The sequence below is a fragment of the Azospirillum sp. B21 genome (assembly GCF_008364825.1).
In the GTDB taxonomy this organism is placed as follows: Bacteria; Pseudomonadota; Alphaproteobacteria; order Azospirillales; family Azospirillaceae; genus Azospirillum.
This window is the reverse complement of sequence record NZ_VTTO01000030.1, coordinates 1-43,368: the sequence shown is the minus strand read 5'-3', so window position 1 is coordinate 43,368 and position 43,368 is coordinate 1. Positions and strand designations below refer to the sequence as shown.

60 protein-coding genes are annotated in these 43,368 nt (G+C 66.7%); 42 read left to right on the top strand and 18 right to left on the bottom strand.

All coding sequences use genetic code 11. The features are described from left to right. Positions 1-48 precede the first annotated feature (48 nt). The 9 genes from FZ983_RS34435 to FZ983_RS34430 all read left to right on the top strand — a co-directional run bounded on the left by FZ983_RS34435 (position 49) and on the right by FZ983_RS34430 (position 10,944). Positions 49-4,038: a hypothetical protein gene (locus FZ983_RS34435; protein ID WP_211103027.1), complete on the top strand. Its 3,990-nt coding sequence runs from the start codon at positions 49-51 to the stop codon at positions 4,036-4,038. A gap of 3 nt (positions 4,039-4,041) precedes the next feature. Continuing rightward, on the top strand, positions 4,042-5,589 hold the full coding sequence (locus FZ983_RS32370; protein WP_149228893.1) for a hypothetical protein: 1,548 nt from the start codon (positions 4,042-4,044) through the stop codon (positions 5,587-5,589). A gap of 1 nt (position 5,590) precedes the next feature. Then, on the top strand, positions 5,591-6,433 hold the full coding sequence (locus FZ983_RS32365; RefSeq protein ID WP_149228892.1) for a hypothetical protein: 843 nt from the start codon (positions 5,591-5,593) through the stop codon (positions 6,431-6,433). Next, positions 6,433-7,872: a LamG-like jellyroll fold domain-containing protein gene (locus FZ983_RS32360; RefSeq protein ID WP_149228891.1), complete on the top strand. Its 1,440-nt coding sequence runs from the start codon at positions 6,433-6,435 to the stop codon at positions 7,870-7,872. The genes FZ983_RS32365 and FZ983_RS32360 overlap by 1 nt, the downstream gene beginning before the upstream one ends. Before the next feature lie 8 nt (positions 7,873-7,880). Beyond that, a complete protein-coding gene (locus tag FZ983_RS32355) occupies positions 7,881-8,216 on the top strand; it encodes a hypothetical protein (RefSeq protein WP_149228890.1) in 336 nt (111 codons plus the stop codon). Beyond that, positions 8,213-9,346: an SPRY domain-containing protein gene (locus FZ983_RS32350; protein WP_149228889.1), complete on the top strand. Its 1,134-nt coding sequence runs from the start codon at positions 8,213-8,215 to the stop codon at positions 9,344-9,346. Before FZ983_RS32355 ends, FZ983_RS32350 begins: the two co-directional genes overlap by 4 nt. An 11-nt stretch (positions 9,347-9,357) precedes the next feature. Further along, positions 9,358-9,873, top strand: coding sequence for a hypothetical protein (locus tag FZ983_RS32345; protein WP_149228888.1), 516 nt, complete (start codon positions 9,358-9,360; stop codon positions 9,871-9,873). Between the two features lie 77 nt (positions 9,874-9,950). Then, complete coding sequence (locus FZ983_RS32340) at positions 9,951-10,508, top strand: glycosyl hydrolase 108 family protein (protein WP_188092602.1); 558 nt, start codon at positions 9,951-9,953, stop codon at positions 10,506-10,508. Between the two features lie 274 nt (positions 10,509-10,782). Beyond that, positions 10,783-10,944, top strand: a complete 162-nt coding sequence (locus tag FZ983_RS34430) for a hypothetical protein (protein WP_188092601.1) — start codon at positions 10,783-10,785, stop codon at positions 10,942-10,944. A 720-nt stretch (positions 10,945-11,664) separates the two neighbouring features. Here FZ983_RS34430 and FZ983_RS32335 read toward each other — a convergent pair. The 15 genes from FZ983_RS32335 to FZ983_RS32265 all read right to left on the bottom strand — a co-directional run bounded on the left by FZ983_RS32335 (position 11,665) and on the right by FZ983_RS32265 (position 20,524). Beyond that, the gene (locus tag FZ983_RS32335; RefSeq protein ID WP_149228886.1) at positions 11,665-12,756 is read right to left on the bottom strand and encodes a tyrosine-type recombinase/integrase; all 1,092 of its coding nucleotides are present in this window, start codon (positions 12,754-12,756) and stop codon (positions 11,665-11,667) included. Beyond that, positions 12,740-12,988, bottom strand: coding sequence for an excisionase (locus FZ983_RS32330; protein WP_149228885.1), 249 nt, complete (start codon positions 12,986-12,988; stop codon positions 12,740-12,742). Before FZ983_RS32330 ends, FZ983_RS32335 begins: the two co-directional genes overlap by 17 nt. 179 nt (positions 12,989-13,167) lie before the next feature. Beyond that, complete coding sequence (locus FZ983_RS32325; RefSeq protein WP_149228884.1) at positions 13,168-13,515, bottom strand: hypothetical protein; 348 nt, start codon at positions 13,513-13,515, stop codon at positions 13,168-13,170. Further along, the gene (locus FZ983_RS32320) at positions 13,505-13,855 is read right to left on the bottom strand and encodes a hypothetical protein (RefSeq protein ID WP_149228883.1); all 351 of its coding nucleotides are present in this window, start codon (positions 13,853-13,855) and stop codon (positions 13,505-13,507) included. Before FZ983_RS32320 ends, FZ983_RS32325 begins: the two co-directional genes overlap by 11 nt. Further along, the gene (locus FZ983_RS32315) at positions 13,845-14,813 is read right to left on the bottom strand and encodes a hypothetical protein (RefSeq protein WP_149228882.1); all 969 of its coding nucleotides are present in this window, start codon (positions 14,811-14,813) and stop codon (positions 13,845-13,847) included. Before FZ983_RS32315 ends, FZ983_RS32320 begins: the two co-directional genes overlap by 11 nt. Before the next feature lie 194 nt (positions 14,814-15,007). Next, positions 15,008-15,880 carry a hypothetical protein gene (locus FZ983_RS32310; RefSeq protein ID WP_149228881.1) on the bottom strand — a complete coding sequence of 291 codons (873 nt, stop codon included), beginning with the start codon at positions 15,878-15,880 and terminating at the stop codon, positions 15,008-15,010. Positions 15,881-15,892: 12 nt separating this feature from the next. Beyond that, positions 15,893-16,204 (bottom strand): hypothetical protein, encoded by a 312-nt coding sequence (locus FZ983_RS32305; RefSeq protein WP_149228880.1) that lies wholly within the window; start codon positions 16,202-16,204, stop codon positions 15,893-15,895. 65 nt (positions 16,205-16,269) lie between these two features. Further along, a complete protein-coding gene (locus FZ983_RS32300; protein WP_149228879.1) occupies positions 16,270-16,458 on the bottom strand; it encodes a hypothetical protein in 189 nt (62 codons plus the stop codon). Then, on the bottom strand, positions 16,455-17,063 hold the full coding sequence (locus FZ983_RS32295) for a hypothetical protein (protein WP_149228878.1): 609 nt from the start codon (positions 17,061-17,063) through the stop codon (positions 16,455-16,457). Before FZ983_RS32295 ends, FZ983_RS32300 begins: the two co-directional genes overlap by 4 nt. Then, on the bottom strand, positions 17,060-17,749 hold the full coding sequence (locus FZ983_RS32290) for a lambda exonuclease family protein (RefSeq protein WP_149228877.1): 690 nt from the start codon (positions 17,747-17,749) through the stop codon (positions 17,060-17,062). Before FZ983_RS32290 ends, FZ983_RS32295 begins: the two co-directional genes overlap by 4 nt. A 10-nt stretch (positions 17,750-17,759) precedes the next feature. Continuing rightward, positions 17,760-18,989, bottom strand: a complete 1,230-nt coding sequence (locus FZ983_RS32285; protein ID WP_149228876.1) for a hypothetical protein — start codon at positions 18,987-18,989, stop codon at positions 17,760-17,762. A gap of 37 nt (positions 18,990-19,026) precedes the next feature. After that, a complete protein-coding gene (locus tag FZ983_RS32280; RefSeq protein ID WP_149228875.1) occupies positions 19,027-19,410 on the bottom strand; it encodes a hypothetical protein in 384 nt (127 codons plus the stop codon). A 93-nt stretch (positions 19,411-19,503) separates the two neighbouring features. Then, entirely contained in the window at positions 19,504-19,713 is a 210-nt protein-coding gene (locus FZ983_RS32275; RefSeq protein WP_149228874.1) for a hypothetical protein, read from the bottom strand. A gap of 3 nt (positions 19,714-19,716) precedes the next feature. Beyond that, the gene (locus tag FZ983_RS32270) at positions 19,717-20,031 is read right to left on the bottom strand and encodes a hypothetical protein (RefSeq protein ID WP_149228873.1); all 315 of its coding nucleotides are present in this window, start codon (positions 20,029-20,031) and stop codon (positions 19,717-19,719) included. Between the two features lie 133 nt (positions 20,032-20,164). Next, the gene (locus FZ983_RS32265; protein ID WP_149228872.1) at positions 20,165-20,524 is read right to left on the bottom strand and encodes a hypothetical protein; all 360 of its coding nucleotides are present in this window, start codon (positions 20,522-20,524) and stop codon (positions 20,165-20,167) included. A gap of 317 nt (positions 20,525-20,841) precedes the next feature. Between FZ983_RS32265 and FZ983_RS32260 the strand changes: the two genes are divergently transcribed. The 3 genes from FZ983_RS32260 to rhuM all read left to right on the top strand — a co-directional run bounded on the left by FZ983_RS32260 (position 20,842) and on the right by rhuM (position 22,883). Further along, entirely contained in the window at positions 20,842-21,453 is a 612-nt protein-coding gene (locus FZ983_RS32260) for a hypothetical protein (protein ID WP_149228871.1), read from the top strand. Next, positions 21,450-21,671 carry a hypothetical protein gene (locus FZ983_RS32255; RefSeq protein ID WP_149228870.1) on the top strand — a complete coding sequence of 74 codons (222 nt, stop codon included), beginning with the start codon at positions 21,450-21,452 and terminating at the stop codon, positions 21,669-21,671. Before FZ983_RS32260 ends, FZ983_RS32255 begins: the two co-directional genes overlap by 4 nt. Positions 21,672-21,905: 234 nt before the next feature. Continuing rightward, positions 21,906-22,883 carry a RhuM family protein gene (gene rhuM, locus FZ983_RS32250; protein ID WP_188092600.1) on the top strand — a complete coding sequence of 326 codons (978 nt, stop codon included), beginning with the start codon at positions 21,906-21,908 and terminating at the stop codon, positions 22,881-22,883. Positions 22,884-23,532: 649 nt separating this feature from the next. Here the strand turns inward: rhuM and FZ983_RS32245 are convergent. Then, complete coding sequence (locus tag FZ983_RS32245) at positions 23,533-23,883, bottom strand: helix-turn-helix transcriptional regulator (protein ID WP_188092599.1); 351 nt, start codon at positions 23,881-23,883, stop codon at positions 23,533-23,535. 36 nt (positions 23,884-23,919) lie between these two features. Here FZ983_RS32245 and FZ983_RS32240 point away from each other — a divergent pair, with 36 nt between their 5' ends. Both FZ983_RS32240 and FZ983_RS32235 read left to right on the top strand, forming a co-directional pair. Then, positions 23,920-24,252, top strand: a complete 333-nt coding sequence (locus FZ983_RS32240) for a helix-turn-helix domain-containing protein (protein ID WP_149228867.1) — start codon at positions 23,920-23,922, stop codon at positions 24,250-24,252. Then, a complete protein-coding gene (locus FZ983_RS32235; protein WP_149228866.1) occupies positions 24,249-24,488 on the top strand; it encodes a hypothetical protein in 240 nt (79 codons plus the stop codon). The genes FZ983_RS32240 and FZ983_RS32235 overlap by 4 nt, the downstream gene beginning before the upstream one ends. Positions 24,489-24,641: 153 nt before the next feature. On the opposite strand, the gene FZ983_RS32230 is transcribed toward FZ983_RS32235, so the two are convergent. Next, entirely contained in the window at positions 24,642-24,827 is a 186-nt protein-coding gene (locus FZ983_RS32230; protein WP_149228865.1) for a hypothetical protein, read from the bottom strand. A gap of 141 nt (positions 24,828-24,968) precedes the next feature. Here FZ983_RS32230 and FZ983_RS32225 point away from each other — a divergent pair, with 141 nt between their 5' ends. From FZ983_RS32225 to FZ983_RS32185, 9 genes are all read left to right on the top strand, one after another. Then, positions 24,969-25,340, top strand: a complete 372-nt coding sequence (locus FZ983_RS32225; RefSeq protein WP_149228864.1) for a helix-turn-helix domain-containing protein — start codon at positions 24,969-24,971, stop codon at positions 25,338-25,340. Next, positions 25,340-25,615 carry a hypothetical protein gene (locus tag FZ983_RS32220; protein ID WP_149228863.1) on the top strand — a complete coding sequence of 92 codons (276 nt, stop codon included), beginning with the start codon at positions 25,340-25,342 and terminating at the stop codon, positions 25,613-25,615. Before FZ983_RS32225 ends, FZ983_RS32220 begins: the two co-directional genes overlap by 1 nt. After that, complete coding sequence (locus FZ983_RS32215; RefSeq protein ID WP_149228862.1) at positions 25,612-25,836, top strand: helix-turn-helix transcriptional regulator; 225 nt, start codon at positions 25,612-25,614, stop codon at positions 25,834-25,836. Before FZ983_RS32220 ends, FZ983_RS32215 begins: the two co-directional genes overlap by 4 nt. After that, positions 25,833-26,195, top strand: a complete 363-nt coding sequence (locus tag FZ983_RS32210; RefSeq protein WP_149228861.1) for a hypothetical protein — start codon at positions 25,833-25,835, stop codon at positions 26,193-26,195. Before FZ983_RS32215 ends, FZ983_RS32210 begins: the two co-directional genes overlap by 4 nt. After that, positions 26,192-26,431, top strand: coding sequence for a hypothetical protein (locus FZ983_RS32205; protein WP_149228860.1), 240 nt, complete (start codon positions 26,192-26,194; stop codon positions 26,429-26,431). The genes FZ983_RS32210 and FZ983_RS32205 overlap by 4 nt, the downstream gene beginning before the upstream one ends. A 5-nt stretch (positions 26,432-26,436) precedes the next feature. Continuing rightward, positions 26,437-26,625: a hypothetical protein gene (locus FZ983_RS32200; RefSeq protein WP_149228859.1), complete on the top strand. Its 189-nt coding sequence runs from the start codon at positions 26,437-26,439 to the stop codon at positions 26,623-26,625. Beyond that, a complete protein-coding gene (locus FZ983_RS32195; RefSeq protein ID WP_149228858.1) occupies positions 26,622-26,870 on the top strand; it encodes a hypothetical protein in 249 nt (82 codons plus the stop codon). Before FZ983_RS32200 ends, FZ983_RS32195 begins: the two co-directional genes overlap by 4 nt. Next, positions 26,867-28,294, top strand: coding sequence for a DnaB-like helicase C-terminal domain-containing protein (locus FZ983_RS32190; RefSeq protein ID WP_149228857.1), 1,428 nt, complete (start codon positions 26,867-26,869; stop codon positions 28,292-28,294). Before FZ983_RS32195 ends, FZ983_RS32190 begins: the two co-directional genes overlap by 4 nt. 63 nt (positions 28,295-28,357) lie before the next feature. Further along, complete coding sequence (locus FZ983_RS32185; protein ID WP_149228856.1) at positions 28,358-29,362, top strand: hypothetical protein; 1,005 nt, start codon at positions 28,358-28,360, stop codon at positions 29,360-29,362. A 5-nt stretch (positions 29,363-29,367) separates the two neighbouring features. Here the strand turns inward: FZ983_RS32185 and FZ983_RS34425 are convergent, their stop codons facing one another. Further along, on the bottom strand, positions 29,368-29,535 hold the full coding sequence (locus tag FZ983_RS34425; protein ID WP_188092598.1) for a hypothetical protein: 168 nt from the start codon (positions 29,533-29,535) through the stop codon (positions 29,368-29,370). Positions 29,536-29,691: 156 nt separating this feature from the next. Between FZ983_RS34425 and FZ983_RS32180 the strand changes: the two genes are divergently transcribed. The 19 genes from FZ983_RS32180 to FZ983_RS32090 all read left to right on the top strand — a co-directional run. Then, on the top strand, positions 29,692-30,516 hold the full coding sequence (locus tag FZ983_RS32180) for a recombinase family protein (RefSeq protein ID WP_149228855.1): 825 nt from the start codon (positions 29,692-29,694) through the stop codon (positions 30,514-30,516). Continuing rightward, positions 30,513-30,701: a hypothetical protein gene (locus tag FZ983_RS32175; RefSeq protein ID WP_149228854.1), complete on the top strand. Its 189-nt coding sequence runs from the start codon at positions 30,513-30,515 to the stop codon at positions 30,699-30,701. The genes FZ983_RS32180 and FZ983_RS32175 overlap by 4 nt, the downstream gene beginning before the upstream one ends. Then, positions 30,698-31,402, top strand: coding sequence for a hypothetical protein (locus FZ983_RS32170; RefSeq protein ID WP_149228853.1), 705 nt, complete (start codon positions 30,698-30,700; stop codon positions 31,400-31,402). Before FZ983_RS32175 ends, FZ983_RS32170 begins: the two co-directional genes overlap by 4 nt. A 166-nt stretch (positions 31,403-31,568) precedes the next feature. After that, the gene (locus FZ983_RS32165) at positions 31,569-31,892 is read left to right on the top strand and encodes a hypothetical protein (RefSeq protein WP_149228852.1); all 324 of its coding nucleotides are present in this window, start codon (positions 31,569-31,571) and stop codon (positions 31,890-31,892) included. A gap of 92 nt (positions 31,893-31,984) precedes the next feature. Beyond that, the gene (locus FZ983_RS32160) at positions 31,985-32,179 is read left to right on the top strand and encodes a hypothetical protein (protein ID WP_149228851.1); all 195 of its coding nucleotides are present in this window, start codon (positions 31,985-31,987) and stop codon (positions 32,177-32,179) included. 3 nt (positions 32,180-32,182) lie between these two features. Then, positions 32,183-32,830, top strand: a complete 648-nt coding sequence (locus FZ983_RS32155; RefSeq protein ID WP_149228850.1) for a DUF6441 family protein — start codon at positions 32,183-32,185, stop codon at positions 32,828-32,830. A 266-nt stretch (positions 32,831-33,096) separates the two neighbouring features. Further along, the gene (locus FZ983_RS32150; protein WP_149228849.1) at positions 33,097-33,594 is read left to right on the top strand and encodes a hypothetical protein; all 498 of its coding nucleotides are present in this window, start codon (positions 33,097-33,099) and stop codon (positions 33,592-33,594) included. Next, complete coding sequence (locus FZ983_RS32145) at positions 33,581-35,530, top strand: terminase gpA endonuclease subunit (RefSeq protein WP_149228848.1); 1,950 nt, start codon at positions 33,581-33,583, stop codon at positions 35,528-35,530. Before FZ983_RS32150 ends, FZ983_RS32145 begins: the two co-directional genes overlap by 14 nt. A gap of 3 nt (positions 35,531-35,533) precedes the next feature. Further along, the gene (locus tag FZ983_RS32140; RefSeq protein ID WP_149228847.1) at positions 35,534-35,749 is read left to right on the top strand and encodes a hypothetical protein; all 216 of its coding nucleotides are present in this window, start codon (positions 35,534-35,536) and stop codon (positions 35,747-35,749) included. A 4-nt stretch (positions 35,750-35,753) separates the two neighbouring features. Next, positions 35,754-37,232: a phage portal protein gene (locus tag FZ983_RS32135; protein ID WP_149228845.1), complete on the top strand. Its 1,479-nt coding sequence runs from the start codon at positions 35,754-35,756 to the stop codon at positions 37,230-37,232. Further along, positions 37,225-39,129 (top strand): prohead protease/major capsid protein fusion protein, encoded by a 1,905-nt coding sequence (locus FZ983_RS32130; protein WP_149228843.1) that lies wholly within the window; start codon positions 37,225-37,227, stop codon positions 39,127-39,129. Before FZ983_RS32135 ends, FZ983_RS32130 begins: the two co-directional genes overlap by 8 nt. 69 nt (positions 39,130-39,198) lie before the next feature. Beyond that, positions 39,199-39,528: a capsid cement protein gene (locus FZ983_RS32125; protein ID WP_149228841.1), complete on the top strand. Its 330-nt coding sequence runs from the start codon at positions 39,199-39,201 to the stop codon at positions 39,526-39,528. A 2-nt stretch (positions 39,529-39,530) separates the two neighbouring features. After that, positions 39,531-39,839, top strand: coding sequence for a hypothetical protein (locus FZ983_RS32120; RefSeq protein ID WP_149228839.1), 309 nt, complete (start codon positions 39,531-39,533; stop codon positions 39,837-39,839). Then, complete coding sequence (locus FZ983_RS32115) at positions 39,839-40,312, top strand: hypothetical protein (RefSeq protein WP_149228836.1); 474 nt, start codon at positions 39,839-39,841, stop codon at positions 40,310-40,312. Before FZ983_RS32120 ends, FZ983_RS32115 begins: the two co-directional genes overlap by 1 nt. A 25-nt stretch (positions 40,313-40,337) precedes the next feature. Further along, positions 40,338-40,532: a hypothetical protein gene (locus tag FZ983_RS32110; RefSeq protein ID WP_149228834.1), complete on the top strand. Its 195-nt coding sequence runs from the start codon at positions 40,338-40,340 to the stop codon at positions 40,530-40,532. 12 nt (positions 40,533-40,544) lie between these two features. Next, the gene (locus FZ983_RS32105; protein WP_149228832.1) at positions 40,545-41,699 is read left to right on the top strand and encodes a hypothetical protein; all 1,155 of its coding nucleotides are present in this window, start codon (positions 40,545-40,547) and stop codon (positions 41,697-41,699) included. Between the two features lie 128 nt (positions 41,700-41,827). Then, positions 41,828-42,601: a hypothetical protein gene (locus tag FZ983_RS32100; RefSeq protein ID WP_149228830.1), complete on the top strand. Its 774-nt coding sequence runs from the start codon at positions 41,828-41,830 to the stop codon at positions 42,599-42,601. Between the two features lie 17 nt (positions 42,602-42,618). After that, entirely contained in the window at positions 42,619-42,804 is a 186-nt protein-coding gene (locus FZ983_RS32095; RefSeq protein ID WP_149228828.1) for a hypothetical protein, read from the top strand. 4 nt (positions 42,805-42,808) lie between these two features. Further along, positions 42,809-43,368 (top strand): hypothetical protein (locus tag FZ983_RS32090; RefSeq protein ID WP_149228826.1); only part of this gene is annotated, 560 nt, incomplete at its 3' end.

Genomic DNA, 43,368 nt, shown 5'->3' with positions numbered 1-43,368 from the left:
GGCGTCGTTCAGCAAGCAGGCTGGCAGGTCAGCGACTTCGCCAATCAGATGGCGAACGGCGGCAATGTCGCCACCGCGGCCGGCATGCAGCTCGGTCAGCTGCTGGGCTCGCTCGGCCCGCTCGGCGCTGCGCTGGGTGCGGTGGTGAATGTCGGCGGCGTGATGATTGGCGCTCTGCAGAAGGCGGGCGGCACGGCGGTTGATACCACCACCTCTTTCAACGACTACGCGAAGGCCTTGGAGTTCGCGAAGAAGGCGTCGGAGGGGCTGCGTGATGCCTCCAATGGCGCACGCGCCGCCCTCGAGGCAGAAAGCCGCTCGGCGGTGGACGCGGCGCAGAAGCGTCTATCAGTCGCTGAGGCGGAACTGAAGTCGATCGAGGCCGGGCTGCTCAGCACGTCGGATGCGGCGGCAGCAAGCGGCGCCGCCATGGTCTACCTGTTCAAGGCGGACAAGGTGAAGGAGTTGCGCCAGGAGATTGAAGTCCTGCGCGGAACCTTGGGTCAGTACAACGACGGCGCGCGGGAGACGCGGGTACGGACGGAGCAGGGCAACAGCAAGCTCCGCGACGCGCGGAACGCCATCGAGGAATACCGCGAAGGGCTGCGGGAGCAGATCACTGAGCTTGGCGTCGAGGTGTCGACGTTCGACAAGTCGAGCGCGGCCAAGCTGCGCGCCAAGCTGGAGATGGAGGCCTTGTCCAAGGCGCATGCCGCGGGGCGGACGCAGATCGATGCGGGCACGCAGTCGCTGATCAATCAGGCGGTCGCTCGGCAGGAGCAGATCGACCAGCTGGAGGACCAGAAGAAGGCGCAGGAGGAGGCGACCAGAGCGGCCGAGCAGGATGCCGCGGAGGCCGAACGCCGCGCCGAGCAGCGCCAGAAGACCATCGATCAGGCCGACAAGTATGTTGACCGGCTGAAGGGTGAGGCTGCGGCGCTTTCGCAGTCGGAGCGGGAACGCTTCGTATCCAACAAGGCGTTGGAGTTCGAGCTTCAGTACCGCGGCAAGTTGTCGGGCGCCGAAATGGACGCCTACCTGTCGAAAGTCAAGCAGGAAGCCGGCGCCCTTTACGACAGCACCGAGGCTCGCAAGGCCAAGGCCAAGGCTGACGAGGAAGCGGTCCGAGAACTGGAGAAATACCAGCAGGACGTTGCCCGCGTCGCCACCGACATCGGCAAGGACATCTCTGAGAACCTGTGGGACCAGATCACTGGCGAGGCCAAGGCCGGAGACGCTCTGGACTTCTTCAAGAACTGGGCGAAGCGCCTGGCCGTGGAGATGCTGAACCAGAACATCGTCCTGCCGATCACCATGCAGCTGGTCGGCTCCATGCCCTCGCTGTTCGGCATCCAGTCTCCGGGCGGCTCTGCGGCCAACCAGAACGGCGGCGGCATGGGCAACATGCTGTCGCTCGGGTCGAAGTTTATGCCGTCGTCGTGGACCAGCGGCATAACCGGGGCAATCGATAGCTTTGGCTATTCGGCACTGGGCATCGGCGCCCCGGCGACGATGCTTGCCGGGCAGACGGTTCTTACGCCTTCAGCGAGCGTCCTGGCCTCGCAGACGGCCATGCTTCAGGCGGCAAACCCTGGTTTGGCCGTTACGGCAGCGCCAACGGTTACGGCTGGATCGTCGGGAGGCGCGGCTGGCGGCGTTGCCGCTGGAACTGGTCTGTCCGCATACCTCGGGGCCGCTGGCATCGGCTTCGGCGTCGGGTCCATGCTGCCTTCGCTTCTGAACGTCCAGAACAAGGGCATGGGCGCTTTGGTCGGTGCCGGTGGCGGTGCGGCGGCTGGTGCTTTGGCGGGGACGTTCCTCTTCCCCGGCGTCGGGACGGTGCTCGGCGCGATTATCGGCGGTGCCGGCGGTGGGTTGGGCGGCCTGATCGGCACACAGAAGCCGTCCGTTGGAAAGACGGCGTCGGCGGACGTCACCATCAACAGCGGCGGCCGGTCGGCCACCTACGGCAACATCCTGACGGACAACGAAGGAGACGCGGAAGCCGGGCGGGCGCTCGGGCAGTACATCTCGTCCATCTTCACTACGGCGGCGGCCGGAGGCGGCACTCTGGCAAAGAACTTCGGGTTCGGACAGACTGCCAAGGACGGCTATTACATCGCCGGTTCTGTCGATTACAAGAAGTTCGGCGACGACTTCGCGGGCATGGTCCGGTACGCGCTACTGGACCAGGGCGGCCTTGTCGGTGGCGGGACGAACACCCTTGCGGCGCTTCGGAACTCGACCAACAAGGACGCGGAGGAGTTCGGGAAGGACGTGGCGTTGGGCGCCTCAATCGACGCCGGCAACACGGCGTTGCGGGAGTTCGACAAGTCTCTGAACGGCGTCACGAAGTCGGCCAAGGAGACGACGGCCGAAAGCCTTGCGCCCATGTTCGAAGAACTGGAGCGGGCCAAAAAGCTCGGGATCGACAAGGCCTATGTCCAACTGGCCTCCGATCAACTCGTGTCCTACCTCGACACGCTGCGCAACCCGGTCGCCTACACGGAGGTGGAGACCGCGGTTGCCAGCATGAAGGGCCAGTTCCAGGCGATGCGGGAGGCGGCCGAACGGCTCAATCCGGCCATCGTGGCGACGGTAAACGCCATCGAGAAGGAGACGACGGCTCGCATGGCGGCGGACCTCCGCGGATCGCTTGACCAGCAAATCCGGGAGACCGGGGGGCGTGGCTACATCAACACGATCCAGGGCTTCATCAAGACGCTGGACGGCAACGCCCGCTCGCTTCTGGCGGTAGGCGAGCCGGTCAACCGGGCTCAGGACTTGTTCAACGTCAGCCTGACGGAGCTTCTCCGCACGCTGCGTGACGATCAGCTTTCGGACGTGGTCGCCACGTTCGGCGGCGACATCGGCAACCTCGCCAAGCAGATGCAAAGCGGGGTGCAGTTCGAAACGCAGTTCGCGAAAATCCGACAGGATAACGTCAGCGCCGAAATTGACCTTCTCAAGGAGCAGATCGCCACAGCAAAGGAAGCGCAGTCTCAGTGGTCGAAGACGGCGCAATCCATCTCGGCATACAGGGCATCTCTGCTAACCAGCGACATGTCCCCGCTGTCGCCGGAACAGAAACTTGACGCGGCCTTCCAGGCCTACAGCAAGGCCATAACGGCAGCGCAGGAAGGCGACATCGACGCCGCGGGGAAGGTCAACGACCTTGCCAAGACCTATCTGGATCAGGCCAAGGCCTACTACGCCAGCAGTGAAGGCTACGCTGAGATATTCCAGGGCGTCCAAGACAGCCTTGGCGATGTCGAAACGGTCGCCTCCATCCAGGCGAAGGAGGCAACGAAGTCTCTGGCGACGCTGAACAAGCAGCTCAGCGTGCAAGAGGACATGTTGAAGGCGTTGCAAGTCGTCCCCAGCGACATTGCTGCGATCCTGAAGGGCATCAACAGCGGCAACTCGTCCGAAATCCTGAAGTGGTCCACCACGCAGGACGGCGGGACGCAGGCGCAGGTTAAGCGGGCTGTCCTTGAGTCCTACACGAACGCTCAGATTGAGGCAGCGTTCGGCGGGTTCAGCGACATCCAGGCGGCGCGGGCGAACGATCCGTCGTTCAACTTGGCCGCTTGGTTCAAGGCCTACGGCATCGGCGAGGTGCTGGCCGGGACGCGCTCCATTCCGGGCTTCGCCACCGGAACCGACAGCGCCCCTCCGGGCATGGCCTGGGTGGGCGAGCAGGGCAGGGAGCTTGTCCAGATGGCGGGCGGCGAGCGGGTCTACCCGCACTCCGTCAGCATGGACATCGCCCGGTCCTGGGGCGCGGCGAACGACCGGTGGGGCGGCAACGTCGTGCCGTTCCGGGGGCAGTCTGGCGGCTCCGGCGGTGTGACGGTGGACTTCAGGGGCATGGAGCGCCGCCTGGACGATGCCGTCGACCTGCTCAAGGCGCTCGTCTACGAAAACAGCGAACTGAAGACCGTGAACAAGAAGCAAGCGGCCGAACTGTCCAAGCTCCGGACAGAGGCGGCAGACCGAGACGCGCGCCCGCGCCGAACCGGCACCTACGGACAATAAGCCATGGTCACGACCCTCAGCGTCTCCCAGGACCTGCAGTACCTGGTGGAGTTGTTCCCGCGCGACAGCATGGGGGCGCTCCACCCCCTCTACCTCTCCACCCGCGACATCGCCCTGGCCGCCAACGACCCGACTGCCCCCAACCGGGAATATGACGGCCGGGTTCAGGTCGCTCTGGTGGTGAAGCGGGAGATGTTCGCCGACGGCCGGATCGGGGGGAAGTCCCTGCCGGCCTACGGCAACGGCATCGAAATCGCCGTGGACAGCGACTGGAAGGCGGCGAACTACCCGCTGTGGAAGGCGTGGGGGTGGGACGGGGCGCAAGCCCGTGTCCTGCAAGGCCCCCGCGGCTCCACCTCTTATGCCGCCTACAGCGTCCTGTGGGACGGGCAATGCACCGGGGAGAACTCCTTTGGGCTGGGCTCGGTTCAGGTCCCGCTGTCCGACCTGCAAACGCAGATCGACAAGGACATCGAGAGCACGACCTACGACGGCTCCGGCGGCTTCAACGGCGGGACGGACCTCAAGGGCAAGGTGAAGCCCACCGTCCTGGGGCAGGTTCTGCGCGCCGCCCCGGTGCCGGTCGACACGGCGAACCTCTGGTACGACCTGTCGCCGCTCACCGGCCTGCACTCCGTCCAGGCGGTCTACGATGGTGGCGTGCCGCTGACGGCCTCCGCCAGCAACCCGCCGCCGGCCGGCAACTACTATGCCGACCTCGCCAACGGTCGGCTCCGATTGGGCTCCACCCCAGCCCGGCAGATCACGGTGGATTGTCGGGGCGCCTTCGGCTCCAACGCCACCACAGCGGCGGACATCTGCAAGGCGCTGCTGACCGGCCGGCTGGGCTTTGCCTCCGGCCAGATCGACGATACGTCCTTCGCGGCCCTGAATACCAAGAACAGCGCCACGGTGGGCTATTACGCCGCTGAGCGGGCAACCGGCACGGAGGTGCTGGATGCGCTGATCGGCAGCGTGGGCGGCTTCTACACCGGCTCCAACGGCAAGGTGGTGGTGGGCCGGCTGGAGGCGCCGACGGCAACATCATCCTCGGACAGCGCGCTCGCCCTCTACCTGGAGGACGCCGACTTGGAGAAGGGGGCGCTGACGGTCAATCCGGAGGCGATCCCGCCCTATCGGCTGATCGTCAAGGCCGCCCGATCCTGGGTCGGGGCGCTGCAGGAAAGCGACCTTGCCGGCGCGGCCACAGCGGCAATGCGGGCCTTCTTCGCTGAGGAATACCGGTCAACCACCCCGGTCGACGTTGCGGCAGTTCAGACGCTCCACCCCCTCAGTAAGCCGCTGGAGGTGGAAACCTGCCTGCTGACCGTCGCCGACGCGCAGACGGAGGCAGCCCGCCTCTCCGGCCTCTACAGCACCCGGCGGGAGGTTCTGACGCTCCGGATCGAGACGCAGCCCTTCAGCATCGAGCTTGGGGGTCAGGTGTGGATTTCGTCCGCGCTGCACGTCATCGACCAAGCCTACCGCGTCATCGGCATCGAAGAGAACACGCGCGACAGCGGTCGCGTGACCCTGACCCTATGGGGGTGACATGGCAGTCAACAACGCGATCATCCTCTACTGGAACAAGGCCGATACGGCGACGGTGACGGCATCGTCGGAGGCACTGCCGGCGAACCGGGTGCAGGACCCGCGGCCGGGCCGGGTCTGGCGGGCGACCGGCTACACGTCGGAGAGCCTGACCTTCGACCATGGCTCATCGGTCGACATGACCCACGGAGCGGTGGTGGCTCACAACCTCAGCGCCGTGGGTACGATCCGGTGCGAGGTGGCCGATGTGGCTGACTTCTCGACCAAGCTCTACGACCAGACCATCGAGGCATGGCCGCCGGTCTCCGGTTTCGGATCCGATAGGTTCGGAGTGTCGCTCGGCGGCTATCCAACCCTGTCCAGCTTCGCCGATTACCGGCCCTTCAACATGTTCGACTTCGGCGGGACGCTGGCCGCCCGGTATGTCCGCTACACCTTCACATCGTCGGCCGCCTCCGGCAACATCCAGGTCGGCCGCATCTTCACCGGGATCGGCTACCAGCCCGAGGTGAACTTCAGCTACGGCTGGTCGAGCGAGTGGGCCGACCCGTCGGAACTGGTGGAGACGGAAGCCTCGTTCTTCGTCATCCGGCGCCAGAAGTACCGGGTGCTGCGGCTGTCTCTGGAGAATGTGCCGCAGACCGAGGCCCTGTCCGCTCTGGACGACCTGAAGCGCATCGTCGGCAAGAGCCGCGACGTGCTGGTCGTCCTGTTCCCCGGCGCAGACCTGCCGACGCAGTACCGGACCAGCATCTACGGCATCCCCATCGAGAATGGGCCAGTCTCAAACCCCTATTTCCAACGCTTCGCGACCTCGGTCGCGGTGAGGGAGCTTGTTGCCTGATGAGCACGACCGATCTTCTCAACGCGCTGCTGGCGCGCAAGGGGCAGGACTACTTCAGCGAGTTCTCCGCCTTCATGCAGTCGCTCATCAGCGACAACACCAGCGGCGTCGCGCAGGCTCTTGCCTACGCTCAGCAGTCGCAGGGGTATTCGTCCGCCGCCGCTGCATCGGCAGCGTCTGCCGCCGGCATCGTCCAGGTCAAGCAGCCCAACGAAATCGCCGGCATCGACCCTTGCCTAGACTTCGTGTTCAGCGGTCCGAACGCCGTCCCTTCGGGCGTCATCACCGGCTCAAGCGGCAAGTGGGTGACGGGTCCGTCCGGCCTGCTGACCTTCGTGCCAGCCGGTACAGCGCCAATCGACTTCGACCCGGTCACCGGGTCGGCGCGCGGTTTGCTGGTGGAGGAAAGCCGGACGAACCTGCTGACCTACTCGCAGTCGCTGAGCAATGCTGTGTGGTCAAAGACGGGCGCCACCGCATCCGACAACGTGGCGGCTGGGCCAAGCGGCACCACGACCGCAGGCAAGCTTTCCGAAGACGCCAGCACGGGCGCACACAGCGCCTACGAGGCGGTTTCCGGGTTGGCTGACAACGCCACTCTATGCTCGTATTTCATTCTAAAAGCGGCAGAGGTGACTAGGGTCATTGTCTCGCTGATGGATAAAGGCGCGAACACCAAAGGCATGCTGTTCGACCTGTCAGCGGGCGCGGTATCGTCTTGCAACGCCAACGGGATTACTGATGCATCGGCTTGCGGCATCATCAAGCTTGGCAACGGCTTCTATCTTTGCTGGGTAGCAAATAGCGTCGGTACAGGGGCGTTTACGCCGCGCTGTTGGCTGCATCTGGTGTCTGGCTCTTCGGTCAGCTACGCCGGCACGGCGGGGCGGGGCGTCTATGTCTGGCATGGTCAGTTTGAGGCGGGCTCGTTCCCAACTTCGCCCATCCCCACCACCTCCTCCCCCTTCACCCGCGCCGCAGACGTCAACACCCTACTGCTGTCCTCTGTGCCGGGGTGGAACCCCAATGAGGGGACGATCTGTGTGGAGGCGATGGCCCTGGCTGCCGTGCCTGACACCATGATTGTAGGCTTTGACGGCGGGTCGTTCGGTAATTCGATGTACATCATGAACAGCGGAACTGCGCAGATTTCTGCCAATGTAAATGTCGGCGGGGCTTCGCAGGCCAGTCTTGCTGCGAATGTCACGCAAACAACAATGAACAAAATGGCGTTTTCGTGGAAGACAAACGACTTTGGCTTCTCTGTAAACGGCGGGGCAGCTGCTACGGATACCGGCGGGTCTATCCCTTCAATCACGTCTCTTCACATCGGCAAAGCGCCATGGGGTTCATTCAACTACCTCAACGGAACCATCCGCCGCATCACGCTTTTCCCGCGGCGCCTGTCCAACTCCACCCTGCAACTGCTTACCGCGTGAGGTTGACCATGCCTGTCCTGAGACTGCGCGCGGATGACGAGGCCGCGCTGATTGAAGCCCTGCCGATGCTGCGGGGCGCCGACGAGGCCGGCGCTCCGTGCTGGCTGACCGCCGGCCCGGTGTGCGACCTGGACCCTATCGGCCCGCTCGCTCTGACGGCCCCTGTGACCGATCCCGAGACGGGGGAGGTGACGGAGCCAGCAGTCGTGGACGAGCGGTGGCACGCCAATCTGCGCGGCCCGCGCATCGGCGCCGATCCTGTCGAATGGGAGGCCATCGTCGCCGCTGCTGAGCCCTACACGCTTTCCGAAGTGAACAACCCGCGCCGGAGGTTCATGCTGTGACCTATCCAATCGCAAGCCCCATGCGCGCTGGGCTTATGTCGCCGGCACATGCGCAGTTCGTCGAAGCTGGATCGCTGTTCTGCGGAACGGCCAGCGGCACGGCCAATGCGCTCACAGTCTCGACCGGGAAGAGCCTCACCGGACTCATGGTCAACCAGATCGTCGGGCTGAAGACGGGAGCGTCGGCGAACAGCGGCGCCGCGACGATGAACGTTGACGGCCTCGGGGCCAAGGCGATCCAGAAGAACGGATCAGCGCTGTCGGCGGGCGATCTGCCGGCCAGCACGAATGTGTGGGCGCAATACGACGGCACCGCCTTCCAGCTTCTCGGCGGCGCTGGTGGCGGCGTCAGTTTCCAGACGCTGACGAAGACCGGGGCATACACCGTCACTGCCGCTGACGCTGGCAAGTTGATCGACTGCAACGGCACATTCACGATCACCTTTCCAACTGCATCGACGGTTAGCAGCGGCTTCACCGTTGTTGTCCACAATTCCGGCTCTGGGACTGTGTCTGTGTCAGCCGATGGGGTGACGCCGCAGCTAACGCCTGGAACGTGGGCTTTTTTGATTGGCGACGGGACGACATACCGTGCTCTCGCGTCCGATGCGAGGAGCAAAGCGACGTTGAGCCCTACCGACAAGTCGGGCGGAACTCTCTCAAACGCAAACCTTACACTGCAAGGCGGGCAGGCAAGGGCTACTAGTCAGATTTTTGGCAAAAGATATTGGGAAGTATACATCAATGCCATATCCGGGGCATGTCAGCTTGGCGTATCAAATATGTCGCATGCAATTTCGACAACGCCAGGAACCGACACAAGTTCTTGGGCTTTTACTGAGGGAGGCAGCAAATATTATAGCGGCGCACCAACTTCGCTGGGCTCTGCCCAAAGCGCAGGGCAAGTTCTTATGTTTGCAGTTGATGTGAGTGCTGGTGCGATCTGGTTTGGAGCGAACGGCACTTGGTATGGCTCAGGAAATCCCGCGAGCGGAGCAAACCCCGCGTTTACCGGGCTATCAGGGTCACTATATCCGACACTTGCACCAGCAAACGCGACGTACACTGCGCGCTTTAGCTATGACCAGTGGTCGTACTCCGCGCCGACTGGCTTTGGTCAGATCACTTAAGGAGGTGCTCAATGATCATCGAAACGATCCCGGCTTTTGACGGCCGGACGCACCGCAAGGCCGCCACCTACACCGACACGGAGGAAGACGGCCACACCCTGCGGACCTGGGATGTGGAGCCGATCCCCCCGGAAGAAATCGCCGCCGCTCTGCTCGCCGCCCAGAACGCTGCGATCTCAGCCAACAACCAGGCCGCCGGGCGGGCGCGCGAAGCCTACCTGACCGCTGTGCCGGGTCAGGCCACTACCTACGCCGCCAAGCAGGCGGAGATGCAGCGGTGGGTCGCCGCCGGACGGCCGGATGACGCTGACGCAACGCCCTACCCGTGGGCCGGTGACCGGGCCGATCTGCGCGCCGTCTCCGTCGCTGATGTGCTGGCGGAGTGGGAGGCTGTCACCTTCGCCTGGGAGACCGTCGGCCGGCAGATCGAGCGCGAGCGCGAGCGCGTCAATGAGGCTATCAGCGCGGCCGGCTCCCTGGACGCGATCCAGGCAGCGCGGGACAGCGCGGTCTACCCGTCGCCCTGATCCCGCGACAACACTCCAGCCCCGACCGACCCGGCCGCCTCGCGCGGCCTTTTTTATGCCCGGAGATCTGAACCATGGTGACGCTCACGACTGATGCCATCATTGACACCATCCTCCGCCGGGAGGGCTGGCCTCGCTACACCGACCGGCCGTCCGACCGCGGCGGCCCGACGAAGGGCGGCATCACCCTGGCGACGCTGACGAGCTGGAGGAAGCGCCCGGTCACGGCGGCAGATGTCGCCGCCCTGGACGAAGCGGAGGTACGGGCGATCTACCGCGCCCGTTACATCGAGGAGCCGGGTTTCGCCGACATCGCCGACGACGCGCTCCGTGCCCTGGTGATCGACAGCGGCGTGAACCATGGCCCGGCCCGCGCCGGCACGTGGCTGCAGGAGGCGGTCAACGATCTGGCTGGCCGACCGCTCCTGAGGGTGGACGGCGCCGTCGGGCCCAAGACGCTAGCCGCCGTCAACAGCGGCGACGCTGCCGGGCTGTGGCGCTCGGTCTTCGCTCAGCGGATGCGGTTCTACGGGCAGATCATCACCGGGGATGCCCGGAAGCGGGGCCGGGTCGAGGACGACGCGCTGAACGCCGCCGGGTGGCTCAACCGGTTGGCCGAGTTCATGGACGCCTGACCGCGACAAAGTGATCGTGCACCGCCGGTTGCGCTGACCCCCGATTTGCATGCTTGCTGAACTCGGAGGAAATCAGTCAACGGCCCAGCATTTCCAAGGGCTGAGGGTACGATCCGGCCCGTAGAGGAACTCAGCATCAGAGGTTGCAGGAAGGGAGGGGACAATCTGTCACCCCCCTTAGCCATCGCAACAGTCCACACGCCGCCGAGCCCAAGGTATGTGCATGACGCACATACCTTCCGGCGGCCTCATGCCCGAAGGAGGGGCAAAGCACATGGACCTGAACGACGTTCTCAAGGGCGGCCAGTTGGCCGGCAAGCGCAAGCTGGTGATGACCTTGGTCGCCGCGGTCGCCATCGCGGGGGCTTACCTCGTGGGGGATGCGTCGCTGATCGACGCGCTCCAGCAGATGGTGCCGGTGCTGCTGGGGATGTGACCTGCGTTGGGCTCGTCACAACGCAGATGGCGGGCCGAGCGTCAGAACGCCGCTTGGTCCGCCGACTTCTCCCCCCGCATGCCGCCCCACCAACGCTGACCATTGGCCCGGTGCCGGCCGCAGTACCAGCGGACCCCCACTTCGGATCCCGGCGGCCCGAAGCCGAAGAATGCATTCCTGCCGCCGCAGACGGGGCAGATGCGGTCCGAGAGGTTCGGCCCAGGCGCATTGTTGTGGTCAGCCATTACCGTCCAAGCCTTGCATCAATTCCGACGGCCACGTTCTTAGACCCGCACGAGGCGCAGCGCCACGGCAGATCGCGGGGATGCCGGCCATACCCAAAGCGCATCAGCAGCCGCGCCGGGTCAAGCTCCACCTGATGCCCGCAGGATCGGCACCTCACCGCTACGGTGTCGCCGTGGCGGTTCCAGTCGCCGAGACATCGGAATTCCTTCGTGCTCACGCTCGCTCTCCGCTCATGCCGTCAGCCAGAATACCATCCGATATTTGCTCGCAAGTGTCTGATATGCATAGGCGCGGGAGCGCGTGTTTTCGCGTCCGCGGCCATAAGGGCATGCCTGTAACGCTTTGAAATTGCTTGGTTCCCGCAGCGCGCGGCAACTACAGAAGCCGTATATGGCGCTGGAAAATGGCATTGAAATATAAGGGAAATTCGCCTCGATCCAGAAAATTCCCGAAATTCTTCCGACAGCGCGTTCCCTATCCGGCCTTCACCTCGACCCACTCCGTTCCCCGGCTGTCGCGGTATGTCGCCGTCATTTCTGGCGATTTGTGTCCGAGAAGGGCCTGCGCATCCGCGCCCTGCTCGGCGTACAGCCGGGCGGCCAGCGAGCGCAGTTCATGGAAGGTCGGCGGGGTCTTGCCCCTCTCCCATGTGATGCCGGATTGCTCGCGCGCGTCAGCGAAGGCGTTGGTGATTGCGTTCAGCGGCACCTTTGCCCCGGCGCGCCCGGACCCCCATGTCGTGGCGTGGTGGATGAAATGGCGGCTGAGCACATTGTCCTGACACCGGGCGATGACTTCGCCGACCGTCCAGCCGACCGCTTCCAGCCGCAGTGCGAGCGGGATGCAGACCTTGGCTTTCGTCTTCCCCTGTTCAACCCACAGCTTTCCGTCGCGCACGTCCTTTGGCCCCATCCTGCCGATGTCCTCGCGCCGTTGCCCGGTCACCAACGCCAATTCCATCGCCCGCGCCACCCATGCCGGGTGATGCGCTAGGGCGGCGGCGTGGATTTTGCGGAAGTCTTCAAGCGTCAGGCGGGCGCGCTTCACCTCGACCGTTGGCGTGCGGGTCGGTGCGACCGGGTTGCTCAGCACCCACCCCTTTGCCTGCGCGGCCTTGAACACGTCCAGCAAAAACGAGCGCATCGCCGCAGCCATGCGCTTTTTGCCCCGCGCGTCCCACTGGTCGATGAACTCCGCCACGTCACGGGTGGTGATGGCGTCTATGCGATGATCCGCCCAGCGAGCACGGACGGTACTCAGGCGCGAGCGGAACACCTTCATGCTGTTGGCGGCCAAGCCGCGAGCTTCGAGCACCTTCAGGTAATTGTCGCACCACGCGCCCATGCTGTTGTCTTTGCCGGTGATCAGCCGGTCAACCAGCGAGCGCTTGCCGCGTGTGCCCTCCACCTCGTGGTTGGCCTCAATCGCTTGGCTGATGGCCGCGCGCCGGTCGCGGCCTAGCCCGTACTCCTTGCTGTCCCGCGGGTCGCGCCATGCGAAGTAGCCGGCGCGCTCGTAGAGGTTCGGCGGGAGCCCCTTGGTCTTCGTGCTACGCCGTCTTCCCACGGATCCTCTCCACCAACGGGCCGCTCGGCGCCCTCTTCTTCGGGGTGACGATAGGCTTATTCGGGTCGATGTGACGAGCGGTCGGGATCACAAAGTACGTGCGCCCATGCTTCTCCGGCAGCGGATAGATGCGGGCCTGTCGCGCCCATCTGCGCAGTGTGTCGAGGTTGGGCCGGTGCTTCCCATAGACCGCCTCCGCCCACTCTTCCAGGGTCAGCAGCTTATCACCCATTCGCCTTCTCCCCCTCCTGCGCGGCCGGCATGGCTCTGTCAGCGCTCCACCAGCCTCTGCAGAACAACCGTTCAGACCATGATGACTGAGGCCCTGCAGGCCCTGGCGATGGCTCCCCGTTTCGCCGCGCTTCTTCCCCTGCCTCGAATGGCGTCAGGTCGTGGCGCTGCCATATGGTGTCAGTCTGCATTGCTGGCCTCCCTGATGGCGATGAGAAGGGCAAGGGCGGGGGTGGGGCCGGAGAGCCAGTCCAGCGCGCGGCAGTACGCCTCCCAATGCGTCGCGCCGTCAGCGTGGGTGAACGGGCCGTTGACGCCCCATGCCATCCCCTCCGGCACCAGCGCGGCGACGACGCCAAGCAGGACGGCGCGGGGCAGGCGGCCTGCGCGGACGGCCACGATGATGTCGATCAGCGGCATGGCCCGCGCGGCGTCATCGACCCGCTGGCACACAAAATCGCGCACCGCGTCGCACTCCTCCTCCACCGTCACGGCAGAGCGGGCGCGCTCCAACAGGTTAGGCGGCATTGCGGCGCTTCTCCATGGCTTTCCGGTATCGATCGTGATAGGCGGCGTCTGTCTCGGCGCGGGCTTCATCGGTTGGCAGGCCGCAGAGCCGCAAGTCACGGCGGAACCGGCGGCGCTGCTCATTCGTCAAGCGGGCGGGGATTGGGTATGCCGCGGGAGCGCCGGTCCAAGTGATTTCGCCGGTGATGAGCTTCCGGTAATACTCAACGCCCTTCGGCGCGGCGGCCTTGTCGAAGCAAGCATTGTGGGCAAAGTTTCCGGGACCATTGCACTGCATGGCGTGACCTCGAATTACCTTGCCGCAGAAGGTGCATGTCGGTTTGGTCAGGTCAGCGCTCATCGGTCGCCTCCTTCGCCGACAGGGCGGCGCTGCTCGGCTCCTCGCGGCCAGAGAACTCCATGCGGGCCAGCACTGACCAATTCCAGCAGTCTCGCAGAACCAGAGCGACGGCCACGAGCCGGTCTTTGTGCCATAGCTCGACCGTGCCGCCGTCGCCCTTCAACCGGTCCGTTTTGATTGTCGTGTGCGGCGCTTTCAGGCCGTCACGGCGGACGATGTCCTCAATCCACGACCAAGCGACCCTGCCGGCCTCAATCTCGTCCATGTAGCGAGGCGCCTCCCGCATCCTGTCCCGCTCTGCCGTCACAGCGGCAAGCGCGGCCTTGCACTCCGCGTACTCCCTGACTACTGACCCGTAGGAGCCATGGTCAGCGCCGGCCAGCATCGTCGCCACGACAGCCACGGCCTTGGCGGCGTCTGTCTGGCCGGTAAGCGCGATCAGGTCGGCAAGCGCGGCCTCTGCGGTGGTGGCGCGGGTCTCGGCCTCCTTGCGCGCGGCCCACACCTTCAACAACGCGCCGCCGGCCGCGAGAGAGCGCTCCAGTTCGTCGAGCATGTCGCGGTAAAGCGACGCTGACGACTCCTCGAAGACCGCCTTCTCGCGCGCCTTGACCATCTCCGGCCGCAATTCGGTGGCGTCCATCAGGATGACTTCGCGGCGCGTATCATTGCCCAGCGGTCCAGGCTTATAGCCGAGCGCTTGGAGGACGGCATCACGGTCAGCCTCTGCCATCGTCAGCCGCTCGACCTCCGCCCGCTGGGCCTCGATCTGCCGTTCCTGCTCCACCAGCTTGGCGTCTACTCGGTCGGTGTGGAGCTTTTGAGCACGGAGGACGTGGGCGGAGTCGCGCATCAGGGCGCCCGTGCCGTGTCCAAGGATTTCAGCGCCGTGATCCAGCTTGGCCGCCAGTTCTTCCGGCGTCGCGGTGGTGGTCGCGGTGGTGGTCGGGGCGGTCATCGGGCGGGCTCCTTGGGATGGAAGCGGGCGGGGAAGGTGCGACCGCAGACGCCGATGTCGCATCCGTCCTGATCGCTCACCGTCCGCTTATCGAGATTTGCGGGAAGCCAGCTTGGAAGCGTGACCGAGCAACGACCCACCCCCTCACTCTCCGGCGTGTACCATTTGCAGTATGCGCATTGCCTCTCAGCCATTTACTTGCCCTCCCCGGCGGAGCGGATGGCGGCGCCGCGCGTGATCTCGACCGGCTTCCACTCGCCATTCTCGGGCAGATTGGCGTTCTCCCATCCGTAATCGGTCGCCCGCTGCCACCGCCCCTTGATGCCGCGTCGGAGCTGCGGCGATCCCGGCCGATATGCCCGCCAGCGGTACGTGCAGGTTGACCGAACGTCAATCATGCCGTTCTGCGGGGCCTCGCTAATCGGCTTCCAATCGCCCTCCACCTCCGGAGCGGAAGCGCGGGCGGCGTATTCACCGGCGAAGTTGTGGGCGTGGGCGATGCCTTCCGCTTCGGTTTCGATGCATCCGCCCGTGATGACCTTCGCGCGGCCCGGCGCGGTCAACTCAATCAGCATCCATTTGTCAGGGGCGTTGCGGTACGGCGTCGCCACCAGTACCAGACCCGGCGGGAGGTCGCTCACCCCGCGCTCTTCGGCGTCGGGCTGCGCGCTCCGCAGCGGCACCGGCACGCCAAGCCCGGCCTGCGCCGTGAAGTCGGCGAGCACCTCGTACCCGGCGGTCATCGTCGGCGCTTCGTGCATTTCCTTCAGCAGGTCCATCAGCGCCTTGGACAGGTCGCGCTCGTCCTTCAGGGCGTCTGGCTGCGCGGCGGACGGGGAGGCGGGGGCGGCGCGACGGTTCCAGGCGGCGGCGGCTTCCTCCTGCGTCTTGAAGCCGACAACGCCGTGGTTTTTCACGCCGCACGCCGGGCAGTTGACGTAATGGAAAGTGTCTTGCGTCCATTCTTGCTCACGGACGGTGCAGGGGTCGTAGGTGACGCGGCCGAAGCTGGTCGGCGTGTCGCACATGGGGCAGGGCAGTAAGGCGGTCGTGGTGTCGGCGGTCATGGCGGGGTCCTCTCAGGCGGGGGTGGCGGAGTTCTGGGCGCGACGACCAGCGGCGGCGGTCAGCAGGATCGTCCAGGGGTTCGCATCGCCCTGGTACGGGCAGTTGATCCCACTGGCTTTGGTGATGCCGTGGTGCAGCGGCTCCTCATAGCTGACGTGGATCGCGCGACCACAGCAGCGGCAGCGCATCAGGTCGCCATCCTGCTCGTAGACGTGAGAGAGGGCGCAGAGGGCGTCATTCCACTTGCCTTCGGCCAGCAGATCGGCGGCAAGGGTCTTTCGTTTGGGGGCGGCCTTTTCGAGGGCGCGGGAAGCGGACTTCATGGTGTTCTCCTGCGCTATTCGCGCGCGTCTGTGGTGGAGGGGCTGGCGCGCCCCTCTGGTGTCGTTCAGGCGCCCAACCCAGCCCGGTGCGCGTCGTCTTCCATCCGCGCGAGCGCCGCTTCCAGGGCCGGCACGCGCTCGTCGGGCGTGTCGTCGGAAGCGCCGGCGGGCGCCTCCAGGGTCAGGTGATCGAACCGGTGCTGTGCGGCGTGGCGGCGGGCAGCGCGGATCAGGCGGGAGGTCGGCCGGCTCATGGCACGTCGCCTGGGAAGCCGTCGTCCTCGTCTGCCGGCATGTCCGCCATGGCGGCGCGGCGCTTGCGGTCCTCGTGGTCGGGAAGCAGGGCGCGCTTCTGGTCCTTCGACAGGCGCCCCCAGAACGCGGCGTAGGCATCGGTGCCGCGCTCGACGGCTTCTTCCGCCTCGGCGGCAATGGCGTCCAGATCGAAGCCCGGCCCGGCGTCGGACGCCTCCAGCGGCTGAACGACGAACGGCTTCCGGGTGGCGCGCGTGGCGGTCAGCACCAGCTTCTTCGGCCCGTCGATGTGGCTCATGTGCGAGATACGGATCCCGCCGACCTGCACGCCGCCGAACGCCACGCTCTCGTCCCGGTAGAGCGTCATCGCCCGGCCAGCGTAGGCGGCTCCATCCGCCCCCCACAGGCTGACCAGCACGCGCCGCATGGACTTGCACGGCTTGTAGGGCTTGCCGTCGTCGCCTTCGAAGTTGATGGCGATTGGCTGGTCCGCGGCGGCCAGAAGGGACACCCGCGTCACCCGGATCGTGCGCGCTCCGCCGATCAGGTCGTCCGCGTTCATCTGGTCCGACTTGGGCGCAATCGTCTTACGGATGTCGATCATATGCGGATCTCCATCTCAACCCGCCGCTCGGTCATCGGCATGCGGGCGGCGGCGTGGCGGTACTGCTCCAGCGCGGCCGAAAGCCGCTTCTCGAACGCCGATGCGGCCTCGATGATGGCGGTCTGGATTTCGGGATCGGGATAGGCGCGGACGACGAACATCGGCATCCCGCCGCAGTAGCTGATGAAGTCCAGCCACTTCCGCTCCGCCACCATCAATCCCGTCTGGACCTGGATCAGGTAATCAGCCGGGATGGCGCCGTTCACGATGGTCTCAGCCTGGAACTTCTGCCGGCGGCTCTTGACCTCGATAAGCCCGTCGTCCCCGACCAGGCCGTCCGGCGAATAGCCGATCGTGAAGCCCCACCGGTCGTTCGTGATGAAGCCCACCTCCTCCACCGGCGCGAACTTCTCGGCGTAGAGGGCGCGGGCGGCGATCTCGTCGTCCCATCCGCGGATCATGTCGTCGCCGATGTAATGCGGCTCGACGTGCTTGGTCGCGCGCTGGGCGAGCAGCTCGTACAGGTGGGCGCGCTCCTTCTCGTTGCTGGCGATCTTGAGCGTCGGGGTGATGATCAGCTTCATCTCACTGGCGGTCAGCAGGCCGCAGCGCGCGGCCAGCCACTCGTCCGTGCCCTGGACCAGATCGGCATGGTGGATGATGTGGGTCCGGTTGATCGCGTTCATCGTCGGATCCTCAGTAGGAGATGCGGACGTTCGGCACGTTGCCCTTGGCGATGGCTTCCACCGCGGTCCGGGCGGCGCCTTCCGACAGGCCGGCAGCAACGAAGGCGTCCAGGGCGGCGCGGTTGATGCTGGCGCGGTGCGCCTTGTCCGCCTCACGCTGGCGGGCAGCCTCTTCCGCGGCGCGGCTGGCCTGCTCGATACGCTCACGCTCCAGGCGGGCGGCTTCCTCAGCCTGACGTTGGGCGCGTTCGTCGGCGGCCTTGCGCTCCTTCTCCGCCCGGCGCGCGGCTTCGATGCGGTCGCGCTCCGCCTTCTCCTCCGCCTCTTTGGCGCGCCGCTCGGCCGCCTGCCGGTCACGTTCCGCCTGAGCGGCACGCTCCTCAGCCTCGGCCCGCTCCCGCTCAACCCGCTGGCGCTCGCGCTCGGCGGCCTCGGCCTTCTCGCGGGCTTCCCGCTCGATCCGCTCGCGTTCGGCAGCAGCGCGGCGTTCGGCTTCCTCGGCTTCCCGGCGGGCCTTCTCCTCCGCCGCGATCCGGGCTTCCTCGGCAGCGCGGGCGGCGGCTTCCTGCTTCTCGCGCTCGATCCGCTCGGCTTCTTCGCGGGCGGCGCGCTCGGCCGCTTCCTTGCGCAGGCGCTCCAGTTCGGCGCGCTCGGCGTCACGCTTCCGGCTCTCCTCCAGTATCGCCTCCAGCTTGGCGACCGCCCCGGCCTTGGCGTCTTCGGCGCGCTTCGTGAACTCCCGGAACCCGCTGGTGTCGGCGGCCTGCGCCTCCTCCAGCCGGGCAGCGATGGCGTCGGTATCCGGCGGCACGCCGAACATGCTCAGGGCGATTAGGGCGGCAATCCCATCCTCATGCGCCTTGATCCGCGCCGCTTCCGCTGCCTCGAAATCGTCCAGCGGCTTGCGCACCTCGTCCTTCAGCGCGTCCAGCCGGTCGCGCGCCTTTTTCCGATCCGCATTGACCGCATTGATGAAGGCGCGGGTCTCTTCGGTGAGCTTTGCGCCCATGTCGTCCAGGGCAGTCTTGGAGCGGGCGACCTTGTAGGCCAGCGACGCGACTTCCTTGCGGCCCTTCGGCGTGCTGATGTCGAGATCCTTGGCGGAGGCGCGAACTTCGGCCTCCAGCCTCTCCAAGATCGTGTCGACGCCGCCGGGGGCGAAGACCTGGGTGGGGACGAGGGCCGCCATGTCCAGGGTGGCAACGGCGGTGGACGGCTGTTCGATGGTGTCGGTGGTCATGATGGTTTCTTGTCCTTGGGGGTGTGGGGGAAGCGGCTCACTCCGCCGCGATGCCAAATCCATGTCCGCCGGACCGCGCCCATTCGCGCCGATCCTCGGCCGCCATCTCGGCGCGCATCTCCGCCGCATGCTCGCGGTCGGCCCGCTCCTCCTCGATGCCGATGCGCTGCAGCTGCGCCTCCAGCCGGTCGGTCAGCAGGACGTTCGGGAAGCTGATCCAGCCGTCACCGGACGGTCCGCCGATCTCGATCTGGACCATGTAGACCTCGAAGCTCTCGGGCTCGTCGGGCTCGATCTGCACGCCACCCTCACGGCGACCGCGGCATGGCCCGTGGTAGATGCCGCTGAACCGGACGGCGAAGTCCTCGCCGCCGTCTTCCCCGCCGAAGCTGAGGGGTAGGGATGTGGAGATCCATTTCATGTCAGGCTCCCAAGGCGAGAAGGAACAGGCCGCCGCCAACGATCAGGCCGAGCCCGAACAGGGCGGAGTGGGCGAGGTCGCTCAGCAGGCGCTTCATGCCGGAACCACGCGGCTGAGGTCGCAGCGCTCACGGACGCCCATGAGCCAGACGCCGGGGCGGTCGCCGGTCAGCGACGCCTTGCTGGCGGTGCGGGTGGTGATGCGGCGGCCGAGGAAGGTCCGGACGGTGACGGGGGTCCCGGGCGGGGTGTCGGCGTTGAAGGCCTCGACGGCGCGCTCCAGGTGGGTGCGGGAGTGGCGCATCGGTCAGCCCTCCGCCTTGGCGATGGCGGACATGATGCGGCTGGTCGCCGTGCCTTCCATCGTGAAGCCGGCGGCGCGCAGAAGGCGGACGGCATCATGCAGCGCCCCCAGCAGGTCCGGCGCGGCGGCGATCAGGCGGGCGTTTGCCTCCGCCGGGAAGGTGCCCTGCCAGTGCGGCGCCTTCTCGATCACCTTGGCAATCGGCGCGTCACCGGCGGTCTTGTCGGCTTCGTCCTGCGGGCGGCGACCGATGCAAAGGCCGCCCCAACCGCGCATGTTGACGACGTGCCAGGGGCCGGGGGTGTGTTGCGTGCTCATGTCTGTCTCCAGGGGAGTTGCGCGCTGTCCGCAGCCCTCCGTTCGGTCATCAGCATTTCTGCATCTCCATTCAGCTTGCCTCAGCCGCCACGCAGCGGCTCAGGAAAGCGCCCGGCAGTGCCGGGCGGCGGGGTTAGGCGGCTTCGGCGGAGCGGATGTATTCGGCGTGGGCCGCTTCAACTCGCTCAGCGACTTCGTGCAGGCCTTCCTGGCGCAGCGCCCAAGGGCTGATGTGGCTCCAGGGGTCGGAGCGGAGCTTCTCGATCTGATGGGCGCGTTCGGTCAGCTTGCCGGCCTCCGCGCGCATCTCGTTGACCTGACGCTGCGTTACCACTGCATCCCATGGCGGGTTTGGCTTCTGCTTGCCGGCCTTGGTGAAAAGCTGGCCGCTGACCGTGCGCCAGAGCTCCAGGGCGCCCGCTTCGATCCGCCCGGCCTTGGCCCGCAGTTCCGCGGGATCGCCGACGTGGTTGAGAAAGTCTTCGCGCTTCACGGCGTCCCTCTCCAGAAAACCCGCCGGACCCATTCGCAGGCCCGGCGGCAGTGGTGCCAGCCGCGGGGAATGGCTGGGCGGCTGGTGAGGGGAATGTTATGCGCATATGCATCATGCTCGCAAGCACAAAATGCATGTGCGCATCAAAAATGTTCGCCTTTATGCGTGGATCGCACTCAAGCCCCTGCCATAATGCGGTTGCGCGAAATGGGTATGGCTCGCGCTTCGATTGGGGGGAGCGAATGCGAAGGGCTGTTATGTGCGGTGCGTTAGCTGCGGCGGTTCTGGTCGCCGGCTGCACATCGGTATCAGTGCCAATGCCGCAGGCGAAAAAGGGATCGACCGCGGTGATCGGGCAGCGAGCGACCGCAGGCGTCGGCGATCCGATCCTCGCCGAGTTCGATTATTTCTACCGGGCAGGAGTCGTTCCGGATGGCTCGGTGGAGGCGCGATCCGCCGAGTGGACGATGCGCATTCCGGCAGGGACGCCGCTGATGGAGATCTCGCTGCGCGACCAGAAATGGTTCTGCACGACGTACTTCGCGGCCTACAATCTCATGGGAGTTCCTGGGGCCAACGCCTGTCTTCGTGACTCGAAGGGCGACGGGCGCTTCGATCAAGTCGACCACACCGGCATAAGCTGGGGCGTCGCGCAAACCCAGCCCGTCGCGTATCGCGCGACCGAGATCGCGCAGCCGGGCGGGTTCAAGGTTGAACTCCTGTACGAAGGCATCTCAGGGAACGTCGTCAACATCACCTACCGCGAATTCGCGGAGAACATGATCCGCCCAGCCTTTCAGCAGGATCTGAAATACACACTCGCCAAGGCCGACGAAGAGATCTCCTTCCGAGGCGCCCGGCTGGTCATCCACGCCGCCACGAACAGCAAGATCGACTACACGGTCCTGTCGGGGATGCGCCGGCAATGACCGACAACCTCCCCGCCCGCGTCGCCGCCCTGGAGCTGCTGGTCGAGCAGCTGATCCTGGAGCGCGTCCAGATGACCGACAGCCCAGCGGATGCGCTGCGCCAGGCCATGGGCGGAATGGTGGAGATCATCGACCAGCGGCCGGATGTGCCGGCGGAAGCGGTGGGCGCGATAGCCGACATCCTGGCGCGGGTGATGAACAGGTTGGGGGAGGGGTGAGGGCGTCAACGCGGCGCATGGCGACCGGCGGCGGTTGACCGACTAACCCCTTTGCGCGAAAATCCAGCATTCGACACAAACGCGAAGAGCCGGGGCGGCGATCCCGGCTCTTCTGGTGGATGGGTCGAAAGCGGGGCCGCCTCGATGCCAACCATGTCAAGGCCGAGACTGCAACAGTCTCCCGGCAGGCGTCAAGACGGTTCCGCGCTCGCGAAACGAGTCCCAGGAGCAGCCATGTCGGACCAGTATGATTTTCACGCCCAGCTTGTCGTTGTCGACTTCCACGACCAGAAGGTTCCTATCGTCCATCACGAAGGCCGGCCGTATGTCCCGTTGAAGCCGATTTGCGATAATCTCGGGATCGACTGGAGTTCTCAGCACAAGAGGGTTAAGCGGGATCCCGTCCTCAACGAAGGGATGGTCAATTTGACCATGCCTTCCAAGGGCGGGGCGCAGGAGATGGCTTGCCTGCCGCTGGAGTACCTGAATGGTTGGCTGTTCGGGATCAGCGACAATGCTGTGAGCGAAGGGGTCAAGGATCGACTCCTAATGTACAAGCGCGAGTGTTATTCCGCGCTAAGCAGCTACTTCTCGCGTGGCTTCGCCATCGACGAGAAGCGGATCGAGACCGATGAGGACGCTCGCGAGGCCCTTATCAGTCGCTTGCGCAAGCTGCGGACCGAGGACAAGGCCCTTTACAAGCGCATCCTGGATGCCATCAAAGAAACCTCATCGGATTACGAATTCGTCAAGGCGAACTTCCCGAAGCGCCTCGCCGGCTTCTTCGCGGCGATCCAAGACAAGTTCCACTACGCTGTCAGCGGGCATACCGCCACGGAGTTGGTGGTAAAAAACGCAGACGGAACCAAGCCGTATGCCGGGATGCTGGCGTACTCCGGGGATCCTCACGCGATCAAGACCGCCGACGTCGCCACCGGGAAGAACTACTTGAACGAAAAGGAATTCCGGAAGCTTGAGAACATCTATGAGCAGCTCTGGTTGCTCATCGAGAGCCGCATCCTGAATGGCGAGAAAATGACCATCGCCAAGTGGGAAAGCGAGTTGCAGAACCTTCTGCTGTTCAACGGCTACACTGTCATGACGGCCTATAGCTCCGTCTCTCGCCGCGACGCTGATGCCGCCGCTGCGAAAGAACTGCGGACATACAAGGACCGTCTGCGCTTCGCCCTTCCGCCAGCCGACGAAGATTGACCAGCCCGCGCCACTACGACAGCCCGCCCGCCACCCGGCCGGCGGGCTTTCTTGTGCCTGGGTGCGACAATTACGACGCTGAAACAGAAGCCCCGTTGCCGCTCAACGGTTTAGCGTCTGCCGCATACCCGCCTATGCAATCGCACGTCGCAAGTTGTCACGGCGCGGCGCTACCTTCGGATAACCCCATTCGGTATAGTGCCGCTTCCGCCGCGCCCACGAGCGGAAGGCGGCCAGCTTGGGGGTATGCACTCCACCCTCACCGGCCGCCTCAGAGCTTCACCTCGCAGGGTCGTGTCGTGCGCGTCTGCGCATGACGCAACACGCCACTTGCCGCCGCACCTCCGGGGCGCGGTCGGTTTAGCATGAGGTGAGCCCAGTGCGCGACAAGACTCATATCCGGGTATTCCCTGACAGGCGATCTGTGCGTGGCGCATTCTTGCGCCGCGACGCATACGCTTGACTTTTCAGAAAAGCGTAACCTGCGCGGTTAGGACGCAACTCTTCGGGTTGCGGACGAGTTTCCTATTTGTTCTAATCTTGGTGCTTGTGATGACAATGGAGCGGATGGTGGGTGACGACGGGGCAGGGGATTTGATGGCAGACTTCGACAGCCTGCCCGCTCAGGATCAAGCCGAACTGCGCCAGCTTATTCGGAAGCGCGCGAACGCCTTGCGCGCACGGCGGCGGCCCGGCGGCGGATCATCGCCTCATAGTTCGCCCGCTCGTCCGGATCATGCTCGCCGATGATCTCCAGGTCATCCAGCAGCGACGGCTCTGGCTGGGGCTCATCAGCCTCAGCCGCAGCGCCGTTTTCGAACTCATCGACCGTCACCCCGGCAAGCTGCGCCAGGGCGACAAGGTTCTCGTGGGTGTAGTTCCCGCCATTCTCCCAGCGGGAGATGGTCGCCTGATCGACGCCCAATAGCTCCCCGAAGGCCCTCTGGTTGAGGCCCTTCTGCCGGCGCAGCACTTTGATCTTTTGGGCGATGTCTGCCATGCGCCCATGCATAGCCCCGCGCATGCATGATGGCAAATGCACGCGCGCATTTTCTTGTTGCGGCGTGATGCATATGTGCATATCATCGTGCATATGAACCCCATGCATCATATCCGGACGTCCGTCCTCAAGATCTCGCAGAAAGCTATGGCTGAGATCACCGGGCGCGACCAAGCGACCGTCAGCCGGTGGGAGCGCGGCGAGCTGGAGCCGTCGCGCGACGACATGGAGCGGGTCAGGAATTTTGCGCGCTCCCTGAAGCGGCGCTGGGACGACAAGCTGTTCTTCGAGGCCCCGCCCGAAGTCGATGGCATTGCGCCCCCCCGTCGCCGCCCCCGCCGCGCCCCCGCCGAGGCGAGGGCGTCGTGAAGCCCTGCCGCTGCCCGTGCGGTCTGGCCGTGGAGCTGCGCGCGGTTGCTGCGCCCGGCACCTACTGGTCCGCCTGCGACAACTGCCTGGACGCCTGCTCTGCGGCGCTCCGGGACAGCCTGCGCCAGTCGGTCGCCAGCAGCCGGAGCATCGGCGCTGCGGCTCGGATGTTCGCCGAGGTCAACCAGACCACGGCGGCCCTTTCCCCCGTCCGCCGCTTCAGGGCGGACAGCTAACCCCCACCCACGAAAAAGCCGGCCCCGCTTCCCAACGTTGGCCGGCTTCTCGTCACAGAGGATCAAGATATGCGCTTCAGGCACGATAAATACCCCATCAGTTGCGCCCGCGTCCACGACGCAATCGGCGCAGACGCCCTCCACCTTCGCGCATCAACTGGGCTGACCCATCAGGGCACACAGCGGGCGGCGCGCGAATTCGGTCTGTTCGATCTGGGCAGCGACCCGGCGGCAGTAGGCGGCGCGGTCAGGCTGTCCAGCATCGTCCCATTCCGCAGCCTCTCGGCGCATCCAGTCGGCGCGCTCCAACCCGCCGGCGGGGCATCGATCGGTGGTCATCGGTCAGCCTCCGAAGGTTTCGCGGACAACGCGGATCAGGCCCTCGGCCTCCGGTTCCTTGCCGGTCATCTGGCCCAGGAGTTCCAGGGTCGCGGTGACGGTCGCCACCAGCACCAGAATATCCGGACGGGGGGCTGACCGATGCTGTTCAGAAGTGTTTCTCATGGCGAGCACTCTGCGCCGACAGCCTCGCCCGAGGTAACCCGTCGTCGGATCGGGAAAGCCGCAATTCTGCGCGGTATTTCCGGCCTGAAGATCGTCCTGTGCAACATCACGCGCGCCGTCCGCCGGCGCCTGCCGCCGGTGAAGCCGTCCCGCTCGCTGGCTGAAATCCTCCGGCTGTCGCAGAGGCAGGCGCAGGACAAGCTGAACGGCAACGCCCGTTGGACCCTGACCGATCTGGTCGCTCTGGCCTGTCACTTCGGCGAGGGGTTCTGGAAGGCCGCGTTCCATGGAGCCGACCGCGCGGAAAGCCCGCGTCGGCGTCGCTTCTCCTGGCGGAGGGCTGCGTGATGGCTGGAACCGACCTGCAGGGCTTCCCGATCCGCACCATCAACACCCGTGCCCGGCAAGGTGCGCTCGATCTGGCCGGCATGGTGGAGGCCGCCATCGCCAAGGGCGCCGCCGTCTGTCGCGTCACCCCTGAAATGATCGTCGAGTACGAGCGCCGCGCCATGGGCATCGCCACCGAGGCGGCCAAGGCCCGCACCAACCGGGGCGGCAACAGCGCGGCGAAGCGCGCCACCCGTACCCGGGCAAATGCCTGGAAGAACGGGGTGCGGTCATGAGCGCGGGCACGGACCTTATGCGTGTCACGAATATTTTGTGCCGCGAGCGCGCCCGCCAGGGCCGGACACAGAACGAAGTCGCTCGGTCGATGGGCCGGACGCAGACGACCCTCTCCCGCTACGAGAACGGCTCGATGCTCCCCGACGTGGAGGCCCTGTTTCAGTGGGCCGCCGCGCTCGGCGGGCGGGTCGTCGTGGAATTCCCGAAGGAGGACGCATGAGCACGACCATGATGCTGACCCGCTACGGGACGCGGGCTTTCGACCTTCCCTTGAGCGCCATCATTCGGACGGCGGAAACCGACCTGCGCCGGCACGCCTACAAGCAGGCCGTGACGGACGTCGAGCGGCCGATGTCGGAGCGGAGCGAGGCCGACGCTCGGCTGGAGACGCTGGGGGGGGTATACGCCTTCGCCCCCAAGCATGTCCGCCGGGCGCGGACGGCGTCCGAGCTCTTGCTAATCGCCGCTCAGGACGCCGAAGCTGCCGCCAAGTCGAAGAGCCCCAACCGCGTCATGCTCTACGGGTCGCCGGAGCGGCTCGTGGACGCGGCCGAAGCGGCAATGGGTGACGGGCGATGAACCCCGACGCTCGCGCCATCCTGTCTGCGTTGCCCGCCGCCGGTCATGACCCGGCGGATGTGGCATCGGTCGCCGCCAAGGCTGGCCGTCCGAACTGGATCGCCAGCAACGCCATCGCCTGCCTGCTGATCGTTGAGCCGGGATCCGTGGAAGCGGTCATCCCGGCCGGACGGAAGAAGATGGGTCCGCTGTATCGCCGCGGCCCGCGCGCCGATGGCCTGTTGGCCGCGGAGTAACGCCAATGAAGACGGTTCCTCGCGCCCCATCGACCCGCCGCTGGATCGGCCCGAAGTCCGTCCAACAGCTGATAAACGGCGTCTCAATGGATTTGGACGCCCTGCCGCCGCATCCGACGGCCGAGCAGGTGCAGGCCAGCATCGACCGCCTGACCGCCATCCGCGACCGCATCGTTCGGGAGGACCGGCCATGAGCCTCCTTCCGCTCTCCGACGAATTCAAGGCGCTCGGCTTCGCCATGGGCGAGGCCGGGGCCCGGTTCGACCGCGAACCCACCCACATCAACCGCGCCAGCTACCTCCACGCCATCCGCCGCGTGGTCGAGCATCAATTCCGCGGCCAGCCCCGCGCGATCCGGCTGCTGATGGACATCCATCAGCGCCAGACCGAACTCGCGTCCGCTCCGCAGGATGGCGCCAGCCAGGAGGCTGCAGAGTGAACCCCGCCGACATCACCATGCCGCGCAACGAGAAGGCCGAGCAGGCGCTTCTCGGTGAATTGCTGGCCAACAACGAGCGCGTCCAGCTTGTGGCGGACATCGTTCGGCCCGAGCACTTCTACGACCAGTTCCACGGCCGCATCTATGATGCCATCGTGGCGCTGGTGAGCCGGGGTGCGGAGGCGAACCCGACGACGCTGCACGGCTACCTGCGCAACGATCCGGACGCGGCCGGCACGCCGGGCGGCGTCGATGCCTACATCGCCAGCCTCTACGAGAGCATGGCCGGCGGCGACGTGAAGGGCTACGCCAAGGCGCTGCTCGATCTCTACCAGCGCCGCCGCTGCATCGAGCTTGGCCTCCAGCTGGTCGCCGACGCGCAGGACATGTCGGTGAGCCGGACGAGTGCCGATGTCATCGACGGCCATGAGTCCGCGCTGCTCCGCCTGGACGACGAAGCGCCGCGGGCGCAGGCGCTGGTCTCGATCCGCGACGCCGTCACCCAGGCCATCGACGCGGCGGAGACGGCATACCGGGCCGGTACGGCGCTGACTGGCGTCACCACCGGCCTGATGGATCTCGACAGCCGCCTTGGCGGCCTCCAGCCGGGCGAGCTGATCATCCTTGGCGCCCGCCCCTCGATGGGCAAGTCGGACCTCGCCTTCAACATCGCGGTCAACGCCGCGAACGCCAAGGCGCGGGGCGAGATGGGCGGCGCGCCGACGCTGATGTTCTCGCAGGAGATGGTCGCGCGCCAGCTGGGCGCCCGCTTCCTCGCCCGCGCCACCGGCATTCCTGCCGACGAGCAGCGCCGCGGCCAGATCGACGAGCGCGCCTTCTCCCGGTTCGCCTCGTCGGTTCCGGAACTCCCGCTGTGGATCGACAGCACGGCCCGCGTCACGCCCGCCCACATCCTGCGCCGCGCCCGCCGCCTCCAGCAGCGCCATGGGCTCGGCCTGATCGTGGTCGACCACCTCAACATCATGGGCGCCCCGGACGGCTTCCGCAGCCAGGGCGAGACCGCCGTCATCACCGAGATCACCCGCGAGATGAAGGGTGTAGCCACCACGCTTGACGTGCCCGTTCTACTGCTCTGCCAGCTTTCCCGGCAGGTCGAGCAGCGCGAGGACAAGCGGCCGACGCTCTCCGACCTTCGCCAGTCCGGCTCCATCGAACAGGACGCCGATACGGTCATGTTCCTCTATCGGGACGAGTATTACCTGAGCCGCACCGAGCCGATGCGCCGGCCCGATGAGGACGACACGAAATACAACTCCCGGTACGAGCGGTGGCAACAGTCCATCGCCGCCTGCCGGAACATCGCCGATGTCATCGTCGCCAAGCAGCGCATGGGGCCTGTTGGCACGACCTCCCTGCAATACGATGGCGCGTCCAGCGCCTTCGCCGATCTTCACCGAAACTGAGGGGGCCTGACCATGGCTCGCATCCGGTCCATCCATCCTGGAATTTTCACGGACGAGGCGTACATGGGCCTCTCCTTTGCGGCGCGCGAACTCATCAAGGGGTTGTGGTGCGAAGCCGATGACCGCGGCGTCTTCGAGTGGAAGCCCGGCACAATCAAGGCGCGCATCATGCCGGCCGATGCCGTCAACGTCTCCGACCTGCTGGCGGAGTTGGAGAAGGCGCGGTTCATCGCCCCCTTCACCGTCGGCGAGCGCCAGTTCGGGGCGATCCGGAACTTTTGCAAATACCAGAAGCCGAAGAAGCCCACCTATCCGCAACCGCTTCCGAAATCGCTCTACGGGTGGGTGGCTTTCTCCCCCACCGACACCGGTTCAGTGGATGACGTGGATGGGAGCGGTGGGGAAGCAGTGGGGAACTCAGGGGGAAGCGCTGGGGGAGCGGTTCCCCTAGGAGTAGGAGTAGGAGTAGGAGAGAAGAAGGAACCTATACCGCCACCTGCTGAAACGTCGCGTCCGGCCGGCGAGCCCAAGCCGGCGGATCGGCCGATGGCGGCGGCGGTCGCTCGGCATTTCCTCGAACAGCGGGAAAAGCACTGGCCGAACACCAGCCGCCTGCCTGCCCCCCTGACCACGATCACGACGCAGGCCCAGCAGCACATCGATGCCGGCGGCACCGTCGATCTGCTGAACGAGGTCATCGACCGCGGGTTCGCGACCTGGGCCAAGCCGACGCCGCCGCAGAGCCTGTTGGCGTTCGGTGACAGTCTGACCGACCGCGTTGCCGAGTTCGTGTGCGCCGGAAAGCAGCCCGCGCCGCGCGCCGCATCGCCGCAGCACCGCCGCGACACCGGCCCGGCCGAGCACATCGTCGTGGACATGCAATCCACCCTGCGCCAGCGGCTGAAGACCTTCCGCGACAAGGGCGAATGGTTCTGGCCCGGCGAGCCGCGCCCGGACAACCCGCGCTGCCCCATCGACCGCAAGCTGATGCGGGAGGTGATGGGGGACGAGTTCATGGCCCGCTGGCATCCGCAGGTGGCGTCAGTCGGTCACGGAGGGACCGCATGACCGGCTCAGCCTTCGCCCTTTCGGCCGCTCGCTCGCAGCGCGTTCGCAATGGCGAGGCGCAGCCAGTTCGTGACGTTCATGCCGTCCTTTTCGCTGGCGGCGGCAATCTTCGCCTTGGTTCCAGCACGAAGGCGAATGTCGATGCGTTCCGGGAAGTCGCTATCCTGAGGCATTTCAACGGCTCCAAGGGTGTTTCTCTGGCCTCTGTATTGTACGGCTTCTGTACGGCATCTGTACGGGTTTATAAATTCTGCCGAGAATTTATAAATTCCGGCGCTGCTATCCTTTCGAGCGTGGCACCCGCCATCAGCCGGCGCGCGGCCAAGAAAATGGCCCGGTCCAGCGCCAAGACGGAGGCCCGGAAGGAGGCGGCGCAACGCGCCATCGGCTACGTCCGGGTGTCGACCGAGGAGCAGGCCGAGAGCGGGTTCGGCATCGACGTGCAGGAACGGGCGATCCGGGCATTCGCCGAGAGCCAGGGCTACGAGCTGGTCGATGTCATCGCCGACCGCGGCGTGTCCGGAGCCAGCCGGCCGATGGAGCGGGCGGGGTTCGGCCGCGTCGTCGCGCTCGCCAAGGAGCGCCGCGCCAGCGTGCTGCTGTGGAAGTTCGACCGGCTGGCCCGCCACATGATCTACGCCGTCACCGCGGTGGATGAACTGCGCTCCGCCGGCATTCAGATCCGATCCGTCACCGAGCCAATCGACACCGCCACCCCGATGGGTGAGATGGTCTTCGGCGTGCTGGCCGGCATGGCGGGGATGGAGCGCAAGGCGATCCTGGAGCGCACCATCGGCGGCCGGAAGGCCAAGGCCAACGAGGGCGGCTTTGCCGGCGGCGCCGCACCGCTGGGCTATCGCCGCGACATGTCGGGCGGGCTGGAGATTGACGACGACGAAGCCGCCACCGTGCGCCGGGCGCGCGAACTGCGCGACACGGGCGCGACGCTGCAAGCCATCGCCGACACGCTGACGGCGGAAGGCCGGCGGACCAAGCGCGGTGGTCGGTGGCACCCCGGCACGGTCTCGTACCTGCTGGACAATCAGAAATACCTGGGCCGGATCGAGTACGCCTTCGAGGCGGACGGCGCGTCGACGCTCGTCAACCGGCCCGGCGACCACGAGCCGATTTTCACCGAAGGAGCCGAAGCGTGAACCGTTACGACCCGCACCGCCGCCACGGCATCCCCCTGTTCTTCAAGCTGTGGTTCGCATTCGTCGCCGCGCTCGCCCTGTCCATCATCGGCGCGGCTGTCTATGCGGCCATCACCATCACGCCGGCCGATGTTGGGCGCACCATCGGATCGGCGGTGCATGCATTCGAGGAGGCCCGCCAATGACCGCAATGCCGGCACCCGCCACCTTCGCCGCCCGTCCGCCGGTGACTGTTACCGCCCGCACCCGCTCCGGCACCGCCTGGGACATGGTCGTCTGGGCAATCCGCTATTGGAACTGCATCGGTGAGGCGGCCGGCTGGAGTGATGCGTCCTGCTCGTGGTCGACCGACGGTGTCGCGGATATGCTCCGGTGGAAGGAGCTTGGCTGCTGGGTCGACGGCGGCCGGCACAAGAGCCTGACCGAGGAGAGCCACCCGGACCTGAGCCCGGTGACCCGTGCGCTGCTGACGCTGCCGGAGGATGATCGCCTCTTGGTCATCGAACACGCCAAGATCGGATGCCCGCCGGGTCGGCCGACGGTCCAGCCGCAGCCGATGCCACACCTCGCCGACAGTGACAGCCGCCGCGGACAGGCCGTCTACCCGCCGACCGGTGACGTGATCGCCTACCGCCTGGAGGTCGCCGAGCGCGTCGCGGTGGTGACGCCGATCCGGGAGTTCCGCGGGCGTGGCCGGCGCGAGGTGGTGGGACACAAGGCCGAGAGCGTGGAGGTGCTGTACTGCCCGCTCGACTATTGGCCGAGCATCGGCATGTGGGACCACGGACACGCCATCGCCGACCGGTTCGAAGCCGCGATGGAGGCGGTAGCGAAACAACTCTCGCGCGCGTCGCTCACGTCGTGGGAGGTGGTGGGGGTTATATGACCCCCGATGGCCATCCCGCGACCGCCGATATTCACGCTCTACCCCCTATGCGTTTACGATTTGTTAGTAATCTCGGGTGTATTGACAGTTTCAGGCGCGAAGCGCGCCCATGAAGAACCCCGCCGGCACCCGCCGCGCGGGGTTTCCGCGTTTTCGGGGATCACTCATGGAAACCCTACCGATCCCCGATGTCGGGGATGCCTTAGCCCGCATCGCCGGCCTATCTCCTGCGGCCCAGATCACAGCGCTGCTGGTGCTGGGCTGTGTAGCCTGCATGTGGATTTGGTCGCGCCGACCGATCCCCGGCCCTGACGCCGCGACCGTGGTGGAGGCGCTGCGCCTGACCGCGCAGTCCCAGGTCGAGACAGCGGCCAGCATGGCGACCATCGCCCAGCAGATCGAGGCTGTGAGCCAGGAGGTCCGGGCTATCGCCGAAGAGGTGCGCGGCCTGACCGGCGTGGTGTTGGCGAGCCAGCGGGTGGAGGCGTGACGTGACCTATGCGGCGCTCGCCGATGCCTGCTGGTGGATCGGCGTCACCATCGCCCTGCTGGGCGTCGTCACGCTGTTCGTGGAGATGGATGATGACGGACACGCCTAAGCCTCTATCCCAGGCCATCGCCGAGACGGCAGACGTCTTCGAGCGGCAAGCCATCGCCGAAGGGTACGCCGACGCCTCCCGCTTCGTCCGTCCGCTGATGGGCGACGTGCCTGATGGGCGCATCGCCGTGGGCGCGATGGATGGCTGGACGGTCGACGTGCCGCAGCCGGTGGGGTGAGCTATGCGCGCCAGCGTCACCATCACCGGCAGCTTCAAGGGGCTGCTGGATGAGTTCACGGAAGACGCAGCCCGCCGCCTCACCGATGTGACCGAGCATGCTGCCGAGACTATGCGCGAGGAGATGCGGGGCGCCATGCGGTCCGCCGGTCTCGGCAACCTCGGCCGGGCGCTCGGCTACAGCGCCTACCCTGGCGGCAACCGGGCCAGCCTTCATCCTGCTGCTGAGGTGTACGTCCGAGGGCGTGCGCCGTCGGCGGCAAAGTGGGAAGGCATCATCGACGCCTTCAACGAGGGCGCGACGATCCGATCGAAGCGGGGGTGGCTCGCCATCCCGACCAAGAACTGCCCGAAGGGATCGCGCGGGCGCTTCCTCACTCCTGACGAGGTGGCGGAGCGGTTTGGCCCGCTGCGCTCCATCGCCGCGGGCAAGTCCGTCCTGCTGTTCGCCGACGTGGTCTCCGGCAAATCAGGAGGCGTGCGGCGCGCCACAAGTGGCCGCACCTCCCAAGGGCGCGAAGCCAAGCTGGTCCTGATGTTCGTCCTGGTGCGCGAGGCCACGATCCGTAAGCGGCTCGACCTCGATGCCGTGGTGAGGGAGTGGCAGGCCCGCTTCCCCGCGATGATCGCCGACGCGGTCAAGGGGGACTGAGCGCGGCCAGTCCGCAGGTCGCCCGCTGATGGGCGCGCCTGCCCGAGGCGCCCGACCTTCGACCGACGGGCGAGACCCGCGCCACCGGGCGCCTGAGGGGCAGGGCGGGGCCTCCCATGAGGATGGGGCAGGGAAAGGGGGGGGGTATGGGCGGGTCCTTCCGGCCGCTCCCCCATAGCGGGTGGGACAAGTCCGATCTCTGTCTAGGTTCGAAAATTCGCCAAGGGGGTTCCGCTTCCCCCTGGGCATGAGGATGGGAGGGGGCGGTGGCAAACCAAGCTGAAGTCGCCGAACACCTCGACATCACGGATCGCACCGTCCGAGACCTGAAGAAGCGTGGGATTTTCAACGCTGACGCGCGCAGCCAGATGGATTTGGACGCCTGCCGGGTGGCCTACATCCGGCACCTGCGTGAGCGGGCGGCGGGCCGGGCATCGGACGACGCTGAAGCGGAAGGCCTGGACCTCGTCGCCGAGAAAGCGCGGCTGGCGAAGGAGCAGGCCGACAACTACGCCATGCGCAACGCTGAGAAGCGGGGCGAACTGGTGCCGATCGCCGATTACACCGCTGCCGTGGTGTCCGTCATCGAGATGGTCAAGGCGAAGCTGAACCGCATCCCCGCGAAGGTGGCCAAGGGCGACAGCCGCCTGAAGGATCGCATCGCCACGGAACTGGAAGATGCGCTGGACGAGCTGAGCACGGCCCGGATCGCCGAGGAAATGGGCGGCGGAGACGAAGACGAGGAAGACGATGGCGCAGAATGACGTCGTCCGCGTCCGCGGTTCTCTGCTGGCTGAGCATGTCGGCCGGTGGCTTCTGGCACTCAAGCCCCGCCGGCGCATGACGCTGTCGGAATGGTCCCTGAAGAATGCCCGGCTGGAGGATGGTACGCGCTACCGCCCGTTCCCCTTCCAGGTCGACATGATGGACGCCTTCACCGAGCCGGGCGTGCGGCAGATCACGGCGAAGAAGTCCAGCCGCATCGGCTATTCGCAGATCGTGAAGAACTACATCGCCTACTGCGCCGACCAGTCGCCCAGCCGTGTGCTGGTCTACCAGCCGACGGTGGACGATGCGGAGGACTTCGCCAAGGACGACGTGTCCAAGCTGATCCTCTGGCCGGCTGTGCGGCGCCTGTTCTCGACCAAGACGCGAAACAGCAGCAACACAATCCGGTCCAAGCGCTTCCCCGGCGGCTGGATCAAGATCAAGGGGGCGAACAGCCCGAAGGAGTTCCGCCGCATCACCGCGGACAAGGTCATCCTGGAGGAGCCGGACGGCTACCCGCCGACGGCAGGCGTCGAAGGCGATCAGGTGGAGCTGGCCTTCAAGCGCTGCCTGACGAGCGACGACCCGCTGAAGGCCGCCGGCTCTACGCCGACGATCAAGGGCTTCTCCAAGATCGACGCCCTGTTTGAGCAGGGGACACAGGAATACCGGTACGTCCCCTGTCCTCACTGCAGCGAGATGCAGATCCTCGTGTTCGGCGACGGCACCGGTGCGGGCATCCGCTACGAGCCGAAGGAGGCGCCGACCAGGGCTTGGTATGTCTGCGTCAACGGCTGCGTCATCGAGGAAGAGCACAAGGCCGAGATGGACGAGCGCGGCGAGTGGCGGGCGCATGCTCCGCAAAACTGGCCGCACCGGTCGTTCCACATCTGGGCCGCCTACTCTCAGTTTGCCGGTGCCGCGTGGGTGGAGATCGCCAAGGAGTTCGTCCGGGCCAAGAAGGATCCGAACAAGCTCCGGGTCTTTGTCAATCAGGTGCTGGCCGAAACCTACGAGGTGAAGGGCGAAGCGCCGGCATGGCGCCAACTCTACGATCGCCGGGAGGACTATCAGGGGGTTCCGGACGGCGGGCTGGTGCTGGCCGCCGGCCTCGACGTGCAGAAGAGCCCCGGCCGCATCGAACTGTTCGTCTGGGCATGGGGGCAGGACCTCCAATGCTGGCTGGTGGATCACATCGTGATCCCCGGCAACCCCTACGACGCGGCGGTGTGGGACGAAGCGTCCCGCGTCATCCAGGGCGCCTGGCGCCACCCGTCAGGGGTGGATATGCGGCTGTCGAAGGTCGGAGCCGACACGGGCTTTGCCACCACCCAGGTGGAGGCATGGGCGAAGAGGCATCCGGGCTTGGTCATCCCCGTGAAAGGCGCGACCACGATCGGGGCGCCGTCCTTTGCTTGGTCCAGCGTGCGCGAAGCCAATGCGAAGGGAGGGCGGCGCAAGCGGGGCCTTCAGCTCGGCATGGTCGGCGGCCACGTCCTGACCTTGGAGCTGTACGGCAAGCTGAGCCTGCAGCCGCCCACCGACGAGGAGGCTGCCGGCGGCGCCGGGTTCCCGGCCGGCTATGTCCACCTCAGCAAGGCGGCCACCGAAGAGGTGTGCAAGCAGCTGGTCGGCGATCAGTGGGTTGAGGCGCGCGGCGAGTGGAAGCAGGTCCACGCCACCGAGGCGCTGGATGGCTGGAAATACGCCCGGGCCTGCATCGTGGCCATGGGGGTTGAGCGCTGGACTGCGGCGCGATGGGCTGACCTCCGGAGGGCGCTTGCTGTGCCGGTGAAGGTGGAGCCGCCGCAGGCAAGGGCGACAGGAGCACCTGCGCCGGCTGCCGAACAGGAGCCGGCCAAGCGGGAAGAGCGGCGGCAACCCGGCGGCGGCTGGCTTGCCGGGCGCGGCGGCGGATGGGGAAGGCGATAGAGCATGGCACTGACGCAGACGCACCTGAACACCCTGGTCAACGCATGGGCCGCCGGCACGACCAGCGTCACCATCGACGGCAAGCGGGTGGACTATCGCTCCATGCGGGACCTGGAGACGGCGATCGCCACCACGGCAACGGCACTTGGCGTGCCGAACCCGCTCCAGCCGGCGCGGGCCACGACCCGGACCAGCGTAACCAAGTTCTCTCGGGGCTGAACCCATGAACATCCTGGACAAGGCTATCGGCTGGCTCTCCCCGGAGGCCGGCGCGAAGCGGGCACGTGCGCGCGTCGCCATGGGGCTGATGACGCGCAGCTATGAAGGCGCCGTCACCGGCCGGCGGACGGATGGCTGGAACACCTCCGGCACCTCCGCAAATGCTGAGATCGGCCCCGCCCTGGCGCGCCTGCGCTCCCGCTCGCGCGATCTGGTGCGCAACAACCCCTATGCAGCCCGTGTGGTGGACATTTGGGCCGCCAACGTGGTCGGGACCGGCATCATGCCGCAAAGCCGGGCCGGCGATGACGCGCTGGACAGGCGCGTTGACGCGCTGTTCCAGCGCTGGTCTGCCCAGTGCGATGCCGAAGGCCAGTTGGACTTTGCCGGCCTGCAGGCCCTCGTCATGCGGACCGTCGTGGAGGGCGGCGAGGTGCTGGCGCGGCACCGCAACCGCCGGCCGGAAGACCGCCTGCCGGTTCCCTATCAGGTGCAGGTCCTGGAGGGCGACTATCTTGACGCCTCGCGCGACAGCGCGTTGACCGGGCGCCGCACCATCCAGGGCGTAGAGTTCGACCCGCTGGACCGGCGGACGGGCTACTGGCTGTTCAACTCCCATCCCGGAGATCCCTACAGCCTCACGGCGCAGGGCCTGTCCAGCAACGTGGTGGACGCCTCGGAGGTGATGCACGTCTATCGCAAGCTGCGGACCGGGCAGGTTCGTGGCGTGCCGTGGTTCGCCCCGGTGCTGCTGAAGGCGCGCGACTTGGACGACTTCCACGAGGCGGCCATCGTCCGGGCCAGGATGGAAGCCTGCATCGGGATGGTCGTGACGCAGGCCGACGACGGCGGGCAGAACCCGATCGGCGTCACCAGCGAGACGGAGGACGGCAGGCGGGTGGAGGGCATGGAGCCGGGCATGGTCCCGTATCTTCGGCCGGGCGAGAGCGTCGAGTTCCTGAACCCGACTGCATCGCCCAGCTTCGACCCCTTCACGCTCCACGCGCTGATGGCCATGGCGGTCGGCACCGGGGTGACCTACGACCAGATGACCGGGGACCTGCGGCAGGCTAACTACTCCAGCCTGCGGGCGGGGAAGGTGGAGTTCCGTCGGCTGGTCGAGCAGGCGCAGTGGCAGATGCTCATCCCGATGTTCTGCGCGCCCGTCTGGCGCCGGTTCATTGAGACCGCGATCCTGTCCGGCAGTCTGCCGGCCGGCGAATACCCGGTCGAGTGGAGCCCGCCGGCTCATGAGCCGATCGACCCGGTCAAGGACATGACCGCCGACATTCTGGCCGTCCGCACGGGCCGCTACACCTGGGACCAGTTCGTTGCCCGGTGGGGCTATGACCCCAAGCAGCAGCTCGCCGACATCGCCCGGATCAACGCCGCGATGGATGACGCAGGCGTCGTTCTGGACACCGACCCCCGCAAGGTGACGAAGGCCGGCGGAGCGCAGCAGGGAGACCCTTCGAATGCCTGATAGCCTGATCCAGGACCTTCCGATGCAGACGCGCGCTGCAGCGGTCCGAACCGTTGATGAGAGCGCGCGCACCGTCGAACTGGTCTGGTCGACCGGTGCCGGAGTGCCGCGCGTCAACTACCGGACGGGCGAGCGCTTCATGGAAGTGCTGTCGCTCGATCCCGAGCACTGCGACCTGACCCGGCTCAACAGCGGCGCGCCGCTGCTGAACGCCCACGGCCAGTATGACCTCAGCCAGGTCATCGGCGTGGTCGAGCGGGCCGCAGTGGACGGCAATCAAGGCACCGCCCTGGTGCGCTTCTCGGAACGCCCCGACGTCGAGCCGTTCTGGAACGACGTTCGAACCGGGATCATCCGAAACGTTTCCGTCGGCTACGCCGTGCGGAAGTTCGAGGTGACGCAGGAGGAAGGCGCCTTGCCGACCTACCGCGCCATCGATTGGCAGCCGATGGAGCTGTCCATGGTGCCGATCGGCGCCGATGCCGGGGCGGGCACCCGCTCCGCCGATCTGTCCACCCCTTGCGAGTTCATCAACCGGGCAAAGCCCGCCACCCAGGAGAGCACCATGCCGGACACCGTCCAGCACGAGCCGGGCACCGAGCTGCCCGTTGACAACACCCGTGCCGTTGGCGCCGATGCCGCCGCGGTGAGCGCCGCCATCGCGGCCGAGCGCGCCCGCATCGCCCATGTCAACGACGTGGCGCAGCGTCACGCCCTGGGCGCCGATTTCATCCGCACCCATGTGGACGGCGGCTCCACCGCCGAGGCCGTCAACACCGCCGCTCTGGCTGCCCTGGCTGCCCGCTCGGAGCAGGCGCCCACCTCCTCCATCCGCGTCGGCATTTCCCATGACGATCCGGCGGCAGTCCGCTCGGCCATGGCGGACGCCATTGTTGCCCGCGCGACCTACTCGACCCCCGAGAACGAGCGCGCCCGCCAGTACATGGACGTCCGCATGCTGGAGATGGCGGCCGACCTGTGCGGCATCCGCTCGCGGAACCCGGACGAAATCCTGCGCCGTGCCATGCACAGCACGTCGGACTTCCCGCTGCTGCTGGAGGCCGCCGCGAACAAGGTGCTGCGTCAGTCCTACCAGCAGGCGGAGCCGACCTATCGGCGCCTCGCCAAGCGGCGCGATTTCAATGACTTCAAGCCGCACAAGTTCCTGCAGGCCGGCGACTTCCCGCCGCTGCTGGAGTATGGCGAGACGGGCGAAATCAAGGACGGCACCATCTCCGAAGGCCGCGAGCAGGTGACGCTGTCCAGCTTCGGCCGCATCGTCAACATCAGCCGCCGCGTGCTGGTGAACGACGACCTGATGGCCTTCGCCGATCTGGTCGGCATGGCGTCGCGCCGCGTGGCCGATTTCGAAAACGCGACCTTCTACGCCATGATGCTGAAGAACAGCGGCGCCGGTCCGACCCTGTCGGACAACAAGGCCGTGTTCCACGCGGGCCACGGCAACCTTGCCGGCGCCGGGACCGCCATCGATGTCGCGGCGATCGGTGCTGGCCGGGCGGCCATGCGCAAGCAGACCAGCATGGACGGCCTGAAGCTGAACATCACCCCGTCCGTGATCCTGTGCGGTCCGGACAAGGAGACCGAGGCGGAGCAGCTGGTCGCCGCGATCCAGCCGCAGCAGGCCGGCAACGTCAATCCGTTCTCCGGGCGCCTCTCCACCGTGGCCGACGCCAATATCACCGGCAACGCTTGGTGGCTGTTCGCCGATCCCGCCGTCGCCGAGGTGTTCATCTACGGCTATCTGGCAGGCAACCCCGGCCCCCGCTTCATGACCGAAGAGGGCTTCCGGACCGACGGCGTGGCGCTGCGCATCACCCTGGACTTCGGCTGCGGCGCGGTCGACTACCGGGGCGGATACCGCAACGCCGGCAACTGAACCACCACCCCACAATGACGGCATGAAGGCGCCTGCTGCGGCGCCTTCGCCGTTTCTGGAGAACCAGCGATGAAGAATTTCATTCAGCCCGGCAAGACGGTGACCGTCGCCGCCCCCTATGACGTGGTCAGCGGCGCCGGCTGCCTGGTTGGCGCCCTGTTCGGCGTCGCCTCCACGACCGTTGCCAGCGGCGCCGATGTCGACCTCTGCACCGAGGGCGTTTACACGCTCGCCAAGAACAGCGCGGAGGCCTGGACCGTCGGCGCGAAGGTCTACTGGGACAATACCAACAAGGTTGTCACCGCCACGGCGACCGGCAACACGCTGATTGGCTGCGCCATGGCGGCGGCAGCCAACCCGTCGGCCACCGGCAACGTCCGCCTGAACGGGACGGTGTAACCGTGAGCGTCTTCGACGCCATGTTCGGCGTCCTGTTCGCTGACCCGAACATGGCGTCGGACGCCGCCTACACCGCCCCCGGCGGGTCTTCCGCCGCCCCCTGTCGCGCCATCTTCCGCCAGCCGGACACGGATTGGCGCGGGGGCGACGCGGAGGTGACCGCCATCAGCCGGATCGCAGAGGTTCAGGTCTCCGAGATCCCGGTGATGAAGGAGGGCGGAAGCCTGACTGTCGGCGGGAAGACCTACACGATCCAGAAGGCCAGCCGGCCGGACGCCGATCGGCTGCTCTGGCGCCTGGAGTTGCGCTGATGCCAACATCCGTTCGCGAGCAGGTGCTGTCCGCCTTCCTGACGATGCTCGGCACCGTCGCGGCGGAGAACGTCCCCGGCACGATCAAGGTCTACCGGGCGCGCCGCAAGCCGCTGTCTGAGGACGATGACGCCGACCAACTGCCGGCCTTGGTGATGCGGTCCGGTCCGGCCGCGTCGGAGCAATCAAGCGCCGCAGTGACCCGCAACATCGAGCGGATCACGGTCACTGCCATGCTGAAGGCCGGCACGGACGAGGCCCTGGACCAAGCCCTTTCCGATATGTGGGCCGCCCTGCAGCGCGCCGTGGAAGCCGACCCGACCCTAGGGGGCGTGGCGGTGGACGTGAACCTTGCCGATGCCGATCAAGGCGCGGCTGACGGGGACGGGATCGGCGGCGTGGGCGACATCTTCGCCGCCTATGACGTCGAATACTGGACCCGGCCCGGCAACCCCTACGCCTTCGCCCCCTGACCTTCCACCCATCCGGAGAGCACTCATGGACATTCCGTCCCATCGGGAGGCGGCGGTGGCGCCGACGCCTGCTCATAGCTTCGAGCTTCGCGACGGCGACCAGCTCGTCAACCTGACCGAGGAAGAGCGTAAGGCCGCCGAAGCCGCCGCTTCTCCGGCGACCATCACCAAGGGCCGTCGGCCCGCCAGCGAGGCGCCGACCGCGCCCGTGGCCGAGTAAGGAGTTCCCGCCATGGCCCTGCGCTCCCGCAATGCCGCCCTGCTGGCGAAGATCGAGACCACCGAAGGCGTCGATGCCTCGCCGGTGGCCGGCACCGATGCTGTGCTGGTCGAGAACCCGCAGATCAGCTTCAACCCGAACACCGTGCAGACCAACGAGGTGACCGGCAGCCTGGACGGCCGCGGTCCGATCACCGGCGGCATGACGGTGCAGCTGACTTTCGACGTCCTGCTGAAGGGCTCGGGCGTCGCCGGTACCGCCCCGGAATGGGGCAAGCTGCTGAAGGCCTGCGGCTGGGCGGAGACCATCACCTCCACCGCCGTGCCCGTTGCGGTCGAGGCCGCCACCGCCGGTACCACCACCAGCCTGACGCTCGGCGCCGGCGCCAGCGGAACCGCCCAGGCCTACCGCGGCATGCCGCTGCTGCTGACCGGCAACCCAGCGGCCGGCGCCACCTCCTTCGTGGCGGACTACAGCGCCGGCAAGGTGGCAACGCTCGCCGACCAGTTCGGCACGGCGCTGTCGACCGGCACCAGCTATCAGGTGCCGGTGAACGTGCTCTACAAGCCGGCCTCGGTCTCCATCCCGTCCCTGACCTTCTACCTCTACCAGGACGGGGTGCTCTACAAGGTGGCGGGCTGCCGCGGCAACGCGACGCTGCGCCTGACCAGCGGCAACGTGGGCAGGATCAGCTTCACCTTCACAGGCATGTTCGTCAGCAAGACGGATGCGGCGGTGCCGGGCGGTCTGGTCTACGACGCCACCCGCCCGCCGGTGTGGAAGGGTGGCAAGGCCCTGGTCAACCGCGTGGTCTCGGCCATGGCGTCGCTGTCGGTCGAGTTCGGCAACCAGATGACGAACCCCGACAACCCGAACGCGGCCGAGGGCTTCGACCCCTCCATCATCACCGCCCGCAACATGACCGGCAGCTGCGACCCGCTGGAGACGCTGATCGCCACCCGCGACAGCATGGCGGCGCTGCGGGCCGGAACCCAGCAGATCATCCACGCCAGCTATGGTCAGGCGGCCGGCAACCGCGTCGGCCTGACCATCCCGGCGGCCTTCTACACCAACCTGCAGCCGGGTGACCGCAACGGGCTGCTGACCAACACGCACCAGTTCGCCTGCACCGGTCAGGACGCTGGCGCCTTTATCTGCATTCACTGACACCCGAGACCCCGGCCGGCACCGGGAAAGCCTGTCGGCTTCGGCCGACGGGGCGCTTTCGTGCGCCCACGCGGGCGGAGATGTCGGCTCCGCCCGCACCTAACCCTCCCCGACAGAGGATGACTTCCATGCTCCCTATCTCCGCCAAGGACGTGGTCCGCTTCACCCCGCGCGTTGAACTGCTGAACTGGCTGCAAGCTCGCCTCGACGAGGCAACCACCGACGAACAGCGCGAGGCGCTGGGGCGTCAGATCGGCAAGGTGCAGGACGAGATCGACGCGGCGCCGCAGCCGGTCTATCTGCTGGCTGTCGCCAGCCACCTGCAGCGCGCCGCCTTCCGCCGCGACCTGACGGCCACTGGCGCCACCTATGCCGGCGACGCCACCCTCTACGCCGCGCTGCGTGAGGACCTGGAGGCGGTCGCCCCGGTGAACCTGACGGAGCTGCTGGCCATCGTTGATGAGGTCGAGGCGGCCGGTCGGCCTGCCGACGCCGCCCCTGAGGTCCGCGACCGTTGGCCCGGCATCACCCGTGTTGCCCGAGCGCTGGGCGGGCGCTTTGCCGCGCTTGAGGGTGATCAGGAGTTCTATCTGTCGGTCGCGCCCATCGTGGCCTGCCGGCACTTCCTGCTCGGCTGGGAGAACGTCGACGCCCCCTTCGCGCGGCGTGGCAATCTCACCACCGACGAGACGCTGGCCGCCCTGGAAGAGGGCGAGATGCAGGCGATCGGCTTCAAGGCGATGAACCTGATGCGCCCGACCAAGGCGCTGGAAAAAAACTCCGCATCGCCGTCGCGGTCAGCCTCCAGCCCGAGGCCTTCCCGGACGGCGCAGAAGCACCTGACGGCTCCGCGTGGCTCCTCTACGGAGAGCGCCACGAGCGAAATCCCCGCCTCGGCCTGACCGACGGGGATCTTGAGATGGTGCGCTACTGGCGCGCCTACCGCCCCCACCCAGGGCGGATCGGCGGCATGGCCGCCGGCATCATCCCCGCCGCCGGCCATCTGCCGGAAGCCGGCGGCTACGGCGATCAGGCCGCCATCATGCTCGACGCCTTCGAGATCATGAGCGCGGCCGAGGCGGAACTCCTCCAACAGGAACGGTGACACCATGGCCGGACGGAACGTGACCGCCCGCTTCAGCGTGGAGGCGGATGTCGCGCAGGCAAAGCGCGACCTGGAGGGCATTACCCAGCAGGTCGACCAGCTTGGCAAGACGAAGGTCGACAATGTCCGGCAGGAACTGGAACAGCTGACCGCAAGCACGGGCAAGCTGGCGGGCGGCTATACAGCGCTGACCCAGGAGCAGCGGCAGGCCTACCAGCAGCGGGAGCAGGATGCCCAATCTGTCGAGCGCCTGCGCCGCAGCTACAAGACGCTGGAAGGGGCTCTGGAGGCGGTCGACGTGCAGGTCCAGCACGGCCACCGGTCGGCCGAGGAGGCTGTCCGCATCCAGGGCATGCTCGCCCAGGCTTATGGCCGCACCAGCGTGGCCTCCCAGCAGTCGGCACAGGCGATAGCCGCAGGTATTGCGGCCACACGCGCCGCCGTTGTGGCGCAGGAGAGCGCAGCCGCCAGCACCAGGCGTCTGAATGGCGTCGTTCAGCAAGCAGGCTGGCAGGTCAGCGACTTCGCCAATCAGATGGCGAACGGCGGCAATGTCGCCACCGC

Coding starts and splice junctions, on each gene's coding strand:
- FZ983_RS32115 (WP_149228836.1), top strand. CDS start 39,839: ATGCCAACATCCGTTCGCGAGCAGGTGCTGTCCGCCTTCCTGACGATG.
- FZ983_RS32135 (WP_149228845.1), top strand. CDS start 35,754: ATGAACATCCTGGACAAGGCTATCGGCTGGCTCTCCCCGGAGGCCGGC.
- FZ983_RS32130 (WP_149228843.1), top strand. CDS start 37,225: ATGCCTGATAGCCTGATCCAGGACCTTCCGATGCAGACGCGCGCTGCA.
- FZ983_RS32155 (WP_149228850.1), top strand. CDS start 32,183: ATGCGCGCCAGCGTCACCATCACCGGCAGCTTCAAGGGGCTGCTGGAT.
- FZ983_RS32330 (WP_149228885.1), bottom strand. CDS start 12,988: ATGGGTGATAAGCTGCTGACCCTGGAAGAGTGGGCGGAGGCGGTCTAT.
- FZ983_RS32310 (WP_149228881.1), bottom strand. CDS start 15,880: ATGACCGCCGACACCACGACCGCCTTACTGCCCTGCCCCATGTGCGAC.
- FZ983_RS32245 (WP_188092599.1), bottom strand. CDS start 23,883: ATGGCAGACATCGCCCAAAAGATCAAAGTGCTGCGCCGGCAGAAGGGC.
- FZ983_RS32260 (WP_149228871.1), top strand. CDS start 20,842: ATGCCGCAGGCGAAAAAGGGATCGACCGCGGTGATCGGGCAGCGAGCG.
- FZ983_RS32125 (WP_149228841.1), top strand. CDS start 39,199: ATGAAGAATTTCATTCAGCCCGGCAAGACGGTGACCGTCGCCGCCCCC.
- FZ983_RS34430 (WP_188092601.1), top strand. CDS start 10,783: ATGGACCTGAACGACGTTCTCAAGGGCGGCCAGTTGGCCGGCAAGCGC.
- FZ983_RS32220 (WP_149228863.1), top strand. CDS start 25,340: ATGGCTGGAACCGACCTGCAGGGCTTCCCGATCCGCACCATCAACACC.
- FZ983_RS34425 (WP_188092598.1), bottom strand. CDS start 29,535: ATGCCTCAGGATAGCGACTTCCCGGAACGCATCGACATTCGCCTTCGT.
- FZ983_RS32195 (WP_149228858.1), top strand. CDS start 26,622: ATGAGCCTCCTTCCGCTCTCCGACGAATTCAAGGCGCTCGGCTTCGCC.
- FZ983_RS32160 (WP_149228851.1), top strand. CDS start 31,985: ATGACGGACACGCCTAAGCCTCTATCCCAGGCCATCGCCGAGACGGCA.
- FZ983_RS32185 (WP_149228856.1), top strand. CDS start 28,358: ATGGGCCTCTCCTTTGCGGCGCGCGAACTCATCAAGGGGTTGTGGTGC.
- FZ983_RS32305 (WP_149228880.1), bottom strand. CDS start 16,204: ATGAAGTCCGCTTCCCGCGCCCTCGAAAAGGCCGCCCCCAAACGAAAG.
- FZ983_RS32365 (WP_149228892.1), top strand. CDS start 5,591: ATGGCAGTCAACAACGCGATCATCCTCTACTGGAACAAGGCCGATACG.
- FZ983_RS32325 (WP_149228884.1), bottom strand. CDS start 13,515: ATGCCGCCTAACCTGTTGGAGCGCGCCCGCTCTGCCGTGACGGTGGAG.
- FZ983_RS32215 (WP_149228862.1), top strand. CDS start 25,612: ATGAGCGCGGGCACGGACCTTATGCGTGTCACGAATATTTTGTGCCGC.
- FZ983_RS32140 (WP_149228847.1), top strand. CDS start 35,534: ATGGCACTGACGCAGACGCACCTGAACACCCTGGTCAACGCATGGGCC.
- FZ983_RS34435 (WP_211103027.1), top strand. CDS start 49: ATGGCGAACGGCGGCAATGTCGCCACCGCGGCCGGCATGCAGCTCGGT.
- FZ983_RS32100 (WP_149228830.1), top strand. CDS start 41,828: ATGCTCCCTATCTCCGCCAAGGACGTGGTCCGCTTCACCCCGCGCGTT.
- FZ983_RS32315 (WP_149228882.1), bottom strand. CDS start 14,813: ATGACCGCCCCGACCACCACCGCGACCACCACCGCGACGCCGGAAGAA.
- FZ983_RS32200 (WP_149228859.1), top strand. CDS start 26,437: ATGAAGACGGTTCCTCGCGCCCCATCGACCCGCCGCTGGATCGGCCCG.
- FZ983_RS32110 (WP_149228834.1), top strand. CDS start 40,338: ATGGACATTCCGTCCCATCGGGAGGCGGCGGTGGCGCCGACGCCTGCT.
- FZ983_RS32300 (WP_149228879.1), bottom strand. CDS start 16,458: ATGAGCCGGCCGACCTCCCGCCTGATCCGCGCTGCCCGCCGCCACGCC.
- FZ983_RS32280 (WP_149228875.1), bottom strand. CDS start 19,410: ATGAAATGGATCTCCACATCCCTACCCCTCAGCTTCGGCGGGGAAGAC.
- FZ983_RS32095 (WP_149228828.1), top strand. CDS start 42,619: ATGGTGCGCTACTGGCGCGCCTACCGCCCCCACCCAGGGCGGATCGGC.
- FZ983_RS32290 (WP_149228877.1), bottom strand. CDS start 17,749: ATGAACGCGATCAACCGGACCCACATCATCCACCATGCCGATCTGGTC.
- FZ983_RS32360 (WP_149228891.1), top strand. CDS start 6,433: ATGAGCACGACCGATCTTCTCAACGCGCTGCTGGCGCGCAAGGGGCAG.
- FZ983_RS32355 (WP_149228890.1), top strand. CDS start 7,881: ATGCCTGTCCTGAGACTGCGCGCGGATGACGAGGCCGCGCTGATTGAA.
- FZ983_RS32170 (WP_149228853.1), top strand. CDS start 30,698: ATGACCGCAATGCCGGCACCCGCCACCTTCGCCGCCCGTCCGCCGGTG.
- FZ983_RS32230 (WP_149228865.1), bottom strand. CDS start 24,827: ATGACCACCGATCGATGCCCCGCCGGCGGGTTGGAGCGCGCCGACTGG.
- FZ983_RS32145 (WP_149228848.1), top strand. CDS start 33,581: ATGGCGCAGAATGACGTCGTCCGCGTCCGCGGTTCTCTGCTGGCTGAG.
- FZ983_RS32180 (WP_149228855.1), top strand. CDS start 29,692: ATGGCCCGGTCCAGCGCCAAGACGGAGGCCCGGAAGGAGGCGGCGCAA.
- rhuM (WP_188092600.1), top strand. CDS start 21,906: ATGTCGGACCAGTATGATTTTCACGCCCAGCTTGTCGTTGTCGACTTC.
- FZ983_RS32165 (WP_149228852.1), top strand. CDS start 31,569: ATGGAAACCCTACCGATCCCCGATGTCGGGGATGCCTTAGCCCGCATC.
- FZ983_RS32255 (WP_149228870.1), top strand. CDS start 21,450: ATGACCGACAACCTCCCCGCCCGCGTCGCCGCCCTGGAGCTGCTGGTC.
- FZ983_RS32225 (WP_149228864.1), top strand. CDS start 24,969: ATGCTGTTCAGAAGTGTTTCTCATGGCGAGCACTCTGCGCCGACAGCC.
- FZ983_RS32320 (WP_149228883.1), bottom strand. CDS start 13,855: ATGAGCGCTGACCTGACCAAACCGACATGCACCTTCTGCGGCAAGGTA.
- FZ983_RS32285 (WP_149228876.1), bottom strand. CDS start 18,989: ATGACCACCGACACCATCGAACAGCCGTCCACCGCCGTTGCCACCCTG.
- FZ983_RS32295 (WP_149228878.1), bottom strand. CDS start 17,063: ATGATCGACATCCGTAAGACGATTGCGCCCAAGTCGGACCAGATGAAC.
- FZ983_RS32345 (WP_149228888.1), top strand. CDS start 9,358: ATGATCATCGAAACGATCCCGGCTTTTGACGGCCGGACGCACCGCAAG.
- FZ983_RS32270 (WP_149228873.1), bottom strand. CDS start 20,031: ATGAGCACGCAACACACCCCCGGCCCCTGGCACGTCGTCAACATGCGC.
- FZ983_RS32370 (WP_149228893.1), top strand. CDS start 4,042: ATGGTCACGACCCTCAGCGTCTCCCAGGACCTGCAGTACCTGGTGGAG.
- FZ983_RS32105 (WP_149228832.1), top strand. CDS start 40,545: ATGGCCCTGCGCTCCCGCAATGCCGCCCTGCTGGCGAAGATCGAGACC.
- FZ983_RS32275 (WP_149228874.1), bottom strand. CDS start 19,713: ATGCGCCACTCCCGCACCCACCTGGAGCGCGCCGTCGAGGCCTTCAAC.
- FZ983_RS32240 (WP_149228867.1), top strand. CDS start 23,920: ATGCACGCGCGCATTTTCTTGTTGCGGCGTGATGCATATGTGCATATC.
- FZ983_RS32210 (WP_149228861.1), top strand. CDS start 25,833: ATGAGCACGACCATGATGCTGACCCGCTACGGGACGCGGGCTTTCGAC.
- FZ983_RS32205 (WP_149228860.1), top strand. CDS start 26,192: ATGAACCCCGACGCTCGCGCCATCCTGTCTGCGTTGCCCGCCGCCGGT.